Below are 55,929 nucleotides of genomic sequence, written 5' to 3'. Positions count from 1 at the left end.
GGCGATCCAGGCCGACCGCCTCGATTTGACCCCGCTGACCCCGCTGATTCAGGCGCTCGCGCCGCTGCCGGAGGCGGGCATGGCCGTGGTCGAGGGCCTCAAGGTCACCGGCGGCCTGCGCAATGTGCGCCTGGACGTGCGGCCCAGGGCCGAAGGCGATCAGCGCCTGAACTTTGCAGCCAACCTGGACCGCGTCGGCTTCAATGCCTACCACGGCGCCCCGGCTGCCGGGAATGTCAGCGGCAGCATCAGCGGCGACCTGGGCCAGGGCGAGCTGCGCCTGGACACCGACAAGTTCATGCTGCACCTGACGCCGATCTTCGCCGACCCCTGGCATTACCTGAAGGCCAATGCACGCCTGACCTGGCGACTGGACTCCGAGGGTTTCACCCTGGTTGCGCCGTACCTTAAGGTGCTGGGTGACGAGGGCAGGATTGCCGGCGACTTCCTGATCCGGCTGCTGTTCGACGATGCACGCGAAGACTACATGGACCTGCGTGTGGGCCTGGTCGACGGCGATGGCCGCTACACCGCCAAGTACCTGCCCGAAGTGCTCAGCCCTGCGCTGGATCACTGGTTGCGCACCGCAATCCTCAAGGGCGCGGTGGATGAAGGCTATTTCCAGTACCAGGGCTCGCTGCACCACGGCGCGACCCCCGAGTCGCGCAGCATCAGCCTGTTCTTCAAGGTGCATGACGCCGAGTTGGACTTCCAGCCCGGCTGGCCCCACGTGAGCAAGGTCGATGGCGACGTGTTCATCGAGGACACCGGTGTGCGGGTCAAGGCGCGCAGCGGGCAGTTGCTCGGCACCCGGGTGCGCAATGTGGACGTGAACATTCCCCATGTGAACGAAGGCGAGCATACCCACCTGTACCTGGACGGAGAGTTCGACGGGCGCCTGGCCGACGGGGTGAAGATCCTGCAGGACGCGCCGATCGGTACCGGCCCGACCTTCGCCGGCTGGGAAGGCGAGGGCCCGCTGCAGGGCAAGCTCAAGCTCGATATCCCCCTGGAGCACGGCCAGCAGCCCAAGGTGCTGGTGGATTTCAGCACCGAACAGGCGCGCCTGAAGCTGAGTGAACCGCCGCTGGAGCTGAGCCAGTTGAACGGCACTTTCCGCTTCGACTTCGACAAGGGGCTCAGCGGCCAGAACATCACCGCGCGCGCCTTCGACAAGCCCATCAGCGCACAGATCTTTGCCGAGGGGCAGCCTGGGCAATTGCAGACCCGTATCGCCGCCAAGGGCCAGATCGCCTTGAAGGCGCTGACCGACTGGCTGAAATTCACCCAGCCCTTGCCAGCCTCCGGAGAAATCCCCTACCAGTTGCAGGTCAGTGTCGGCAGCCGCGAAAACCAGCTGAGCATCGACTCTACCCTCAAGGGCCTGAAAGTGGACCTGCCGGCGCCGTTCGGCAAGGCGGTCAGCGAAACCCGGGCCACGCAGTTCAAGATGAACCTGCAAGGGCCGCAACAGCGCTTCGATGTGGCCTACGCCGACGTCGCCAGGCTGGCCTATGCCGCGCCTGCCGGCAAGCTCGGCCAGGGGCGCGGTGAGCTGCTGCTGGGCAACGGCACGGCGCAACTGCCGGCCGGTCAGGGCCTGCGGGTGCGTGGCCGGCTCGCGCAGCTGGACATTGAGCCCTGGCAGAAGCAGTTCGAGCAGATGGCCGGTGACGATCCGGGCGGCAATGCCCGGCAGGTGCTCAACAGCGTGGACGTGAGCATCGGCCAGCTCAAGGGCTTTGGCCAGACCCTCAACCAGGCAGTGGTACGCCTGGACCGCGGGAGCAACTTCTGGAACCTGCGCCTGGACAGCAAGGAGGTCATCGGCACGGCCCGCCTGCCCGATGCCAAGGGCGCCCCGATCGTGATCAACCTGCCGACCCTCCACCTGCCGCCGTCCGACCCGGCCGACGCCAGCGCAGTGGACGGACCGGACCCGCTGGCCGATGTCGACCCGCGCAAGATCCCGGCGATCGACCTGAGCATCGGCAGGCTGTTCCTTGGCGATGATCTGCTCGGCAGCGTCGCGCTGAAAACCCGTCCCACCTCCAAGGGCGTGGCCCTGAACGACCTGGACCTGAACCTCAAGGGCCTGGCGATCGATGGCACCGCCACCTGGGAAGGCACGCCGGGGCGCAGCGACAGTTGGTACAAGGGGCGCCTGGAAGGCAAGAACCTGGCCGATGTGCTGACCGCCTGGGGCTTCGCGCCGACGGTGACCAGCCGAGACTTCCGCCTGGACGTGGACGGACGCTGGCAGGGGTCGCCGGCCTGGGTCAGCCTCAAGCACTTCTCCGGCAACCTTGATGCCTTGCTGCGCAAGGGGCAGTTCGTCGAAGTGGAAGGCGGAGCGCAGGCCTTGCGCGTGTTCGGCCTGCTCAATTTCAACTCGATCGGCCGGCGCCTGCGCCTGGACTTCTCCGACCTGCTCGACAAGGGCCTGAGCTACGACCGGGTCAAGGGCCTGCTGGTGGCAAGCGAGGGGGTGTATGTGACGCGCGAGCCGATCACCCTGACCGGCCCGTCCAGCAACCTCGAGCTCGATGGCACCCTGGACATGGTTCGGGACCGGGTCGATGCGACCTTGCAGGTGACCTTGCCGGTGACCAACAACCTGCCCCTGGCGGCGCTGATCGTGGGCGCGCCAGCGGTGGGCGGGGCGCTGTTCCTGGTGGACCGGCTGCTGGGGGATCGGGTGGCGCGCTATGCCAGTGTGCATTACCGCGTCGAGGGCCCGTGGAAAGAGCCTAAGATTAGCTTTATCAAACCTTTCGAGAAGTCGCGCTAGAACATGGACATGACGTCAGCGGTTATTCAGATGGTCAGCCAGGACGATGTGCCGGGCAACCTGGCGCGGGCCCGTGCCCTGCTGGAGCGGGCTGCCGAAGGGGGCGCGCGGCTGGCGGTGCTGCCGGAAAACTTCGCTGCCATGGGCCGGCGCGACAGCGCCGCCATCGGCCGGGCCGAGGCGCTGGGGGAGGGGCCGATCCTGCCATGGTTGAAACAGGCGGCCCGCGACCTCAGGTTATGGATTGTAGCGGGCACCTTGCCGCTGCCGCCGCTCGACCGGCCCGAGGCCAAAGCCCATGCCTGCTCCCTGCTGGTCGACGAGCACGGCGAGCAGGTGGCCCGCTACGACAAATTGCATCTGTTCGATGTGGATGTGGCCGACAACCGTGGGCGCTACCGCGAGTCGGACGATTATGCCCACGGCGCGCGGGTGGTGGTGGCCGATACCCCGGTGGGGCGCCTGGGCCTGAGCGTGTGCTACGACCTGCGCTTTCCCGAGCTGTACAGCGCGCTGCGTGCGGCCGGAGCCGAACTGATCAGTGCACCGGCAGCCTTTACTGCAGTAACCGGTGCGGCCCATTGGGACGTGCTGATTCGCGCCAGGGCCATAGAAACACAGTGTTACGTATTGGCGGCCGCCCAGGGCGGCACGCACCCGGGGCCACGGGAAACCCATGGCCATGCCGCCATTGTCGACCCCTGGGGGCGTATCGTTGCCCAGCAGGCCAGCGGTGAAGCGGTGCTGCTGGCGCCCCGCGACAGCAGCGAACAGGCGTCCATTCGGGCGCGGATGCCGGTGGCCTCGCACCGGCGCTTTTTTTCGCAGGACGCATTGCGGCCTGCGCACACCTCGGAGTGACTATGAGCGAGTTGTTATCCACTGTCAGCGATCACCTGCTGGCGCCGGGCGGCCTGACCCTCGACAGCCTGCAATCGGTGCTGGGCGAGTTAGCCGGGCCGGGAATCGACGCAGCCGACCTGTACTTCCAGGGCCAGATTTCAGAGTCCTGGGCGCTTGAAGACGGCATCGTCAAGGAAGGCAGCTTCAACCTCGACCAGGGGGTCGGGGTACGCGCCCAGTCTGGTGAAAAGACCGGCTTTGCCTACAGCAACGCGATCAACCTCGAAGCCCTGACTTCCGCTGCACGCGCCGCGCGCTCCATTTCCCGCGCCGGCCAGAATGGCAGCGTGCAGGCCTTCAAGAGCCAGGACGTGACCGCGCTGTATGCGCCGGGCAACCCGCTGGATGTGCTCAGCCGCGCCGAGAAGGTCGAGCTGCTCAAGCGTGTCGACGTAGCCACGCGTGCCCTGGACCCGCGTATCCAGCAGGTCAGCGTGAGCATGGCCGGGGTGTGGGAGCGCATTCTGGTGGCCGCTGCCGATGGCAGCCTGGCGGCCGACGTGCGGCCGCTGGTGCGCTTCAACGTCAGTGTGATCGTCGAGCAGAATGGCCGTCGCGAACGTGGCGGGCATGGCGGCGGCGGGCGCACCGACTACCGCTACTTCACCGACGAGCGGGTGATGGGTTTTGCCCGCGAAGCGCTGCGCCAGGCACTGGTCAACCTCGAGGCCATTCCGGCACCGGCCGGCACCTTGCCGGTGGTGATGGGCGCCGGGTGGTCCGGTGTGCTGCTGCACGAGGCGGTCGGGCATGGCCTGGAGGGCGATTTCAACCGCAAGGGCAGCTCGGCCTACAGTGGCCACCTGGGCGAGAAGGTCGCGTCCAGCCTGTGCACCATCGTCGACGACGGCACCCTCGAAGGGCGCCGCGGTTCGTTGAGCGTGGATGACGAAGGCACCCCGACCGAATGCACCACACTGATCGAGAACGGCATTCTCAAGGGCTACATGCAGGACAAGCTCAATGCCCGCCTGATGGGCATGGCAGTCACCGGCAACGGGCGGCGCGAGTCGTATGCGCACCTGCCGATGCCACGCATGACCAACACCTACATGCGCGCCGGCGAAAGCGACCCGGCGGAGATCATCGCCTCGGTCAAGCGTGGCATCTACTGCGCCAACCTCGGCGGTGGCCAGGTGGACATCACCAGCGGCAAGTTCGTGTTCTCCACCAGCGAGGCTTACCTGATCAAAGACGGCAAGATCACCGCGCCGGTCAAGGGTGCGACGCTGATCGGCAACGGCCCCGAGGCCATGAGCCGGGTGTCGATGGTCGGCAACGACCTGTCGCTGGACAGTGGTGTGGGTACCTGTGGCAAGGATGGGCAGTCGGTGCCGGTGGGCGTTGGCCAGCCGACCCTGAAGATCGATGCGATCACCGTGGGTGGCACGGGCGCATGAGCATGAAACCGGGCGGGCAGGGTGCCTGCCCGGTGGCGAGAATCAGCGCAGGCCGCGCTGGATTTCGTCGAGGTCGCGGATGTACTTGAAGATCTTGCGGCTGGCGGTGGGCGCCTTGTTGCGCGCCAGCTCGTGCTGGGCCTGGCGGATCAGCGAGCGCAGCTGCTGGCGATCGGCGTCCGGGTATTCCTGGACGAACTTCTCCAGTACGTCGTCGGTGCCGCCGATCAGCCGGTCGCGCCAGCGTTCGAGGTTGTGGAAGCGTTCGTTGTACTGGCGCGAAGAGGCGTCGAGCTGGTCGAGCAGCGCGAGGATCGCGTCGATGTCCTGGTCGCGCATCAGCTTGCCGATGAACGACTTGTGACGGCGCTTGGCTTCGTTCGCGGTGTGCCGCTTGTGCTCTTCCAGGGCCGCGCGCAGTTCGTCGGTCAAGGGCAGTTTGGCCAGGATATCGGGCTTGAGCGTGGTAAGGCGCTCGCCCATATCAACCAGCGCCTGCATCTCGCGCTTGATTTGGGTTTTGCTTTTTTCGCCGTCGAAGGCGGTGTCGTAAGAATCAACCATGGGGGCAGTCCGCTGAGAATCGCCGCCATGATAACCAGTCGGGGGCCGCTTGTCCGGTCCGGTCGTAGATTGACCCGAGCCGAACGCAGAATTTGAGTGGAGAAAACCATGAGTGCAGTCCAGAGCGTAGGTCCGCAGGCCCTGCCGGCGTTGCAGGAACAGGTCGAACAGATCATCGCCGAAGCCCGGCGCCAGGGCGCCAGCGCCTGCGAAGTGGCCGTATCGCTGGAGCAGGGGCTGTCGACCTCGGTGCGCCAGCGCGAGGTGGAGACGGTGGAGTTCAACCGCGACCAGGGCTTCGGCATCACCCTGTATGTGGGCCAGCGCAAGGGCTCGGCAAGCACCTCGGCCAGTGGCAGCGATGCCATTCGCGAAACCGTGGCGGCGGCCCTGGCCATCGCCAAGCACACCTCCGAGGACGAATGCTCGGGCCTGGCCGACCCGGCCCTGATGGCCCGTGACCTGCAGGATTTCGACCTCTATCACGCCTGGGACATCACCCCCGAGCAGGCCATCGAAAAGGCCCTGGCCTGCGAAGCTGCGGCGTTCGACACCGATGCCCGCATCAAGAACGCCGATGGCACCACACTCAGCACCCACCAGGGATGCCGGGTGTACGGCAACAGCCACGGCTTCATCGGTGGCTACGCCTCCACCCGCCACAGCCTGAGCTGCGTGATGATCGCCGAAGGTGACGGGCAGATGCAGCGTGACTACTGGTATGACGTGAACCGCCAGGGCGAGCTGCTGGCCGATCCGCAGAGCATCGGGCGTCGCGCTGCGCAGCGTGCGGCGGCGCGCCTGGGCGCACGTCCGGTGCCGACCTGCGAGGTACCGGTGCTGTTCTCGGCGGAGCTGGCCGGCGGGTTGTTCGGCAGTTTCCTGTCGGCGATTTCCGGCGGCAACCTGTACCGCAAGTCGTCGTTTCTGGAAGGCTGCATGGGCCAGCGCCTGTTCCCCAGCTGGCTGACTCTGGACGAGCGGCCGCACCTGCAGCGTGCCCTGGGCAGTGCCTCGTTCGATGGGGACGGCCTGGCGACCTATGCCAAGCCGTTCGTCGAAAATGGCGAGCTGGTGTCGTATGTGCTGAGCACCTATTCCGGACGCAAGCTGGGGCTGCCAAGCACCGCCAACGCCGGTGGCGTGCACAACCTGTTCGTCACGCATGGGGTCGAAGATCAGGCTGCATTGCTGCGCCGCATGGGGCGCGGGTTGCTGGTGACCGAGCTGATGGGGCATGGCTTGAACATGGTGACCGGTGACTATTCGCGCGGCGCAGCGGGGTACTGGGTGGAGAACGGCGAGATCCAGTTTGCGGTTCAGGAAGTCACGATTGCCGGCAACATGAAGGACATGTTCCAGCAGATTGTCGCTATCGGCAACGATCTTGAAACCCGTAGCAATATTCACACAGGCTCGGTGCTGATCGAGCGCATGACGGTCGCCGGCAGCTGACACCGCCGGCCTGTGCGCGGTCCCCGTAGGCGCCGGCGTTGCCGGCGAAGGGGCCACCTCCGGTTACACATCGAAGCCCGGCCCCGTGCCGGGCTTTTTGCTTTTCGCCTTTGGTCGCACTTGAACTGATTCTGATTATCACTTAATAATGACTATCATTATCTAGGCGATGATGTTCATGAGACCTGTCCTTCACGAATTGCCCTACCTCGAAAACTGGCGCTGGCTGAGCCGGCGAATTCGCTGTGCCCTCGAGCCCGACGAGCCGCGCCTGATCGAACACTACCTGGCCGAAGGTCGCTACCTGGTCTGCTGCACCGAGACCTCGGCCTGGACCGTCGCCTTGACTTCCTTCCGCCTGCTGCTCGACACCGCGTGCGACCGCATGCTGCCGTGGCATTGGCGCTGCTTGTGCCTGGACCAGGCCTGGAAGCCGCTGCTGCAGCTGCGCAAGCTCGACGGCGGCGAGCACGGCCAGCGCTGGCAGCCCTTCGCCCTGCAACTGGCGAACTGCACGCTGCTGCCTTCGATTTCTTTCGCTGAACTGATGCAAGGACTTGATGATGAGTAATACCCGTATCGAGCGTGACAGCATGGGTGAGCTGCAGGTGCCGGCCGAGGCCCTGTATGGCGCCCAGACCCAGCGCGCGGTGAACAACTTCCCGATCAGCCAGCAGCGCATGCCGACCCAGTTCATCCGGGCCCTGCTGCTGGCCAAGGCCGCCGCCGCCAAGGCCAACGTCGAGCTGGAGCAGATCAGCCAGGCACAGGGCGCTGCCATCGTCACCGCCGTGGAACAGTTGCTGGCTGGCGATTTCATGCAGCACTTCCCGGTCGACGTGTACCAGACCGGCTCCGGCACCAGCTCCAACATGAATGCCAACGAGGTGATCGCGACCCTGGCCAGCCGTGTGCTGGGCGACACGGTAAACCCAAATGACCATGTCAACTGCGGCCAGAGCAGCAACGACATCATCCCCACCACCATCCACGTGAGCGCCGCGCTGGCCCTGCACGAACAACTGCTGCCGGCGCTCAGGCACCTGGTGCAGGTGATCGAGCACAAGGCCGAGCAGGTGCACCCGTTCATCAAGACCGGTCGCACCCACCTGATGGACGCCATGCCCGTGCGCATGAGCCAGGTGCTGGGCGGCTGGGCGGCACAGGTCAAGGCGGGCATCGGTCACCTGAACGACACCCTGCCAAGCCTGCAGGCCCTGGCCCAGGGCGGCACTGCGGTGGGCACCGGGATCAACGCCCACCCCGGGTTCGCCGCGCGTTTCAGCCAGCAACTGAGCGGCCTGACCGGGGTGCAGTTCGTGCCGGGGGAAAACCTGTTTGCCCTGATCGGCTCGCAAGACACCGCCGTGGCTGTTTCCGGCCAGCTCAAGGCCACCGCCGTGGCCCTGATGAAGATCGCCAACGACCTGCGCTGGATGAACTCCGGCCCGCTTGCCGGGCTGGGCGAGATCGAGCTTGAAGGGCTGCAGCCTGGCTCCTCGATCATGCCGGGCAAGGTCAACCCGGTGATTCCGGAAGCCACCGCCATGGTGGCCGCGCAGGTCATCGGCAACGATGCGGCCATCGCCGTGGCGGGCCAGTCGGGCAACTTCGAACTGAACGTGATGCTGCCGATCATTGCGCAGAACCTGCTGGGCAGCATCGAGCTGATGGCCAATGTGAGCCGTCTGCTGGCCGACAAGGCCATCGCCACCTTCAAGGTCAACGAACCCAAGCTCAAGGAAGCCCTGGCGCGCAACCCGATCCTGGTGACCGCGCTGAACCCGATCATCGGCTACCAGAAGGCTGCCGAAATCGCCAAGACCGCCTACAAGCAGGGGCGCCCGATCATCGAGGTTGCGCTGGAACACACCGACCTGCCGCGCAGCCAGCTGGAAGTCCTGCTCGACCCTGAAAAACTCACGGCCGGCGGTATCTGACACCGCCCACCGCTTCGGAGGTTTCTGTCATGCAGCATTGGAAACGCACCACTGAAATAGCCAACCGCCTGTTCCAACAGGGCGATCTGGTGGATGCCCGCGAGTTGTACTTGCAGGCCCTGGCCTTGGCCCAGGTGTTGTTCGAGCGCTGGCAGGACGCCGACGAGGCGGTGGCCGCCTGTGTGATTTCGCACCACAACCTGGCCGACCTGCATTTGCGCCTCAAGCAGCCGCAGGAGAGCGCCGAGTACCTGTGCGCCATCCACCAGCGCCTGTTGCAGGCCAGCCAGGATCAGCGCCTTTCGCCGTTGCTGCGCGATGCGGCGCTGCGCCAGAGCAGCAAGACCTACACCGAACTGCTCAATTTCATCAGCGAGTATGGCCAGTACCCCCGTACCGAACGCCTGCTCTACCGCCAGGGGGCGCAGCCGGCACTGTTTGCCGGCCAGGAACAACTACAGCCCCCAGCCCTTCATTATGGAACCCACTGATATGCCGCATACCTTGCCTGCATTGCCGTACGCCTACGATGCGCTGGAACCGCACATCGACACCCAGACCATGCAGATTCACCACAGCAAGCACCACCAGACCTACATCAACAACCTCAATGCCGCCATCGAGGGCACCGAATACGCCGAGTGGCCGATCGAGCAGCTGGTCGCCAGCGTCAAGAGCCTGCCGCAGAATCTGCAGGCCGCAGTGATCAACCAGGGCGGCGGGCATGCCAACCACAGTCTGTTCTGGACGGTGATGGCGCCCGGCGGCGGCGGTCAGCCCCACGGCGCGGTGGGCGAGGCGATCGATGACCAGCTGGGCGGTTTCGATGCATTCAAGGATGCGTTCACCAAGGCTGCGCTGACCCGCTTCGGCAGTGGCTGGGCGTGGCTGAGCGTAACGCCGCAGAAAACCCTGGTGGTAGAGAGCAGCGGCAACCAGGACAGCCCGCTGATGAATGGCAATACGCCCATTCTTGGCCTGGACGTGTGGGAGCATGCCTACTACCTGCTGTACCAGAACCGTCGCCCCGAATACATCGGCGCCTTCTACAACGTGATCAACTGGTCCGAAGTAGAGCGTCGCTACGTTGCTGCCCTGGTGTGAGTCCTAGCGGCATGCGCTCGGAGGTGATGGCCATTGGCGGTGTGCGCCTGTTCAGGTTGGCGCTGGGCACACTGTTGCTGTTGGTGGGGACGGCGTTGCTGCTGGTACAGGGCTTCGCCTGGCTGGACCTGGAACCGCGGATGTTGCGTGCGCTTGAGGGTGGGGCCATGTGTGCGCTGGGCACTGCCCTGGGCGCAGTGCCGGTGTTGGTGATTCGCAGCATGCCGGTGGCCGTGGCCGATACCCTGATGGGGTTCGGCGCAGGCGTGATGCTGGCCGCCACGGCGTTCTCGTTGATCATCCCGGGGCTGGACGCCGCCCAGGCGGTCGGCTTCGGCAAATGGGGGGCAGGTGGCCTGATCAGCTTCGGCCTGCTGTTCGGTGCGTTCTGCATCTACCTGGTGGACCGCAGGGTCTCGGGCGCAACACCGGACGACCTGGTCGCCGTGCCCGGCAGGCCGGTGATTCCGGCGCGCATCTGGGTGTTCGTGATTGCCATCATTGCCCACAACATCCCCGAAGGCATGGCCATCGGGGTGTCGGCCGGTGGCGGCATGCCGGATGCCGACAGCCTGGCCATGGGTATCGCCCTGCAGGATGTGCCAGAGGGGCTGGTGATCGCGCTGGTGCTGGCTGGAGCGGGGATGGGCCGTTTCAAGGCGTTTCTGATCGGCGCGGCATCCGGGCTGGTGGAGCCACTGGCGGCGGTGCTGTGCGCGTGGGTGGTGAGCGTCGCCGAACTGATGCTGCCGCTGGGCCTGGCTTTCGCTGCCGGGGCCATGTTGCTGGTGGTGACCCAGGAGATCATTCCCGAGTCACGCAGCAACGGCAATCATCGCCTGGCCAGCCTGGGGCTGTGCATCGGCTTCTGCCTGATGATGGTGATGGATACCGCGTTGTCCTGAAGCGAGAAGGCGAGGTTACTCGCCTTCGTCGAAATAGTTGTTGATCAGTTCGACCAGGCCTTGCAGCGCTTCGGCTTCCTGTTCGCCTTCGGTCTTGAGGTGGATGCTCGTGCCCTTGCCGGCGGCGAGCATCATCACGGCCATGATGCTCTTGCCATCGACCATCGACTCCGGGGTACGGCCTACACGCACCGAACACGGGTACTTGCCCGCCACGCCAACGAACTTGGCCGCTGCCCGGGCGTGCAGCCCCAGCTTGTTGATAATCTCGATTTCAATGGCGGGCATCGCGGGCGGGATCCTGAGGGCTAGAGGTCGCGGTGGCGAACCTGGACGTTCTTCAATGTTTGTTGCAGCACCTGGCCCAGGCGTTCGGTGATGTACACCGAGCGATGATGACCGCCGGTGCAGCCGATGGCGATGGTGACATAGGCCCGGTTGCTGGCGGCGAACCGTGGCAGCCACTTGAGCAGGTACGACGAAATGTCCTGGAACATCTCCTCGACGTCCGGTTGCGCGGCCAGGTAGTCGATGACCGGTTGCTCCAACCCCGAATGATCCCGCAGCTCGGGCTTCCAATAGGGGTTGGGCAGGCAGCGCACATCGAACACCAGGTCGGCGTCGACCGGCATGCCACGCTTGAAGCCGAACGACTCCACCAGAAACGCCGTGCCCGGCTCGGGCTGGTTGAGCAGGCGCAGCTTGATCGAGTCGCGCAGCTGGTACAGGTTGAGATTGGTGGTGTCGATCTTGAGGTCGGCCAGGTCGGCGATCGGCCCCAGCAGGTCGCTCTCTACCCGGATGGCTTCGGCCAGGGAGCGTTGCGTGTTGGTCAGCGGGTGGCGCCGGCGCGTCTCCGAGAAGCGCTTGAGCAGCGTTTCCTCGTCGGCGTCCAGGTACACCACATCGCAATGGATGTGCTTGCTGCGGGCATCCTCCAGCAGCTCGGGGAAGCGGCTCAGGTGGCTGGGCAGGTTGCGCGCGTCGATGGAAACGGCCACCAGCGGCTGCAGCAGCTCGGTATTGATCAGTGCGTTTTCGGCCAGTTGCGGCAACAGCCCGGCAGGCAGGTTGTCGATGCAGTAGTAGCCGTTGTCCTCAAGTACCGCGAGCGCGGTGCTCTTGCCGGAGCCGGAGCGACCGCTGACGATGATCAAGCGCATGTTCAGTGCCCGTTTTGCACGTCCAGTACGACCTGGTACAGGGATTGGCTATCGGTGGCCGCGCGCAGTTTGTCGCGCACGTCCTTGCGGTCGAGCATGCTGGCGATCTGGCGCAGCAGCTCAAGGTGCGCATCGGTGGCGGCTTCCGGGACCAGCAGCAGAAACAGCAGGTCGACGGGAGCGCCATCGATGGCGTCGAAGTCGATGGGAGCGTCCAGGTGCAGCAGGGCGCTTACCGGTTTTTCACAACCTTTCAAGCGGCAGTGCGGGATGGCGATACCATTGCCGAAGCCGGTCGAACCCAGTTTTTCACGGGCGATCAGGCTCTCGAACACGGTTTGGGTGTCCAGCTCGGGTACTTCCTTGCCGATCAGATTGGCAATCTGTTCGAGCGCACGCTTTTTACTGCCGCCCGGCACGTTCACGAGGGAACGGCCGGGGGTCAGGATATCTTCTAGTCGGATCATGGGTGGGGGGGATCAGCGGGCCGCTGCACCTTGCAGGAGGCTTTGCTGTTTTTCCTTGTGTTTTTTCAGTTGGCGGTCGAGCTTGTCGGTAAGGGCGTCGATCGCTGCATACATGTCTTGATGTTCGGCGTTGGCAACCACTTCGCCGCCCGGGATCTGCAAGGTAGCCTCAATTTTCTGCTGAAGCTTTTCGACCTTCATGATCACCGTCACGTTGGTGATCTTGTCGAAGTGACCCTCCAGTCGTTTCAGCTTCTGCTCGACATACTCGCGCAGTGGCGGAGTGACTTCTACATGCTGTCCACTGATATTGACTTGCATACAGCTTCTCCTTTTGTTGCCGGTGCATAAGAGGCAGGTGTTGCGCCTGCCACTGAATTGCGGTGGCACATCTCAGGGGATGTCACATCAATCGCTTGCGTTCGCTCGACGGTGCAATGCCAAGGGACTCGCGGTACTTGGCGACGGTGCGACGGGCTACCTGGATGCCTTGTGCCTCCAGTAAACCAGCGATCTTGCTGTCACTCAATGGCTTTTTCTGATTTTCAGCCGCGACCAGTTTCTTGATGATCGCGCGGATCGCCGTGGACGAGCATTCGCCGCCCTCGGAGGTGCTCACGTGGCTCGAGAAAAAGTATTTCAGTTCGTAGATGCCGCGCGGGGTGTGCATGTATTTCTGCGTGGTCACCCGCGAAATGGTCGACTCGTGCATGCCCACCGCCTCGGCGATATCGTGCAGTACCAGCGGTTTCATCGCCTCGTCGCCGTGGTCGAGAAAGCCGCGCTGGTGCTCGACGATCTGCGTGGCCACCTTCATCAGCGTCTCGTTGCGGCTCTGCAGGCTCTTGATGAACCAGCGCGCCTCCTGCAACTGGTTGCGCATGAAGGTGTTGTCGGCGCTGGTGTCGGCGCGACGCACGAAACCGGCGTATTGCGGGTTGACCCGCAGGCGCGGCACGGCTTCCTGGTTCAGCTCGACCAGCCAGCGGTCGGAATCCTTGCGCACGATGACATCGGGCACCACGTATTCGGCTTCGCTGGACTCGATCTGCGAGCCGGGGCGCGGGTTGAGGCTCTGTACCAGTTCGATGACCTGGCGCAGTTCGTCTTCCTTGAGCTTCATGCGACGCATCAGCTGGCTGTAGTCGCGGCTGCCGAGCAGGTCGATGTAGTCGCTGACCAGGCGCTGCGCCTCGGCCATCCACGGCGTACGCGGCGGCAGCTGGCGCAGTTGCAGCAGCAGGCATTCGCTGAGGTTGCGGGCACCGATGCCGGCGGGCTCGAACTGCTGGATACGGTGCAGCACGGCCTCGACTTCGTCGAGTTCGATGTCCAGTTCCGGGTCGAACGACTCGCACACCTCTTCGAGGGTTTCTTCGAGATAGCCCTGGTTGTTGATGCAGTCGATCAGCGTCACGGCAATCAGCCGGTCGGTGTCGGACATCGGTGCCAGGTTGAGCTGCCACAGCAGGTGGCTCTGCAGGCTCTCGCCGGCAGAGGTGCGGGTGGTGAAGTCCCACTCGTCATCGTCATTGCTGGGCAGGCTGCTGGCGCTGGTCTGGTAGATGTCTTCCCAGGCCGTGTCGACCGGCAGTTCGTTGGGGATGCGCTCGTTCCATTCGCCTTCTTCGAGGTTGTCCACCGTGGGGGCGGACTCCTGGAAGCTGCTCTCCTGAGGTTCGGCAACCGGCTTGGTCTCGGCGTTGTCGGCCATCGGGTCGCTGTTGTCGAAATCCTCGCCTTCTTCCTGGCGTTCGAGCATCGGGTTGGACTCCAGCGCCTCCTGGATTTCCTGTTGCAGGTCCAGGGTGGAGAGCTGGAGCAGTCGGATAGCCTGTTGCAACTGAGGAGTCATCGTCAGTTGCTGGCCCATTCTTAGGACGAGCGATGGTTTCATGGCTGGGGCTTAACACCTTATTCGCCGGCGCACAGGCGCCATCTACTACAAGGGCGCGAGAGGCGCCAACTTTAAGCAAATTATATGCCTGAAATCAAAGCGTTTGCCTAGAGCGCTGGAACAATTAACCCCGGGTGGAGCCATTTGCCAGCGCCCAGGCAGCGCCATGTTCAGCCATGTGCCGCAGCTTACAGGCGGAACTCGTGGCCGAGGTACACCTCTTTCACCAGGTCGTTGGCCAGGATGGTCTGTGCATCGCCTTCGGCGATCAACTGGCCATCGTTGACGATGTAGGCGGTTTCGCAGATATCCAGGGTTTCACGGACGTTGTGGTCGGTGATCAGCACGCCGATGCCCTTGGCCTTCAGGTGGTGGATGATCTGCTTGATGTCGCCCACGGAGATCGGGTCGACACCGGCGAAAGGTTCGTCGAGCAGGATGAACTTGGGCGCGGTGGCCAGTGCCCGGGCAATCTCCACCCTGCGCCGCTCACCACCGGACAGGCTCATGCCCAGGTTGTCGCGGATGTGGCTGATGTGAAATTCCTGCAGCAGGCTTTCAAGCTCCTTGCGGCGACCATCGCGGTCGAGCTCCTTGCGGGTCTCGAGGATCGCCATGATGTTGTCGGCCACCGACAGCTTGCGAAAGATCGAGGCTTCCTGCGGCAGGTAGCCGATGCCGGCACGTGCGCGACCATGCATGGGCTGGTGGCTGACGTCCAGGTCGTCGATCAGCACGCGGCCCTGGTCGGCCTGTACCAGGCCGACGATCATGTAGAAGCAGGTGGTCTTGCCGGCGCCGTTGGGGCCGAGCAGGCCGACGATCTGGCCGCTGTCGATGGACAGGCTGACATCACGCACGACTTGCCGGCTTTTGTAGGCCTTGGCCAGGTGCTGGGCTTTGAGGGTTGCCATCTACTCGGCCTTCTTCTTCGGCTGGATCACCATGTCGATGCGCGGACGCGACTCGGTGACTTTGCCACCGCGACCAGCGGTAGCGATCTGCTTCACCGTGTCGTAGACGATTTTCTCGCCTTCGGTGGTGTTGCCTTCATTGATGACCTTGGCGCGGTCGATCAGCACGATGCGGTTCTGTGGCGCATTGTACTGAATGGTCTTGCCGTAGCCCTGCATCTTGTCCGGCTTGGCTGCGCTCTGCTGCTGCTCGAAGTAGGCCAGGTTGCCCACCGAGGTCACGACGTCGATATCGCCGGAGGCAGTGCGGGTGATGGTCACGGTGTTGCCTTTGATCATCATCGAGCCCTGGGTGATGATCACGTCACCGGTATAGGTGGCAACGCCTTTCTTGTCATCCAGTTGAGCCTGGTCAGCCTGGATACGGATAGGCTGATCACGGTCGTTCGGCAGGGCCCAGGCGCTCGCGCTTCCCAGTGCTGCGCTCAGGCTGAGCAAAAAGGGGAGGGTTTTAACGAGCCTCATACTGTCCTCTTACGTTGGACAGCAGGTTCATCCTGCCGTCTTTCAGATACGCTTTCATTCCCTTGCCCGTAGTTGTGCCACCGGCGCCGTCGATTCTAACGGCTTGCTCGGTCTGCGCATATTGCTTCTGCGGGAAGACTGTCATGCGGGTAGTGGTAATGATGGTTTCGCGGTTCTGGTCGTCGGTGCGGGCAACCCGCACGTTGTCGATCAGTTCCACTTCGGTGCCGTCCGGGTTGACCTCGCCGCGGGTGCTCTGCACGTGCCACGGGTAGGCGGTACCGCGGTACATGTTGAGGTCCGGCGTGGTCAGCAGCGTCACTTCGCTGACCTTGAGGTGTTCGACCTTGTCGGCGGTCATCTCGTACTGCAGCTTGCCATCGGGCAGAAACTGCACGCTGTGGGCATTGATGGCGTAGTAGTCGATGGCGCTTTCGTCGACCTGCGCTGCGGGCTCGTCGAGGAACGTCTCGGGGCTGATGTTCCAGTAGCCGACCGCTGCAAACAAGGCAGCGATCACACTGAACAGCGCGATATTGCGGATCTTTTTACTGAACATGGATCGCTCTACAGGTAGTTGGCATTCGCCGCGTCCAGGTTGCCCTGGGCTTGCAGGATCAGTTCGCAGAACTCGCGGGCTGCGCCTTCGCCACCGCGCGCAAGGGTCACGCCATGGGCGTGCTGGCGCACGAACGGAGCGGCACTGGCTACGGCCATGCCCAAGCCGACCCGGCGAATCACCGGCAGGTCTGGCAGGTCGTCGCCCAGGTAGGCAACCTGTTCATAGCTTAGGCCCAGTTGACCAAGAAGGTCGTCGAGCACCACCAGTTTATCTTCGCGGCCCTGGTACAGGTGCGGGATGCCGAGGTTTTTCGCACGACGTTCGACCACCGGCGTCTTGCGCCCGCTGATGATCGCGGTGGTCACGCCCGAGTTCATGAGCATCTTGATGCCCTGGCCGTCGAGGGTGTTGAAGGTCTTGAATTCGCTGCCGTCCTCGAGAAAGTACAGGCGACCGTCGGTCAGCACGCCGTCCACATCGAATACCGCCAGCTTGATGGCCTTGCCGCGTTGCAGCAGATCGTCGTTCATTTACATCACTCCGGCGCGCAGCAGGTCGTGCATGTTCAGGGCGCCGACCGGCTGGTCGAGCGTGTCCACCACCACCAGCGCGCTGATCTTGTGGTCTTCCATGATCTTCAAGGCCTCGGCCGCGAGCATCTCGGCGCGGGCGGTCTTGCCGTGTACGGTCATCACTTCGTCGATCAGCGTGGTGTGCACGTCGATGTTGCGATCCAGGCTGCGGCGCAGGTCGCCGTCGGTGAACACCCCGGCCAGGCGGCCGTCGCTTTCGCGCACCACGGTCATGCCCAAACCTTTGCGAGACATTTCAAGCAGGGCGTCCTTGAGCAGCGTGCCGCGCTGAACCTGGGGCAGTTCGTCACCGCCGTGCATCACGTTCTCGACCTTGAGCAGCAGGCGTCGGCCCAAGGCACCGCCCGGGTGCGAGAAGGCGAAGTCTTCGGCGGTGAAGCCGCGCGCCTCGAGCAGGGCGATGGCCAGGGCGTCGCCGAGTACCAGCGCAGCGGTGGTGGAGGACGTCGGGGCCAGGTTCAGCGGGCAGGCCTCCTGGCCCACGCGGGCGTCCAGGTTGACCTCGGCGGCCTTGGCCAGCGGCGAGTCGGGGTTGCCGGTGAGGCTGATGAGCTTGATGCCCAGGCGCTTGATCAGTGGCAGCAGGGTCACGATTTCGTTGGTGGTGCCCGAGTTGGACAGTGCCAGGATGATGTCGTCCCGGGTGATCATGCCCATGTCGCCGTGGCTGGCCTCGGCGGGGTGAACGAAGAACGACGTGGTGCCGGTGCTGGCCAGGGTGGCGGCAATCTTGTTGCCGATGTGCCCGGATTTGCCCATGCCCACCACCACGACCCGGCCCTTGCTGGCCAGGATCAGCTCGCAGGCCTTGACGAAATCGGCGTCGATATGGGCCAGCAGGCCCTCTACCGCTTCGATCTCGAGACGGATGGTGCGCTGTGCGGATTGGATCAGGTCGGTGGATTGGCTCATGTCGTAGATCGGATTGCCTGATGAAAAGGCGGGGATTATAGCGGTAATGCGCCAAAGCCTCACCTGTGATTGCAAGGATGCTCTGCCAGAAACCTTAAGTGAGCCTTAACTTGAGCTGAACAGCCTCGGTGATGGCCTTGGGGTGGCTCTATCAGCGGTGCTATAGTTCGCCGCCTGTTCGGCCCGCTCGGAGCGTGCGTGCCTCCATGAAGGAGGTTGGCGTCTGAGTGAAAAGGCTGCATCGCAAGGAGTTTAGATGAGCGTTGATAACGCCTACGCGGTCGAATTGAAGGGCGTGACCTTCAAGCGCGGCGCGCGCAGCATCTTCAATAATGTCGACATACGCATTCCCCGCGGCAAGGTTACCGGCATCATGGGGCCTTCCGGGTGCGGCAAGACCACGCTGCTGCGTCTGATGGGCGCGCAACTGCGCCCCGCCAGCGGCGAGGTGTGGGTGGCCGGGCAAAACCTGCCGACCCTGTCGCGCAGCGACCTGTTCGACGCGCGCAAGCACATGGGCGTGCTGTTCCAGAGCGGTGCACTGTTCACCGACCTCGACGTGTTCGAGAACGTCGCCTTCCCGCTGCGGGTGCATACCCAGCTGCCCGAGGAAATGATCCGCGACATCGTGCTGATGAAGCTGCAGGCCGTGGGCTTGCGCGGTGCCATCGAACTGATGCCCGACGAACTGTCCGGCGGCATGAAGCGCCGTGTGGCGCTGGCCCGGGCGATTGCCCTGGACCCGCAGATCCTCATGTACGACGAACCTTTCGTCGGCCAGGACCCGATCGCCATGGGCGTGCTGGTACGCCTGATCCGCCTGCTCAACGATGCGCTGGGCATCACCAGCATCGTGGTTTCGCACGATCTTGCAGAAACCGCGAGCATTGCCGACTACCTGTATGTGGTGGGGGACGGCCAGGTACTGGGCCAGGGTACGCCGCAGGAGCTGATGGAGTCGGACAACCCGCGTATCCGCCAATTCATGAAAGGCGATCCGGATGGCCCGGTGCCCTTTCATTTTCCTGCGCCTGATTACCGCGCCGATCTGTTGGGGAAGCGTTGATGCGCAGAAAGTCATTGCTCGAACGTATTCGTCTGTTTGGTCGCTCCGCGATCGACGTGGTGGCCGTGCTGGGGCGCTCCTGCCTGTTCCTGCTGCATGCCCTGGTGGGGCGCGGCGGGATTGGCGGCGGGTTCCAGTTGCTGGTCAAGCAGCTGTACTCGGTCGGCGTGATGTCGCTGGCCATCATCGTCGTGTCCGGCGTGTTCATCGGCATGGTGCTGGCCCTGCAGGGCTTCAGCATCCTCACCAAGTACGGTTCGGAACAGGCGGTGGGGCAGATGGTTGCCCTGACCCTGCTGCGTGAACTGGGCCCGGTGGTGACCGCGCTGCTGTTCGCCGGGCGGGCCGGGTCGGCGCTGACGGCCGAAATCGGCAACATGAAATCCACCGAACAGCTGTCGAGCCTGGAGATGATCGGCGTCGACCCGCTCAAGTACATCGTTGCACCGCGCCTGTGGGCCGGCTTCATCTCGCTGCCGCTGCTGGCGATGATCTTCAGCGTGGTCGGCATCTGGGGCGGGTCCTGGGTGGCGGTGGACTGGCTGGGAGTCTATGAAGGTTCCTTCTGGTCGAACATGCAGAACAGCGTTTCGTTCGTCGACGATGTACTCAACGGGGTGCTCAAGAGCCTCGTGTTTGCCTTCGTCGTCACCTGGATTGCCGTATTCCAAGGCTATGACTGTGAGCCCACTTCAGAGGGGATCAGCCGTGCCACTACCAAGACCGTGGTCTATGCCTCGCTGGCAGTCCTGGGTCTGGACTTTATTCTGACCGCCTTGATGTTTGGAGATTTCTGATGCAAAACCGCACCCTGGAAATCGGTGTCGGCCTGTTCCTCCTGGCCGGGATCCTGGCACTGCTTCTGCTGGCCCTGCGCGTCAGCGGCCTGTCCGCCAGCCCGAGCAGCGATACCTATAAACTTTACGCCTACTTCGACAATATCGCCGGTTTGACTGTCAGAGCTAAAGTGACCATGGCCGGTGTAACCATCGGCAAGGTCACGGCCATCGATCTGGACCGCGATACCTATACCGGTCGGGTGACGTTGCAGCTGGAAAAACGCGTCGACAACCTGCCGACCGATTCCACCGCCTCGATCCTGACCGCCGGGTTGCTCGGCGAGAAGTACATCGGCATCAGCGTGGGCGGTGAGGAAGCGGTGCTCAAGGAAGGTGGAACCATCCATGACACCCAGTCGGCGCTGGTACTGGAAGATCTGATTGGCAAGTTTTTGCTCAATACCGTTGGCAAAGAAGCTAAATAAGGAGTTTCCATGATTTCCATCCTGCGACGCGGCCTGTTGGTATTGCTGGCGAGCCTGCCGTTGATGGCCGTTGCGGCCACGCAATCGCCCAAAGAAGTGATCCAGACCACCACCACGCAACTGCTGTCCGACCTCAAGGCGAACAAGGAGCAGTACAAGGCCAACCCCAGCGCGTTCTACGATGCGCTCAACGCCAACCTGGGACCGGTGGTGGATGCCGATGGCATCTCCCGCAGCATCATGACGGTCAAGTACTCGCGCAAGGCTACCCCGGCCCAGATGCAGCGCTTCCAGGAAAACTTCAAGCGCAGCCTGATGCAGTTCTATGGCAACGCCCTGCTGGAATACAACAACCAGGGCATCACCGTAGGCGCCGAGAAGAAGGACGGCGACGACCGTGCCAGCGTCGACATGACGGTCAAGGGCAACAACGGCGCCGTCTACCCGGTTTCCTACACCCTGACCAAGCTCAATGGCGAGTGGAAGGTGCGTAACGTCATCGTCAACGGCATCAACATCGGCAAGCTGTTCCGTGACCAGTTCGCCGACGCCATGCAGCGCAACGGCAACGACCTGGACAAGACCATCGACGGCTGGGCCGGCGAAGTGGCCAAGGCCAAGGAAACCACCGAGCAAGCGGCCGAGAAGCAGGCCCAATGAGTGCGGCAGTCACCCTTGCCGCACCCGGCGTGCTGAGCCTGTCCGGTGTGCTGGATTACCGCACCGGCCCGGTGCTGCGCAAGCAGGGCAGGGCCCTGATTGCTGCCAGTCGCGAGCCTTCGCTGGTGCTGGACTGTTCGGCGGTGGAGCTTTCCAGCAGCGTGGGTCTGTCCCTGCTGCTGGCCTTCACCCGTGACGGGCAGGCGGCGGGCAAGGCCATCGAGGTGCGCGGCATGCCCCATGGCATGCACGAAATCGCTCAGGTGTACGGGCTCGGCGAGCTGCTGGCCGGTCAATAAATACGGGTGCGCGACGGGCCCCTCTGTCAGAGTCCTCGTTTACGGGGTTCGCAGGCGAGGGGCTTTTTTGTATGATGGCCGACCCGCGCGCACAGGGCGCCGATTGAGGTTGAGCATGCAGGCCGTAGAAGTTAAGAACTTCCTTGAAGAAAAGTTGCCGGGAACCCGGGTCGAAGTTGAAGGCGAAGGCTGCAACTTCCAGCTGAACGTAATCAGTGACGAATTGGCGGCCCTGAGCCCGGTCAAACGTCAGCAGCAGATCTATGCTCACCTGAACCCGTGGATCACCGATGGCAGCATCCATGCGGTAACCATGAAATTTTTCAGCAGCGCAGCCTGGGCTGAGCGCACCTGAGCCAACTTGGCGGCGAGATTCCAATGGACAAACTGATTATCACTGGCGGCGTTCGTCTCGATGGCGAAATCCGCATTTCCGGCGCAAAGAACGCAGCGCTGCCGATTCTGGCGGCCACCCTGCTGTGCGACGGCCCGGTCACCGTCGGCAACCTGCCGCACCTGCACGACATCACCACCATGATCGAGCTGTTCGGTCGCATGGGCATCGAGCCTGTGATCGACGAGAAGCTCGCGGTGGAGATCGACCCACGCACCATCAAGACCCTGGTCGCGCCGTATGAGCTGGTGAAGACCATGCGCGCCTCGATCCTGGTGCTGGGCCCGATGGTCGCCCGTTTCGGCGAGGCCGAAGTGGCCCTGCCTGGCGGTTGCGCCATTGGCTCGCGCCCGGTCGACCTGCACATCCGCGGCCTCGAGGCGATGGGCGCGAAGATCGAAGTCGAAGGCGGCTACATCAAGGCCAAGGCGCCTGAAGGCGGCCTGCGCGGTGCGCACTTCTTCTTCGACACCGTCAGCGTGACCGGTACCGAGAACATCATGATGGCCGCTGCCCTGGCCAAGGGCCGCAGCGTGCTGCAGAACGCCGCACGCGAGCCGGAAGTGGTCGACCTGGCCAACTTCCTCAACGCCATGGGCGCCAAGGTGCAGGGTGCCGGTACCGACACCATCACCATCGACGGCGTCGAGCGCCTGGGGTCGGCGGTATACCGCGTGATGCCCGACCGTATCGAGACCGGCACCTACCTGGTGGCCGCTGCCGTGACCGGCGGTCGCGTCAAGGTCAAGGACACCGATCCGACCATCCTCGAGGCGGTACTGGAGAAGCTCAAGGAAGCCGGTGCCGAAATCACCACCGGTGAAGACTGGATCGAGCTGGACATGCACGGCAAGCGGCCAAAAGCCGTGAACCTGCGCACCGCCCCGTACCCGGCGTTCCCTACCGACATGCAGGCGCAGTTCATCTCCCTCAACGCCATTGCCGAAGGCACCGGCGCGGTGATCGAGACGATCTTCGAAAACCGCTTCATGCACGTGTACGAGATGCACCGCATGGGCGCGCAGATCCAGGTCGAAGGCAACACCGCCATCGTCACCGGCACCAAGACCCTCAAGGGCGCTCCGGTCATGGCCACCGACCTGCGGGCTTCGGCCAGCCTGGTCATTTCGGCGCTGGTCGCCGAGGGCGACACCCTGATCGATCGCATCTACCACATAGACCGTGGCTACGAGTGCATCGAAGAGAAACTGCAGATGCTGGGCGCGAAGATCCGTCGCGTACCGGGCTAGCCCTGCACTCGGCGCAGGGACGCGCCACAAGAATCGATTGCCGTCGGGCGCCTGCACGGGTCCGGCGGCTAAAGCCGCTTAAGGATTGACGTTTCCCATGTTGACCATCGCGCTGTCCAAGGGCCGCATTCTCGACGACACCCTGCCATTGCTGGCAGAGGCGGGCATCGTGCCTACCGAGAATCCGGACAAAAGCCGCAAGCTGATCATCCCGACCACCCAGGACGATGTGCGCCTGCTGATCGTGCGTGCCACCGACGTGCCGACCTACGTCGAGCATGGCGCCGCCGACCTGGGCGTGGCCGGCAAGGACGTGCTGATGGAGTACGGCGGCCAGGGCCTGTACGAGCCGCTGGACCTGCAGATTGCCCAATGCAAGCTGATGACCGCCGGTGCCATCGGCGCTGCCGAACCCAAGGGGCGCCTGCGCGTGGCCACCAAGTTCGTCAACGTCGCCAAGCGCTACTACGCCGAGCAGGGCCGTCAGGTCGACATCATCAAGCTGTACGGCTCGATGGAGCTGGCACCGCTGATCAACCTGGCCGACAAGATCATCGACGTGGTCGACACCGGCAACACCCTGCGTGCCAACGGCCTGGAACCCCAGGAACTGATCGCCACCATCAGCTCCCGGCTGGTGGTCAACAAGGCCTCGATGAAGATGCAGCACGCACGCATCCAGAGCCTGATCGACGCCTTGCGTCTGGCCGTGGAATCGCGACACCGCGGCTGACTTCTGCGCGCGACCTTCGCTGTCGCGCCCGTCTATCCGCGTCATAGCCAATTTTCTCGGGTGCCCGCGCGGATGGACTGGTAGCTTAGGGCGCCTGAGCATCCGCCATTTACCGAGGCCTTAGCCATGACCACGTCCACTGCAATTCGCCGACTCAACGCTGCTGACCCGGATTTCGCCCGACATCTGGATCATCTGCTGAGCTGGGAAAGCGTGTCTGACGATGCGGTCAACCAGCGGGTGCTGGACATCATCAAGGCCGTGCGCGAGCGCGGCGACGCGGCGCTGGTGGAATTCACCCAGCGTTTCGACGGCGTCCAGGCCACCTCCATCGATGACCTGATCCTGGGGCGCGAGCGCCTGGAGCTGGCCCTGAGTCGCATCACCCCGGCGCAGCGCGAGGCGCTGGAAACCGCCGCCCGCCGGGTGCGCAGCTACCACGAAAGGCAGAAGCAGGACTCCTGGACCTACACCGAGGCCGACGGCACCGTGCTGGGCCAGAAGGTCACGCCGCTGGACCGCGCCGGGCTGTACGTACCGGGTGGCAAGGCGTCGTACCCTTCGTCGGTACTGATGAACGCGATTCCGGCCAAGGTTGCCGGGGTGTCCGAAGTGGTCATGGTGGTACCCACCCCGCGTGGTGAAATCAACGAGCTGGTGCTGGCTGCGGCGTGCATCGCCGGGGTCGACCGGGTGTTCACCATCGGTGGCGCCCAGGCGGTTGCCGCACTGGCCTACGGCACCGAGAGCGTGCCGCAGGTAGACAAGGTGGTCGGCCCGGGCAACATCTACGTGGCCACCGCCAAGCGCCATGTGTTTGGCCAGGTGGGCATCGACATGATTGCCGGCCCGTCGGAGATCCTTGTGGTGTGCGACGGCCAGACCGACCCGGACTGGATCGCCATGGACCTGTTCTCCCAGGCCGAGCATGACGAAGACGCCCAGGCGATTCTGGTCAGCCCCGATGCCGAGTTCCTCGACCGCGTGGCCGCAAGCATCGACAAGCTGCTGCCGGGCATGGACCGCGCCGAGATCATCCAGACCTCCATCAATGGCCGTGGCGCACTGATCCACGTGCGCGACATGCAGCAGGCCATCGAGGTGGCCAACCGCATCGCCCCCGAGCACCTGGAGTTGTCGGTGGCCGACCCGCAGGCCTGGTTGCCGCAGATCCGCCATGCCGGTGCGATCTTCATGGGCCGCCACACCAGCGAAGCGCTGGGCGACTACTGCGCTGGCCCCAACCACGTGCTGCCTACCTCCGGCACCGCACGGTTCTCCTCGCCGCTGGGGGTGTACGACTTCCAGAAGCGTTCCTCGATCATCTTCTGTTCCGAGCAGGGCGCTTCGGACCTGGGTCGCACCGCGTCGGTGCTTGCCCGTGGCGAATCCCTGAGCGCGCACGCACGCAGCGCCGAATACCGCATCCTTGGCGATCACACCCCTGTCGATAAAGAGGGCAACTGAGCATGAGCAAATTCTGGAGCCCCTTCGTCAAGGACCTGGTGCCTTACGTGCCGGGCGAGCAGCCCAAGCTGAGCAAGCTGGTCAAGCTCAACACCAACGAAAACCCCTATGGCCCTTCGCCAAAGGCGCTGGAGGCCATGCGCGGCGAGCTCAACGACAACCTGCGCCTGTACCCGGACCCCAATGGCGACCGGCTCAAGCAGGCGGTGGCCAGCTACTACGGCGTGCAGGCCAGCCAGGTGTTCCTGGGCAACGGTTCGGACGAAGTGCTCGCGCACATTTTCCACGGCCTGTTCCAGCACGATGCGCCGCTGCTGTTCCCCGACATCAGCTACAGCTTCTACCCGGTGTACTGCGGCCTGTACGGCATCCCGTATGAGGCGGTAACGCTGGACGAGCAGTTCCAGATTCGTGTCGAGGATTACCAGCGCGCCAACGGCGGCATCATCTTCCCCAACCCGAACGCACCCACTGGCTGCCTGCTGGCGCTGGAGGCAGTCGAGCAGATGCTGCAGGCCAACCCGGATTCGGTGGTGGTGGTCGACGAAGCCTACATCGACTTCGGCGGCCAGACCGCCATCAGCCTGGTGGACCGCTACCCGAACCTGCTGGTGACCCAGACCTTGTCCAAGTCGCGTTCCCTGGCCGGCCTGCGGGTCGGGCTGGCGGTCGGCCACCCGGACCTGATCGAGGCGCTGGAGCGCATCAAGAACAGCTTCAACTCCTATCCGCTGGATCGCCTGGCCATCGTCGGCGCGGCGGCGGCGTTCGAGGACCAGGCGTATTTCGAACAGACCTGCCGTCAGGTGATCGACAGCCGGGAGCAGTTGGTGGCGCAGTTGACCGACCGCGGTTTCCAGGTGCTGCCGTCGGCGGCCAACTTCATCTTTGCCCGTCACCCCGAGCAGGATGCCGCTGCGCTGGCGGCCAAGTTGCGCGAGCAGGGCGTGATCGTGCGCCACTTCAAGCAGCAGCGCATCGCGCAGTTCCTGCGTATCAGCATCGGTACGCCCGAGCAGAACCAGGCGCTGCTCGACGCCTTGAACTGATCGCGCCTTGTCTTTCGCCAGCTAGGCGGGCTCCTGCGGGAGCCGGCCTAGCTGGCGATTGCATCGACGTGGCCCGACAGGCTATTCTCCGCCCCTCAGATTCGTCCGATGATTGGATGTAAGCACGTCAATGACTCAACTCATCAAACGCTCCCTTGTCGAGCAGGCCGTCGAACAACTGCGCCAGCGCGTCGCCGATGGCGCCTGGGCCGTCGGCCAGCGCCTGCCCACCGAGCCCGAACTGGCCCTGGAACTGGGCATCAGTCGCAATACCGTGCGTGAAGCGATGCGCGTGCTCGCCTTCAGCGGCCTGGTCGAAGTGCGCCAGGGCGACGGTACCTACCTGCGCGCCAATGTCGACCCGCTGGCCACCGTGCAGGTGCTGTCGCGTTGCAGCCTCGAGCAGGCCCGCGAAACCCGGCACATCCTCGAAGCCGAGGCCATCGGGCTGGCGGCGCTGCGCCGCACCGACGACGACCTCAAGGGGCTGCATGAAGCCCTGCAGCACAGCGCCGAGCACTTTCACGACGACCTCGACAGCTACGTGGCCTGCGACCTGGTGTTTCACCAGCGCCTGGTGGACGCCGCACACAACCCGGCATTGAGCGAGCTGTACCGCTACTTCTCCGCCGTGGTGGCGTGCGCCGTGCACCACAACATGCGCGAATCGCGTTGCCAGGGCGTGTTCGACCTGCACCGCGACATCCTGCAGGCGGTCGAGCAACGCGACCCGGAACGGGCCAAGGCCCTGAGCAGAACCCTTATCAATGAAGCCTGACGCAGAGACAGCCATGCCCAAACCCAACCCGCCGCTCGAAGAACTCCTGATCGACGCCGAAGCCGACGACGCCCAGTTGCAACCGCCCGCCGTGCTGCAGCGCCCGTGGCTGTTGCTGCTGGGGCTGGTACTGGTGGCACTGAACCTGCGCCCGGCGCTGTCGAGCATGGCGCCGTTGCTCGGGCAGGTGTCCGACAGCCTGGGGCTGAGTGCTTCGCAGGCCGGCCTGCTGACCACGCTGCCGGTACTGTGCCTGGGCCTGTTCGCGCCGCTGGCACCGATCCTGGCGCGTCGCTTCGGCAGCGAGCGGGTGGTGCTGGGCATTCTGCTCACGCTGGCGTGCGGCATCTTGCTGCGCAGCTCGCTGGGCAGTGTGGGGCTGTTTGCCGGCAGCATCCTGGCCGGGGCCAGCATCGGCGTGATTGGCGTGCTGCTGCCGGGCATCGTCAAGCGCGACTTCCCCAAGCATGCCGGCGCCCTGACCGGCGTGTACACCATGGCCCTGTGCCTGGGCGCGGCCCTGGCGGCCGGCGCCACCGTGCCGTTGAGCCAGCACTTCGACGACAGCTGGGCGCTGGGCCTGGGTGTCTGGCTGATTCCGGCGGTGGTGGCGGCGCTGTTCTGGCTGCCCCAGGCGCGCCACGGGCATGGCAAGCATGCGGTGGCTTATCGGGTGAGGGGGCTGCTGCGCGATCCGCTGGCCTGGCAGGTGACCCTGTACATGGGCCTGCAGTCGTCGCTGGCGTACATCGTGTTCGGCTGGCTGCCCTCGATTCTGATCGGCCGTGGCCTGAGCCCGACCGAGGCCGGGCTGGTGCTGTCCGGTTCGGTCATCGTGCAACTGGCCAGTGCCCTGACCGCGCCGTGGCTGGCCACCCGTGGCAAGGACCAGCGCCTGGCCATCGTGCTGGTGATGCTGCTGACCCTGGCCGGCCTGTTCGGCTGCCTGTATGCCCCGTTAGGCGGGCTGTGGGGCTGGGCGGTGGTACTGGGTATCGGGCAGGGCGGCACCTTTGCCCTGGCGCTGACCCTGATCGTGTTGCGGTCGAAGGACTCGCATGTGGCGGCCAACCTGTCGAGCATGGCCCAAGGCATCGGCTATACCCTGGCCTCGATGGGGCCGTTCGCGGTGGGCCTGGTGCATGACGTGACCGGTGGCTGGGACGCAGTGGGCTGGATCTTCGCGGTGCTGGGCGTGGGTGCGATCGGTTTCGGGCTCAAGGCCGGGCGGTCGTTGCAGGTGGGTGTGGTCAGCGAACGGGTCTGACTTGGCGTGGCTGCCATCGCGGGTCTGCACTGCACCTGTGGGAGCGGGCCTGACCCGCGATGGGGCACATCATTCGCACCGTATATACCCGTAGCTTTCAGCCATCACTCGGCCTATCGTTCACGTCCGTTCCCCTGTAATGGACCGCGCCCATGAGCGACGCCAACATCGCGCTGATCACACGTTTCTACCAGGCCTTCCAGCGCCTCGACGCCGAGGCCATGGTCGCCTGCTACAGCCCCGAGGTGGTGTTCAGCGACCCGGCCTTCGGTACCTTGCGAGGCAAGGACGCCGCCGACATGTGGCGCATGCTCGCCAGTCGCGCCAAGGATTTCTCCCTGACCTTCGACAGCGTGCGCGCCGACGAGCGCAGCGCCACTGCGCACTGGGTGGCCACCTACCTGTTCAGCCAGACCGGTCGCGTGGTGGTCAACGACATCCTGGCACGTTTCGTGATCCGCGACGGGCTGATCGTCGAGCATCACGATCATTTCGACCTGTGGCGCTGGGCCCGCCAGGCGCTGGGTACCAAGGGCCTGCTGCTGGGCTGGACACCGCTGGTACAGGGCAAGATTCGCCAACAGGCGGCAAAAGGCCTGCGCGCATTTCAGGCCGGGCGTTGACGGGGTAAGCTGTCGCCTTCACCCCTGTACGCAGATGCCCGTGACCGAAACCCCCACCTCTCGCAAACCCTGGTATGTCTATCTGGTACGCACCGCCAACGGTTCGTTGTACTGCGGCATCAGCGACAACCCCGAGCGCCGTTTCAATGCCCATCAGAGCGGCCGCGGTGCGCGTTACTTCAGCACCAGCCCGGCAGTGGCGCTGGTGTATGTGGAAGCCTGGCCGGACAAGGCCGAGGCGCTGCGCCAGGAACGCCTGGTGAAGAAGCTGCGCAAGTCGGCCAAGGAGGCGCTGGTGGCCTCCTGGACGGGGCTCAGTCCTTGCGACGCTTGAGCTGATCGGTGAGCTGGGTGGGCAGGCCCTTGATGATCAGGGTGCCGGCCTCTTCGTCGTACTCGATCTTCGAGCCCAGCAGGTGTGCCTCGAAGCTGATCGACAGGCCCTCGGCGCGGCCGGTGAAGCGGCGGAACTGGTTCAGGGTGCGCTTGTCGGCCGGGATCTCCGGCGACAGGCCGTAGTCCTTGTTGCGGATATGGTCATAGAAGGCCCGTGGGCGGTCCTCGTCGATCAGTTCCGACAGCTCGCTCAGGGTCACCGGCTCGCCTGCCTTGGTCTGGCTGGTGGCGTACTCGACCAGGGTCTGGGTCTTTTCGCGGGCGGCTTCCTCGGGCAGGTCCTCGCTCTCGACGAAGTCGCTGAAGGCCTTGAGCAGGGTGCGGGTCTCTCCCGGGCCGTCGACGCCTTCCTGGCAGCCGATGAAGTCGCGGAAGTACTCCGAGACCTTCTTGCCGTTCTTGCCCTTGATGAACGAGATGTACTGCTTGGACTGCTTGTTGTTCTGCCACTCGGAGATGTTGATGCGAGCAGCCAGGTGCAGCTGGCCCAGGTCCAGGTGGCGCGAGGGGGTCACGTCCAGGTCGGCGTTCACCGCCACGCCTTCGCTGTGGTGCAGCAGGGCAATGGCCAGGTAGTCGGTCATGCCTTGCTGGTAGTGGGCGAACAGTACGTGGCCACCGGTGGACAGGTTCGACTCTTCCATCAGTTTCTGCAGGTGCTCGACGGCCACGCGGCTGAAGGCGGTGAAGGTCTTGCCTTCATCCAGGTATTCCTTCAGCCAGCCGCTGAACGGATGGGCGCCGGACTCGGCGTGGAACAGGCCCCAGGCTTTGCCCTGTTTGGCGTTGTAGCTGTCGTTGAGGTCGGCCAGCAGGTTCTCGATGGCGGTCGACTCGGCCAGTTCCGAGTCGCGTGCGTGCAGCACGGCAGGGCTGCCATCGGGTTTCTTGTCGATCAGGTGGACGATGCAATGACGGATCGGCATGGGATTCTCGGCTGAAAATAGGGCGCGACATACGGCGCTGCAAAGCGGCCAAGTGTAACCCAGCCGGGGGCTTGAGCAGGGTATGGATGTGTGTCGACGCAAGGGTTGTTCATTTTTTGTGCGATTTTTTGCGAAATTTGCTGCAAACCCCCGAAAAACCAGAACATTTGGCCTGTGGGAGGCGGATATTTATCGCTTCGTGTGGTAGTTTTGCCCGGTCTTGCGCACCGCGTGTGGCGCATTGCTGGCAGACCGCTGATGTCACGTCGAACCAAACGCATTTTTGTGTATCTACATACGCGATTGGCAATGGATATACCCCGGACCGCCGAAGACTCGCGGGTCTGGGCCGATGGCTGACGCTGCACTCTGCAAACCAACTGAATTTGATAGGGAAGGAACACCACCATGGCATTGACCAAAGACCAACTGATCGCCGATATCGCCGAAGCTATCGACGCGCCGAAAACCACCGCGCGTAACGCTCTGGAGCAACTGGGCCAGATCGTTGCTGATCAACTGGAAAATGGCAGCGAAATCACCCTGCCGGGTATCGGCAAGCTGAAGATCACCGAGCGTCCTGCCCGTACCGGTCGTAACCCTTCGACTGGCGCCGCCATCGAAATCGCTGCCAAGAAAGTCGTCAAGTTCGTTCCAGCCAAAGTGCTGACCGACGCTGTAAACAAGTAATTGTAAACAGCTTCTGAAAACCGCGTCCGGTGCGAGCCAGGCGCGGTTTTTTTGTGAGTGCTGCGCATGCCCCTAGGGGGCGGGTTTCGTCCAGCGCAGCTGGCGCCACGCTGCGCGCGCCTGAGGTGTCTGGAAGGTCCAGGCCACCAGGCGGCTCTGCTTCTGCCCCTGGCCCATCTCCAGCACGCGGTGCTCTACTGCGCCGGCCTTGTTCAGGGCCGCCTCGATACCCGGCAGGTTCGATGCCTTCGACACCAGGCTGCTGAACCACAGCACCTGCTGGCCCAGGGCCACGCTTTCATTCACCAGCTGGCTGACAAAGCGGATTTCACCGCCTTCGCACCACAGCTCGTTGTTCTGCCCGCCAAAGTTCAGTACCGGCAGCTTGCGCTTGGGGTCGGCCTTGCCCAGCGCCCGCCATTTGCGCTGGCTGCCACGGGTGGCTTCGTCACGCGAGGCGTGGAAGGGCGGGTTGCACAGGGTGACGTCGAAGCGTTCGTCGCTCTTGAGCAGGCCGGCGAGGATCTGCCGCGCATTGCCCTGCTGGCGCAGGCTGATGACCTTGCCCAGGCCGTTGGCCTGCACGATGGCCTTGGCGGCGCCCAGGGCCACCGGGTCGATGTCCGAGCCCAGGAAGCGCCAGCGGTAGTCGACGTGACCCAGCAGCGGATAGATGCAGTTGGCCCCGACCCCCACATCCAGTGCCTGGATCATCGCACCCCGCGGAATCTCGCCATCGTTGTCGGTGGCCAGCAGGTCGGCCAGGCCATGCAGGTAGTCGGCGCGGCCGGGTATGGGCGGGCACAGGTAGTCGGCCGGGATGTCCCAGTGCTGGATGCCGTACTGGGCCTTGAGCAGGGCGCGGTTGAACACGCGCACTGCCTCGGGGTCGGCGAAATCGATGCTCGGCTTGCCGTGGGGGTTGGTGATCATGAAGCGGCCCAGCTCGGGGCTGCTCTTGATCAGTTGCGGGAAGTCGTAGCGACCCTGGTGGCGGTTGCGCGGGTGCAGGGTGGGTTTGTTGGGTGTGGTCATGAAAGTCCCATAAAAAACGCCGGCAAGACGGGCCCCCTGTAGGAGCCGGCCTTGCCGGCGATGCAAGGCGCAGCCTTGCCAGTGCAGGTAGCAGGGCAGTGTCGCCTGCTTCGCCGGCAAGGCCGGCTCCTACAGTCAGTGAGTATTACAAGGCGGCAATCCGCGCATGCTGCTCGGTGAAGTTGGCCAGGGCCTGTTCGGCCTCGGCCAGCTTGGCGCGCTCCTTGTCGATCACCGCAGGCGGCGCCTTGTCGACGAACGCCGGGTTGGACAGCTTGCCGCCCACCCGCTGCACTTCGCCTTGCAGGCGCTGGATTTCCTTGTTCAGACGCGCCAGCTCGGCATCCTTGTCGATCAGCCCGGCCATCGGCACCAGCACCTGCAGGTCACCGACCAGGGCGGTGGCGCTCAGTGGCGCCTCGTCCTGCTCGCCCAGCACGGTGAAGGATTCGATCTTGGCCAGCTTCTTGAGCAGTGCTTCGTTTTCCTGCAGGCGACGCACGTCTTCGGCACTGGCGTTCTTGAGGAACAGCTGCAATGGCTTGCCCGGGCCGATGTTCATTTCGCCACGGATGTTGCGCACGCCCAGCATCAGTTCCTTGAGCCACTCGATATCGCCTTCGGCCGCTTCATCGATGCGGCTTTCGTTGGCCACCGGCCACGGCTGCAGCATGATGGTCTTGCCTTCGATACCGGCCAGCGGCGCCAGGCGCTGCCAGATTTCCTCGGTGATGAACGGCATGAACGGATGCGCCAGGCGCAGCGCCACTTCCAGCACGCGGACCAGGGTGCGACGGGTGCCGCGCTGGCGTTCGACCGGTGCGTTCTCGTCCCACAGTACCGGCTTGGACAGCTCCAGGTACCAGTCGCAGTACTGGTTCCAGATGAACTCGTACAGCGCCTGGGCGGCCAGGTCGAAGCGGAACTGGTCCAGCTGGCGGGTCACTTCGGCTTCGGTGCGCTGCAGCTGCGAGATGATCCAGCGGTCGGCCAGCGACAGCTCGTAGGCCTCGCCGTTCTGGCCGCAGTCCTCGCCCTTGTCCAGCACGTAGCGCGCGGCGTTCCAGATCTTGTTGCAGAAGTTGCGATAGCCTTCGACGCGGCCCATGTCGAACTTGATGTCGCGACCGGTGGACGCCAGCGAGCAGAAGGTGAAGCGCAGGGCATCGGTGCCGTAGCTGGCGATGCCTTCGGGGAACTCGGCCTTGGTCTGCTTGGCGATCTTGTCGGCCAGCTTGGGCTGCATCAGGCCGCTGGTGCGTTTCTCCAGCAGCGCGTCCAGGGTGATGCCGTCGACGATGTCCAGCGGGTCGAGCACGTTGCCCTTGGACTTGGACATCTTCTGGCCCTGGCCATCACGAACCAGACCATGCACGTACACGGTCTTGAACGGCACTTGCGGGGTACCGTCCTCGTTCTTCACCAGATGCATGGTCAACATGATCATCCGGGCAACCCAGAAGAAGATGATGTCGAAACCGGTCACCAGCACGTCGGTGGAGTGGAAGGTCTTGAGGAATTCGGTCTGCTGCGGCCAGCCCAGGGTGGAGAAGGTCCACAGGCCCGAGCTGAACCAGGTGTCGAGCACGTCGTTGTCCTGGTTCAGGACCACGTCGTCGCCCAGCCGGTGCTTGGCGCGCACTTCTTCTTCGCTGCGCCCCACATAGACCTTGCCCGACACGTCGTACCAGGCCGGAATGCGGTGGCCCCACCACAGCTGGCGGCTGATGCACCAGTCCTGGATGTCGCGCATCCAGGAGAAGTACATGTTCTCGTACTGCTTGGGCACGAACTGGATGCGGCCGTCTTCGACAGCGGCGATCGCAGGCTCGGCCAGCGGCTTGGTCGACACGTACCACTGGTCGGTCAGCCATGGCTCGATGATGGTGCCGGAGCGGTCGCCCTTGGGCACTTTCAAGGCGTGGTCGTCGACGCTGACCAGCAGGCCTGCGGCATCCAGGTCGGCAACGATCTGCTTGCGCGCCACGAAGCGGTCGAGGCCGGCGTAGGCGGCAGGCAGGCTGGCGTCCAGGCTTTCGTTCAGGCTGCCGTCGAGGTTGAACACCTGGGCTGCCGGCAGCACCGCAGCGTTCTTGTCGAAGATGTTGAGCAGCGGCAGGTTGTGGCGCTTGCCGACTTCGTAGTCGTTGAAGTCGTGGGCCGGGGTGATCTTCACGCAGCCGGTGCCGAATTCGGGGTCGCAGTAGTCATCGGCGATGATTGGGATCAGGCGACCGACCAGCGGCAGCTTGACGAACTTGCCGATCAGCGCCTGGTAGCGCTCGTCGTTCGGGTTGACGGCCACGGCGGCGTCGCCGAGCAGGGTTTCCGGACGGGTGGTGGCGACCACCAGGTGGTCCTTGCCGTCGGCCGTGGTGGCACCGTCGGCCAGCGGGTAGCGCAGGTTCCACAGATGGCCTTTCTCGTCGTGGCTTTCCACTTCGAGGTCGGAGATTGCCGTGTGCAGCTTGGTGTCCCAGTTGACCAGGCGCTTGCCGCGGTAGATCAGGCCGTCTTCATGCAGGCGCACGAAGGCTTCCTTGACCGCTTCGGACAGGCCGTCGTCCATGGTGAAGCGCTCGCGGCTCCAGTCTACCGACGAGCCCAGGCGGCGGATCTGGCGGCTGATGTTGCCACCGGACTGATCCTTCCATTCCCAGACTTTCTCGAGGAATTTGTCGCGGCCCAGGTCGTGACGGTTCTGGCCCTTGGCCTCCAGTTGACGCTCCACCAGCATCTGCGTGGCGATGCCGGCGTGGTCGGTGCCTGGTTGCCACAGGGTGTTGCGACCCTGCATGCGGCGAAAACGGATCAGGGCGTCCATGATCGCGTTGTTGAAGCCGTGACCCATGTGCAGGCTGCCGGTCACGTTCGGCGGCGGGATCATGATGGTGTACGAATCGCCCGCGCCTTGCGGGGCGAAATAATTCTCTGACTCCCAGGTGTTGTACCAGGAAGTTTCAATGGCGTGCGGCTGGTAGGTCTTATCCATGCGCGGCGGGACCCTATGGCATTTATTCAGGAAAGCCGAGAAGTATAGCGGGGATAAGGGCCGGGGCGTAGCGTGAGGTGCGGGAGTGGGGCAAAAAACTGTGGGGAATTCTTCACGTTAGGAGCCGGCCTTGCCGGCGAAGCGAGCCAAAGGCTCGCCCCCCGTTTTTGATTACGAGCGTGAGTTCAACAACCGCTCCAGGCGGGCATCCAGGCGCCGCTTGATCTCGTTCTCGATATGCGGGGTAAAGTCCTTGATCACATCCTGCATGATCAACTGCGCCGCCGCGCGCAGTTCGCTGTCCAGGTGCAGCAGGGTGTCCTGGCGGCGCGCCTGCGGGTCGGGCTCGGCAGCCGGCTCGGCAGCCACCGGGGCCCGCGCTGCCGGTTCGGCCGGCTCGAGCAGCAACGGTATCTGCTCCTCGACGGTCTCGGTCAGCAGTGGCGGTTCCAGGGCATCGTCACCCAGCAACTGGCGAATCGACTCCAGATCGTCCAGCAAATGCGCAGGTTTTGGCATGGGGGCAGGTTTGTCCATCATCAGAGTCGCTGTAAACGGTGGTCTTGCAGAGCATAGCCCTGTTCACGGTAGAAACGGAAACTCTCCCGCGCCGCCGCACGAATGGCCGGCTCCTCCACCACGATCTCGGCAATGCGGGCAAAGCGTGCGGCAAAACCGGGTACCTTCAGGTCGAGATTGACCAGCAGGTCCTGATGATCGCCCGGGTCGTCACCGACCCCCAGCGCCACCGCGCCGTGCGGGTCGTCCTCGAGCGCGCTGTGGGGCACGAAGGCCTCGCCCTTGAACGCCCACAGCCGCGCATCCAGCTCGTCGCGCTGGGCCGCATCGCTGCAGTTGAGGTACACGCGGTGCCCAAGGCGCCAGGCCTTTTCGCACAGCTTGCAGGCGAAATCCAGCCGCGCGGCAGGCGCGGGGCTGGGCAGGATATAGAAGTCGACTTTGCTCATGGTGGGGTGGCCCACCGGCTACGCCTTGCAGCGCGGCCGGTGGACGGCGCCTCAGGCGTTGGCGCGGTCGAGCAGGTATTGGGTCAGCAGCGGTACCGGGCGGCCAGTGGCGCCCTTGTCCTTGCCGCCACTGGTCCAGGCCGTGCCGGCGATGTCCAGGTGGGCCCAGTGGTAGGCCTTGGCAAAGCGCGACAGGAAGCAGCCGGCGGTAATGCTGCCCGCCTTCGGGCCGCCGATGTTGGCGATGTCGGCGAACGGGCTGTCGAGCTGCTCCTGGTATTCGTCGAACAGCGGCAGTTGCCAGGCGCGGTCGTCGGCACGCTTGCCGGCGTCCAGCAGTTGGCCGATCAGTTCGTCGTCGTTGCCCATCAGGCCCGAGGTATGGCTGCCCAGGGCGACGATGCAGGCGCCGGTCAGGGTGGCGATGTCGATCACTGCCTGCGGCTTGAAGCGCTCCACGTAGGTCAGTGCGTCGCACAGCACCAGGCGGCCTTCGGCGTCGGTGTTGAGGATTTCGACGGTCTGCCCGCTCATGGTGGTGACGATGTCGCCCGGACGGCTGGCGCCACCGCTGGGCATGTTCTCGGCACAGGCCAGTACACACACCAGGTTGATCGGCAGCTTGAGTTCGAGCACGGCACGCAGGGTGCCGAACACGCTGGCTGCACCGCCCATGTCGTACTTCATTTCATCCATGCCGGCACCGGGCTTGAGGCTGATGCCGCCGGTGTCGAAGGTGATGCCCTTGCCCACCAGTACGTAAGGCTTCTCGCTCTTCTTGGCGGCGCCCTGGTAGCTGAGCACGATCAGGCGTGGCGGCTGATCGCTGCCCTGGCCCACGGCGTAGAACGCGCCCATGCCCAGGTCCTTGATCTTCTTCTCGTCCAGCACCTCGACCTTGAGGCCCTTGAACTCCTTGCCCAGCGCCTTGGCCTGTTCGGCCAGGTAGCTTGGGTGGCAGATGTTCGGCGGCAGGTTGCCCAGGTCGCGGGTGAAGCCCATGCCGTTGGCGATCGCGGTGGCGTGCTTGACGGCGCGCTCCACCTCGGCCAGGCCGGCCTTGTCGCTGAGCAGGGTGATCTTCTTCAGGGCGATCGGCTCGGCCTTCTTGCTCTTGTAATGATCGAATACATATTGACCATCGAGCAGGCTCTCGGCCAGCAGGCGTACCTTGCCGTAGTTGGCATCGCGGCCGGTCACGGCAACGTCGTCCAGTGCCAGCACCGCATCGCTGCCAGCCAGGCCCTTGAGCACGTTTAGCACGCTGCCCGCCAGCTTGCGCCAGGCGCGGTCGGCAAGGGCGTCCTTGCCGGTCCCCACCAGCAACACGCGCTCGGCCTTGACCCCGGCCAGGCCTTGCAGCAGCAGGGTCTGGCCGACCTTGCCGGCCAGGTCGCCGCGCTTGAGCACTGCGCTCAGGGCGCCGTTGCTGGCGTCGTCCACGGCCTTGGCGGTAGCGCCCAGTGTGCGGCCTTCACCCACGCTCAGTACCAGGGTGGCGGTTTTCAAGGATGCTGCGGCTACGCTTTTTACAACCAATTCCATGTCAGGGTCCCCGAATGAACTGTCAGTGCGCGCTGGCGGTGCAGGCGCTCGAAGCGGCCTGGCGCGCCGTGGCGGGCCAGTCAGAAAGCGCCCAGTTTGAGCCTGCGGCGGGCGCGCTGACAACCCCGAGATGAAGCTTTGCACGGCGCCAAGTGACAGGCACGGCCATTCACAGGATAATGCGCGCACTTTTGTCCGGGTTCGCCTTTGGCGGGCGGGCGACTATCTTGGTTGCAACGTTTTCCCTTGTTCGGCTGTCCGAGCCTGACAACCCAGGAGTGTCTGGTTTGATCGTCTTCCGTTATCTGTCCCGCGAGGTCCTGGTGACCTTGAGTGCCGTCAGCGCTGTGCTGCTGGTCATCATCATGAGCGGGCGCTTCATCAAATACCTGGCCCAGGCGGCCCAGGGCATGCTCGATCCGGGCGTACTGTTCCTGATCATGGGCTACCGCCTGCCGGGCTTTCTGCAACTGATCCTGCCGCTGGGCCTGTTTCTGGGCATCCTGCTGGCCTACGGCCGGCTGTACCTGGAAAGCGAGATGACCGTGCTCTCGGCAACCGGCATGAGCCAGCAGCGCCTGCTGGGCATGACCCTGATGCCGGCTGCACTGATCGCGGTGCTGGTAGCCTGGCTGAGCCTGAGCCTGGCGCCCCAGGGCGTGACCCAGGTATCGCAGATCATCAACCAGCAGGATGCGCTGACCGAGTTCGACACCCTGGTGCCGGGCCGCTTCCAGAACCTGCGCGACGGTTCGCGGGTCACCTACACCGAGCAACTGTCGGATGACCGTTCAAAGCTGGCCGGCGTGTTCATTTCGGAGAAACGCCTGTCCCAGGACAAGAGCAAGGACCGTGGCATCTCCGTGCTGGTGGCCGAAAAGGGCCGTCAGGAAGTGCAGGCCGACGGCAACCGCTACCTGATCCTTGAAAACGGCTACCGCTACGACGGCAACCCGGGCCAGGCCGATTACCGCGCCATCAAGTACGACACCTACGGTGTGCTGCTGCCCAAGCCGGAGGTCAGCCAGGAAGTCACCGAGCGCGAGGCCATTCCGACGTCCGAACTGATCGGCAGTACCGGGCTGCGCGAGCGTGCCGAACTGCAGTGGCGCCTGTCGCTGCCGCTGCTGGTGTTCATCGTGACCCTGATGGCGGTGCCGCTGTCGCGGGTCAACCCGCGCCAGGGCCGTTTCCTCAAGCTGCTGCCGGCGATCCTTCTGTATATGGCTTACCTGACGATTCTGATTGCCGCCCGCGGCGCCCTGGAGAAAGGCAAGTTGCCGATCGGCCTGGGCCTGTGGCCGGTGCATGGGCTGTTTCTGCTGATCGGCCTGGGCCTGATGTTCTGGGAACCGCTGCGCCTCAAGCGCGCCAGCCGTCGTGCGGAGGTGGCCCGTGGCTAAACTCGATCGCTACATCGGCCAGAGCGTGTTCATGGCCATCCTCGCCGTGCTGGGGATCATCCTCGGCCTGGCGTCGCTGTTCGCCTTCATCGACGAGATGGGCGACATCAGCGATACCTACACCTTGTGGGACGCGGGCAACTACGTGCTGCTGACCGCGCCACGGCGCCTGTACGACATGCTGCCGATGGCCGCGCTGATCGGCTGCCTGATCGGCCTGGGCAGCCTGGCCAGCAGCAGCGAACTGACCATCATGCGCGCTGCCGGCGTGTCCATCGGGCGCATCGTGTGGGCGGTCATGAAGCCGATGCTGGTACTGATGCTGATCGGCGTGCTGATGGGCGAGTACCTGGCACCCGTGACCGAGAACAAGGCCCAGGCCGACCGTTCGCTGGCGCAGGGTGGCGGTGAGGCGCAAAGCTCCAAGCGCGGCCTGTGGCACCGTCAGGGCGAAGAGTTCGTGCACATCAACACCGTGCAGCCCAATGGGCTGTTGCTGGGCGTGACGCGTTATCGCTTCGACAACGAGCGTCACATGCAGACCTCCAGCTTTGCGCGCAGGGCGCAATACACCCAGGGCCACTGGGAATTGACCGACGTGACTACCACGCACTTCCGTGGGGACCATACCGAAGTCATCCACAATGCCGAGGAGCGCTGGGACGTCGCCCTGACCCCCGAGCTGCTCAGCACCGTGGTACTGGCGCCCGAGTCGCTGTCGATCAGCGGGCTGTGGGACTACATTCACTACCTCTCCGACCAGGGCCTGAACAACGCGCGCTACTGGCTGGCGTTCTGGACCAAGGTGCTGCAACCGGTGGTCACGGCGGCGCTGGTACTGATGGCGGTGTCGTTCATCTTCGGCCCGCTGCGTTCGGTGACGCTGGGCCAGCGGGTGTTCACCGGGGTGCTGGTGGGCTTCGTGTTCCGCATCGCCCAGGACCTGCTGGGCCCTTCGAGCCAGGTGTTCGGCTTCCCGCCGCTGCTGGCGGTGGTGATCCCGGCGGCAATCTGTGCGCTGGCGGGGGTGTGGTTGCTACGCAGGGCGGGGTAGCGATTACCCTGGCCAACAAAAAGCCGACCTCAGGGTCGGCTTTTTCATTGGTTGCCGGTGCCGGCGAACGGGGCGCTGCGGTTCTACTTCTTGCGCTTGGGAATCCGCACCAGCTGGGTTTCCGAGTACATGTCATGCCAGGCGCGTTTTTTCTTGTCCACCAGCGACCACAGAAACCCCAGGCCCAGGCACAGCCACGACGCAATCGACACCACAAAGCGCAGCAGTGCCTGCCACAGGCTGATGGCACTGCCGTCGGCATTCTGCACGCGGATGCCCCATACCTGCATGCCAAGGGTCTGGCCGCCGTGGGTCCAGAACTTGGCGAAGAAGCCGAACAGCATGAACAGCAGAACGGTCGACAGCAATGGATCGCCATCCAGCGCCCCCGCCTCGGTCAGGGCGCGCATGCGCGTCTCGCCGATGATCGCCATCTGCACCATCTTGTACACCAGCGTGGTCACCATCAGCAGGGCGGTGCACAACAGGAAGTCATAGAACATTGCGGCCAGGCGACGGCCCAGGCCGACCACGGGGAACTCGCCCTGTGGTTGAAGAAGTTGCTTGGGCATGCGCTCAGGCTCCGGGTGACAAAGCGCCCATTCTACGGAATTGCGCGCACAAAAAAGCCCCTGCTGTTGCCAGCAGGGGCTCTTTCGTTGATGAAGATCAGGCTTCGGCTTGAACTTCGTCGGCTTGCATGCCTTTTTGGCCCTGCACAGCAACGAAGGTCACTTTCTGGCCTTCTTTCAGGCTCTTGAAGCCGTTGCCCTGAATAGCGCGGAAGTGTACGAACAGATCCGGACCGCTTTCTGGAGTGATGAAACCAAAACCTTTCTCGTCGTTAAACCACTTGACGGTACCGCTCTGACGTTGGGACATTGTCTTATTTCCTTTGAAACTTAGAATTAGTAACAGTTTCTTTCATTGAAAGAGTACTGGGCTGGGTTGCAGGAAAGTAAGAGACGTCGAACGGGTTGTAGCAAAACTCGGCGCTACTGCCCAGGTCACGAACCATAGCGACCCATGCAAACACAGTGCAGTGAATCTACACTCATTTCGATTGCAAAAACAAGTCCCGCAGAGCGCCGCACCACGGGGCCTGGCGGGAAATTTCCGGGGCTGTTTGCGGGCCGCTGTCGGGCGTGTTCGAAAGTTGTAAAACGCGTTCGAAAACGAATATTCCGAACGCGCCATGACACCTTGTTTCAATTGCGCTGTTTCAGCCGCGATAGTAGCGCTGGGCAACGAACGGCATCTTGCTGACCTTCATCGCCACCCGTTTGCCGCGCACGATGGCCCACAGCGGTGTATCGAGCGCTGCATGGGCCTGGTCCACATATCCCATCGCCACTGGCGCGCCCAGCGTGGGCCCGAAGCCTCCGCTGCAGATGCTGCCGACCACCGTGCCGGCCTCATCCACGATCTCGGCCCCTTCGCGCACCGGGGTACGCTCCTGCGGCAGCAGGCCGACGCGCTTGCGCGCCACGCCGCTGTGCTGCTGGGCGAAGATCGCAGCAGCGCCGGGAAAGCCTCCCGACCGCGAGCCATCGGCGCGGCGTACCTTGGAGATGGCCCACAGCAGGCTCGCCTCGATCGGCGTGGTGTCAGCATTCATGTCATGCCCGTACAGGCACAGGCCGGCTTCCAGGCGCAGCGAGTCGCGCGCGCCCAGGCCGATGGCGGCCACTTCCGGCTCGGCCAGCAGGTGACGGGCCAGGGCCTCGGCGCTGGCGCTGGGCACACTGATCTCGAAGCCGTCTTCGCCGGTGTAGCCCGAACGGCTCACGTAGCAGTCCACGCCCAGCAACACCACGGGCTTGAACTGCATGAAGGTCATGTCCGCCACCTCGGGGGCCAGGCGCTGCAGCACCTTGACCGCCGCCGGGCCCTGCAGGGCCAGCAGGGCGCGCTCTTCGAACAGCGGCTGCACCTGGCACAGCGTGCCGATGTGCTGGCGCAGGTGGGCCAGGTCCTGGTCCTTGCAGGCGGCGTTGACCACCAGGAACAGTTCGTCGTTGCCCAGGTTGGCCACCATCAGGTCGTCGAGGATGCCGCCCTGTTCGTTGGTGAACATCGCGTAGCGCTGCATGCCCACCGGCAAATCGATGATGTCGACCGGCACCAGGGTTTCCAGGGCCTTGGCGGCATCGGCGCCCACCAGGCGGATCTGGCCCATGTGCGACACGTCGAACAGGCCGGCCTGTTCGCGGGTGTGCAGGTGCTCCTTGAGCACCCCCAGCGGGTACTGCACGGGCATGTCGTAGCCGGCGAACGGCACCATGCGCGCGCCCAGTTCCAGATGCAGGGCATGAAGCGGTGTTTGCAGCAGTGTGTCGGTGGACATTGATGACTCCTTCTAGAGGCTTGAGGTTGTCAGCACTCGATGATGTTGACGGCCAGACCGCCGCGGGCGGTCTCCTTGTATTTGCTTTTCATGTCGGCGCCGGTCTGGCGCATGGTGCGGATCACCTTGTCGAGCGAGACGAAGTGCTGCCCGTCGCCGCGCAAGGCCATGCGCACCGCGTTGATCGCCTTGACCGAGCCCATGGCATTGCGTTCGATGCAGGGCACCTGGACCAGCCCGCCAATCGGGTCGCAGGTCAGGCCCAGGTTGTGTTCCATGCCGATTTCGGCGGCGTTCTCGACCTGTTGCACGCTGCCGCCCAGCACCTCGCACAGGGCCCCGGCTGCCATCGAACAGGCCACCCCGACCTCACCCTGGCAGCCCACTTCGGCCCCCGAGATCGAGGCGTTTTCCTTGTACAGGATGCCGATGGCAGCGGCGGTGAGCAGAAAGCGCACCACGCCGTCTTCGCTGGCACCCCCGATGAAGCGCATGTAGTAGTGCAGCACCGCCGGCACGATGCCGGCAGCGCCATTGGTGGGTGCGGTGACCACTCGACCGCCGGAGGCATTCTCTTCGTTGACCGCCAGGGCATAGAGGTTGACCCAGTCGAGTACCGACAGCGCATCGCGCAGGCTCGCCTCGGGGTTGGCGCACAGCTGGCGGTGCAGGGCCGCAGCGCGGCGCTTGACCTTGAGCCCGCCGGGCAGAATGCCCTCGTTGCGACAGCCGGCAGCCACGCAGTCCTGCATCACTTGCCAGATGTGCAGCAGGCCGCTGCGGGTCTCGGCCTCGGGGCGCCAGGCCGATTCGTTGGCCAGCATCACCTGGCTGATGCTCAGGTGATGCGTGGTGCAGTGGCCAAGCAGTTCCCGGGCCGTCTTGAACGGGTAGGGCAGTGTGGTGCTGTCCTCGACGATACGGTCGGCCCCGGCGGCGCCTTCGTCGACCACGAAACCGCCGCCCACCGAGTAGTACTCGCGGCTGCGTACCTGCAGGCCGGCGGCGTCGAAGGCACGAAAGATCATGCCGTTGGGGTGAAAGGCCAGCGGCTTGCGGATCATCGCCAGGTGCTGTTTTTCGTTGAACTCGATGGCGTGCTCGCCCAGCAGGTAGAGCTGCCCGCTGCTGCGGATCGCCTGCAGGCGCGCTGCGATGGTGTCGGTGTCGACGCTGTCGGGGTGTTCGCCCTCAAGCCCCAGCAGCACCGCCTTGTCGCTGCCGTGGCCCTTGCCGGTGGCGCCGAGCGAGCCGTACAGCTCGACCTTGACGCTGGCGGTACTGGCCAGCAGGTCGTCGCGGCGCAGGCCCTCGGCAAAACGCCCGGCTGCGCGCATCGGCCCGACGGTATGGGAGCTGGAGGGGCCGATGCCGATCTTGAACAGGTCGAAGACGCTGAGTGACATGGTCGTACCCTCGTGCAGGTTGAAAAGCTTCGCCGGCAAGGCCGGCCCCTACAGATGCGCGCGGGCTCTGCAGGAGCCGGCCTTGCCGGCGAAGAGGCCCTCAGGCGTCCTGATAGCTTTCGATCGACGGGCAGGCGCAGATCAGGTTGCGGTCGCCGAACACGTTGTCGACACGCCCCACGGGTGGCCAGTACTTGGCCTCCACCAGCGATGGCAGCGGGTACACCGCCTGCTGGCGGCTATAGCCGTGGGGCCATTCGCCGGCCAGTTCGGCCGCGGTGTGCGGGGCGTTCTTCAGCGGGTTGTCGTCCTTGTCCAGGCTGCCGTTCTCCACTGCGCGAATCTCTTCGCGAATACAGATCATGGCGTTGCAGAAGCGGTCCAGTTCCTCCTTGGCCTCGCTCTCGGTCGGCTCGATCATCAACGTGCCGGCCACCGGGAACGACATGGTCGGGGCATGGAAGCCGAAGTCGATCAGGCGCTTGGCCACGTCGTCGACGCTGATGCCGCTGCTGTCCTTGAGCGGGCGCAGGTCCAGGATGCACTCGTGCGCCACCAGGCCATTGCCGCCGGTGTACAACACAGGATAGTGCTCTTCCAGGCGGCGGGCGATGTAGTTGGCATTCAGGATCGCCATCTGCGACGCACGCTTGAGCCCGGCGCCGCCCATCATGCGGATGTACATCCAGGTGATCGGCAGGATGCTGGCACTGCCGAACGGCGCTGCGCATACCGCGCCCTGGGGGTTGTGCAGGTGCGCATGGCCCGGCAGGAACGGCGCCAGGTGCGCCTTGACGCCGATCGGGCCGACGCCCGGGCCGCCACCGCCGTGGGGGATGCAGAAGGTCTTGTGCAGGTTCAGGTGGGACACGTCGCCGCCGAACTTGCCCGGTGCGCACAGGCCGACCATCGCGTTCATGTTGGCGCCGTCGATGTACACCTGGCCGCCGTTGTCGTGGATGATCGCGCAGATCTCGCCGATGGCCTCCTCGAACACGCCGTGGGTGGACGGGTAGGTGATCATCAGCGCGGCCAACTGGTCGCGGTGCTCGATGGCCTTGGCGCGCAGGTCGTCGATGTCGACGTTGCCACGGGCATCGCACGCAGTGACCACCACGCGCATGCCGGCCATGTGTGCGGTGGCCGGGTTGGTGCCGTGGGCCGAGGAGGGAATCAGGCAGATATCGCGGCGGGCATCGCCCCGGCTCTGGTGGTAGGCGCGGATCGCCAGCAGGCCGGCGTACTCGCCCTGCGAACCGGCGTTGGGCTGCAACGACACGGCGTCATAGCCAGTGGCGGCGCACAGCATGGCCTCCAGCTCGTCGGTCAGTTGCTGGTAGCCCTGGCTCTGCTCGGCGGGGGCAAAGGGGTGCAGGTTGCCGAACTCGGCCCAGGTCACCGGGATCATTTCGCTGGCGGCGTTGAGCTTCATGGTGCACGAGCCCAGCGGGATCATGGTGCGGTCCAGCGCCAGGTCCTTGTCGGCCAGCTTGCGCAGGTAGCGCATCAGTTCGGTTTCGCTGTGGTAGCGGTTGAACACCGGGTGTTCGAGGATGGCCGACTGGCGCAGCAGGGCGGCCGGCAGTCGTGCTGGCGTGGCAGTGGCCAGCGCGGCGAAGTCCGGTACGGCCTGGCCATTGGCGAACAGCTGCCACAGGGCCTCGACATCGGCCTGGGTGCTGGTTTCGTCCAGCGACAGGCCCAGGTGGTCGGCATCGATCTGGCGCAGGTTGAGCTGGCGGGCGCGCGCCTGTTCATGCAGCGCGGCAGTCGCGCCGCCGGTGGCCAGGGTCAGGGTGTCGAAGAACGCGGCGTTCTGCACGTTCACGCCCAGTGCCTTGAGGCCGCTGGCCAGGATCGCGGTCAGCTGGTGGGTGCGCTGGGCGATCTGCTTGAGGCCCTGCGGGCCGTGGTACACGGCGTACATGCTGGCGATATTGGCCAGCAGTACCTGGGCGGTGCAGATGTTGCTGGTGGCCTTCTCGCGGCGGATGTGCTGCTCGCGGGTCTGCATGGCCAGGCGCAGGGCGGTCTTGCCGAAGCGGTCGATGGACACGCCGACCAGGCGCCCGGGCATGTCGCGCTTGAACGCATCGCGGGTGGAGAAGTACGCCGCATGCGGGCCGCCGAAGCCCAGCGGCACGCCGAAGCGCTGGGCGCTGCCGATGGCCACGTCGGCGCCGAATTCGCCCGGCGGGGTCAGCAGGGTCAGCGCCAGCAGGTCGGCGGCTACCGCCACCAGCGCGTTGGCGGCGTGCAGGCGCTCCACCAGTTCGCGGTAGTCGAACACCTCGCCGTTGCTGGCCGGGTACTGCAGCAGGGCGCCGAAGAAGGCGCTCACGTCACCCAGCTCGCGCTCGTCGCCCACCACCACCTCGATGCCCAGCGGCTCGGCACGGGTGCGCAGCACGTCGAGGGTCTGCGGGTGGCAATGCACCGAGGCGAAGAAGGCGTGGCTGCCCTTGTTCTTGCTCAGGCGCTTGCAGAAGGTCATGGCTTCGGCGGCGGCCGTGGCTTCGTCGAGCAGGGAGGCGTTGGCGATCGGCAAGCCGGTGAGGTCGCTGATCAGGGTCTGGAAGTTCAGCAGCGCTTCCAGGCGGCCCTGGGAAATCTCGGGCTGATAGGGGGTGTAGGCGGTGTACCAGGCCGGGTTTTCCAGCAGGTTGCGCAGGATCGGTGCCGGGGTGTGGGTGTTGTAGTAGCCCTGGCCGATGAAGCTCTTGAACAGCTGGTTCTTGCCGGCGATGGCCTTGAGCGAGGCCAGGGCATCGGCTTCGCTCTGCCCGTCACCGAGCTCGAGCACGCTGGTGCCCGTGATGCTGTCGGGGATCACGGCGGCGCTCATGGCCTCCAGCGAGTCGAAGCCCAGGGTGGCGAGCATGGCCTGCTCGTCGGTGTCGCGCGGGCCGATATGACGGGCGATGAACTGATTGGCGGTGCCGAGGTTGATGGTCATGGTGATTTCCTCAGGCGTCGGCGTTGGCTTTGATCAGACGGTCGTAGGCGTCCTGGTCGAGCAGTTGCGCGACGGCGCCGGCATCGGCCGGGATGAAGCGGAAGAACCAGCCTTCGCCCAGCGGGTCTTCGTTGACCAGCTCGGGGCTGTCCTGCAGCTGGTCGTTGACTGCCACCACTTCACCGGTCAGCGGCATGTACACGCCGCTGGCGGCTTTGACCGATTCGACGGTGGAGGCTTCGGCCCCGGCTTCGTAGGTTTGCAGTTCCGGCAGTTGCACATAGACCACGTCACCCAGTGCGTTCTGGGCAAAGGCGGTGATCCCGACCGTGACGCTGCCGTCGGCTTCGGCGCGCAGCCATTCGTGATCTTCGGTAAAACGCAACTCGCTCATGGGAACTCCTCAGGGGTGCGGTAGGGCTCACCATCAGGCCAGCCCGGAACTGACATCTCCTTAGCAAGTTCGTGGCCATTTATAAAAAATGCTTACAAATCAATTGGTTATGTATTTGTCAGCGATGCTCGTTATGCAGGTCGTAGCGAAATCGCTACACCTGTCGAGTATTGAAAAAGCGCAGAGGGATCAAAACCTTGCATTACAGTGGCAAACGGGCGATGTAGCGAAATCGATACGGTGTATCGAATTCGCTACGGAAGGGTTTCCTTTCCGGGAATGCCATACTTGCGCAGCCGATGCGCAATAGCCGTGTGCGAAGTCTGCAAGCGACTGGCCAACTGGCGGGTGGAGGGGTAGGTGGCGTAGAGCTTTTCCAGCAGGCCACGCTCGAAGTTCTCCACGGCCTGCTCCAGGCTGGCCACTTCACCATCGCTTTGGCGCGCCACCGAGGTGCCGGCAATGTCCAGGTCACCAATATCCACCAGGCTGCTCTCGCAGATGGCCGCAGCGCGAAAGATCACGTTCTGCAACTGGCGCACGTTGCCCGGCCAGCGGTTGCCCAGCAACGCCGGGTAGGTGCCCGGCGCCAGCCGGCACAGCGGACGCTGGATCTGCGTGCAGGCCTGGCGCATGAAGGCACGCGCCAGCATCAGGATGTCCTGGCCACGCTCGCGCAGCGGCGGCACTTCCAGGTTGAGCACGTTCAGGCGGTAGAACAGGTCTTCGCGAAAACTGCCTTCGGCAACCATCTTTTCCAGGTCGCGGTGGGTGGCGCTGAGGATGCGCACGTTGACCTTGACCTCGCGATCACCGCCCACGCGGCGAAAGCTGCCATCGCTCAGAAACCGCAGCAGCTTGGCCTGAAGGTAAGGCGACATCTCGCCGATTTCATCGAGAAACACCGTGCCCTGGTTGGCCAGCTCCATCAGCCCCGGCTTGCCGCCGCGTTGCGCACCGGTGAAGGCGCCGGGGGCGTAGCCGAACAGCTCGCTCTCGGCCAGGTTCTCCGGCAGCGCCGCACAGTTCAGTGCCAGGAAGGGTGCGTTGTGGCGGCTGCTGATGGCGTGGCAGGCACGGGCTACAAGTTCCTTGCCGGTGCCGGTCTCGCCGTGGATCAGCAGCGGCGCATCCAGCGCCGCCACACGCAGGGCGCGGGCCTTGAGGGTACGGATGGGCGGCGAGTCGCCGAGCAGCGCGTCGAAGCCTTCGGCATGGTCGTGGTGCAGGGCCGACAGGCGTTCGCCGATGCGGTTGGCCTGGTACAGCGTCAGCAGGGCGCCGGCGTTGGTGATCGGGGTGGCGTCGAGCAGCAGGGTCTGGCCGTTGAGGGTGACTTCGCGCAGGGGCAGGTGGAAACCCTGTTCGATCAGCGCATCGAGCAGTTGCGGGTCGCCGAACAGCTCACCCACCGAGCGGCCCTCCGGGTCCTGGCCGCACAGGGCGATCAATGCGGGGTTGGCCAGCAGCACATGGCCGGCGCTGTCCAGGGCCAGGACCGGGTCGCTCATGGCGGCGAGCAGGGCATCGAGTTGCAGGTGGCGGCGCTGTCCGGGGAGGATGTCGACCACTTTCACGCTTTGCACGCCGTGCACGTTGAACAGCGCGTCATGCAGCTCTTCGAGCACGTCGGGGCTCAGGGTCGGGGCGTCGATGTAGACGTTGGGCGGCACCATCTCCACGGCGTCCAGGTTGAGGTGGCGGGCACCGAGCAGGGCCAGCACTTCCTGGGTGATGCCGACGCGGTCGATGAAGCTGACGTGGATACGCATGGGGGATGTTCTGGCTTGCCGGGATGGCAAGTATGCCCTGCGACCGCTGCGCGGTCGAATCGCGGGTCAAGCCCGCTCCCACAGGCGCAGGTGATTTTTGTGGGAGCGGGCTTGACCCGCGATGAGGTCGTGGTGAGCTAGCCCAGGTGCTCGGGCTTGACCGGGTCGCCCGATTTCACATCGAGCTGTGCGCGCACATCCTCGAACATCATGTCGTAGATCTTGTGCAGCGAGCTGATGCTGGCGGTTTTGGGCATGCCGTACTTCTGCGCGATGATCGAGGCCTGCCGCGCGAAGTCGAAAGCCTGGTCCTTGGGCATGAAGAAGGTTTCGTCCATCGGCTTGTCCTCGATGGTGCCATGCATGCGAAAACTCATGCCTTTGCCTTCCTTGGGATCCTGCTCAACCTTGTAGTCGATGCACAGGTTGTAGCTGTAATCGGCCTTGTTCAGCGCATGGCGCTCGATGTGCAGATGACCGGGTTCGAATATGGCCATGGCGGCTCCTCTGGAAGGTTGAAACGGGCGGACCTGCAGATCCGCCCAACTGCATCAACGGTAGTCGATACCCGGCTTGGACGTACTCACCCGAGTGCCGGCAGTGCCCTTGACGATGTCTTCGATATCGGCCAGCGAGCCGATAACCGCTACTTTGCCGGTGTGCCGGGCAAAGTCGCAAGCGGCCTGCACCTTCGGCCCCATGGAGCCTGCGGCAAAGCCCAGGCGCTCCAGTTCGTCCGGGTGGGCCTGGGCGATGGCTTTCTGGGTCGGCTTGTTGAAGTCGACATACGCCGCGTTCACGTCCGTGGCAATCACCAGCAGGTCGGCATCCAGCTGTTCGGCCAGCAGCGACGAGCACAGGTCCTTGTCGATCACCGCCTCGATGCCCTGCAGCTTGCCGTTCTCACCATACATGGTGGGGATGCCGCCACCCCCGGCACAGATCACGATACTGCTCTTTTCCAGCAGCCACTTGATCGGGCGGATCTCGAAGATGCGCTTGGGTTTGGGGCTGGCCACCACGCGGCGGAACTTGTCGCCGTCGGCCTTGACCACCCAGCCTTTTTCCTTGGCCAGGCGCTCGGCTTCTTCCTTGCCGTAGACCGGGCCGATGAACTTGGTCGGGTCCTTGAAGGCAGGGTCGTTGGCGTCCACTTCCACCTGGGTCAGCAGGGTGGCGAAGGGCACCTCGAAGTCCAGCAGGTTGCCCAGCTCCTGTTCGATGATGTAGCCGATCATGCCTTCGGTTTCGGCACCGAGCACGTCCAGCGGGTAGGCTTCGTCGGGTTTGTAGGATTGCGCCTGAAGCGACAGCAGGCCGACCTGCGGGCCGTTGCCGTGGGCGATGACCAGTTCGTTGCCGGGGTGGATCTTGGCGATCTGTTCGGCGGCGATACGGATGTTGGCGCGCTGATTGTCGGCGGTCAGGGGCTCGCCGCGGCGCAGCAGGGCGTTGCCGCCCAATGCAACAACGATACGCATGATGATGTCCTTTCTAGGGTGCAGGAGCCGGCAGCGCCGGCTCCCGGCGGGGTTACAGGTCGGCCAGGGTCGACACCAGGATCGCCTTGATCGTGTGCATGCGGTTTTCCGCCTGCTCGAAGGCGATGCAGGCCGGCGACTCGAACACGTCATCGGTCACTTCGATGCCGTTGGCCAGGTGCGGGTACTGCTCGGCGATCTGCTTGCCGACCTTGGTGTCGGAGTTGTGGAACGCCGGCAGGCAGTGCATGAACTTGGTGCGTGGGTTGCCGGTGGCCTTCATCAGCTCGGCGTTGACCTGGTATGGCAGCAGTTGCTTGATGCGTTCGCCCCAGGCTTCGACCGGCTCGCCCATCGATACCCACACGTCGGTGTGGATGAAGTCCACGCCCTTGACCGCAGCTTTCGGGTCTTCGGTGAGGGTGATGCGGGCACCGCTTTCCTCTGCGTACTGTTTGCAGCGTGCCACCAGGTCGTCATGCGGCCACAGGGCCTTGGGCGCACAGATACGCACGTCCATGCCCAGCTTGGAGCCGACCAGCAGCAGCGAGTTGCCCATGTTGTTGCGCGCATCGCCCAGGTAGGCGTAGCTGATGTCGTGGATCGGCTTGTCGGCATGCTCGCGCATGGTCAGCACGTCGGCGATCATCTGGGTGGGGTGGTATTCGTCGGTGAGGCCGTTGAACACCGGTACGCCGGCGAACTTGGCCAGTTCCTCGACCACTTCCTGCTTGAAGCCACGGTACTCGATGGCATCGTACATGCGCCCGAGCACGCGGGCGGTGTCCTTCATGCTCTCCTTGTGGCCGATCTGCGAGGAGTTGGGGTCGATGTAGGTGACGTTGGCGCCCTGGTCATAGGCGGCCACTTCGAAGGCGCAACGGGTGCGGGTCGAGGTCTTCTCGAAAATCAGCGCAATGTTGTTGCCCTTGAGGTGCTGCTGCTCGGTGCCGGTGTACTTGGCACGCTTGAGGTCACGGGACAGGTCCAGCAGGTAGCGCAGCTCGCGCGGGGTGTGGTGTTCCAGGCTCAGCAGGCTGCGGTTGTGGATGTTGAACGCCATGATGTTGCTCCTGTTCTTTTAGAACGCAAAGGGCTGATCGGCCCGGCCGGCGCCTTGTGGGCGCGGCCGGACGATGGTCGTTTTAGTAGTCGATTGGGTCGCGCACGATCGGGCAGGTCATGCAGTGGCCGCCCCCACGTCCGCGGCCCAGTTCGCCGGCACTGATGGTGATGACCTCGACACCGGCCTTGCGCAGCAGGGTGTTGGTGTAGGTGTTGCGGTCGTAGCCGATGACCACGCCCGGCTCCACGGCCACCACGTTGTTGCCGTCGTCCCACTGCTCGCGTTCGGCGGCGAAGCTGTTGCCACCGGTTTCAACCACGCGCAGCTTGGGCAGCTTGAGGGCCTTGGCCACCACATCGAGGAAGCTGGCTTCTTCGCGGCGGATGTCGATGCCGCCCTGCTTGCTTTCGTCGGGTTGCAGGGTGAAGGCGACGATCTGGTTCACCACTTCGGGGAAGATCGTGACCAGGTCGCGGTCGCAGAAGCTGAACACGGTGTCCAGGTGCATCGCAGCGCGGGACTTCGGCAGCCCGGCCACGATCACGCGTTCCACGGCCTTGTTCTTGAACAGGTTCAGCGCCAGTTGGCCGATGGCCTGACGCGACGTGCGTTCGCCCATGCCGATCAGTACCACGCCGTTGCCGATAGGCATCACGTCGCCGCCTTCGAGGGTGGAGTTGCCGTGGTCCTTGTCCGGGTCGCCGTACCAGATCTCGAAATCGGCATTGGTGAACTGCGGGTGGAACTTGTAGATGGCGGTGGTCAGCAGGGTCTCCTGGCGACGCGCCGGCCAGTACATCGGGTTCAGCGTCACGCCGCCGTAGATCCAGCAGGTGGTGTCGCGGGTGAACTGGGTGTTGGGCAGCGGCGGCAGGATGAAGCTGGAGTGGCCCAGGAAGTCGCGGAACATCTGGATGGTCTTGCCACCGAAGCTGTCGGGCAGGTCATCGGCCGAGACGCCGCCGATCAGGTACTCGGCGATGTGTCGCGGCTCCAGGCTGCGCAGCCAGGATTTCACTTCGTTGATCAGGCCCAGGCCCACCGAGTCGGCGGTGACCTTGCGCTCCAGAATCCAGTCCAGTGCTTCGGGCATGGCGACGATGTCGGTCAGCAGGTTGTGCATTTCCAGCACTTCGATGCCGCGCTCGCGCATCTTGGTCACGAAGTCGAAGTGGTCGCGCTTGGCCTGGGCGACCCAGAGTACGTCGTCGAACAGCAGTTCGTCGCAGTTGTTCGGGGTCAGGCGCTGGTGAGCCAGGCCTGGGGAGCAAACCATCACTTTGCGCAGTTTGCCGGCTTCGGAATGTACGCCGTACTTAGCTTTTTCCGTGGACATGGTTCATTTCCTCCAAGTTGCGAATACGGGGGGTTACAGAGTCAGGAAGCCGTCGTACAGGCCATAGGCCGCCACCAGGGCGCCAATGACTACGGCGGCGAAGATCAGCTTCTCCACGTTGGTAAAGATCGGTTGGCCCACCTCGCGCTTGGCCTTGGCGAACAGCACCACGCCAGGGGCATACAGCAGGGCCGAGAGCAGCAGGTACTTGACGCCACCGGCGTACAGCAGCCAGATGGCATAGAGCAGTGCGATACCGCCGATGATCAGGTCTTTCTTGCGTTCGGCCAGGGCCTGTTCATAGGTTTCGCTGCGCAGTGCCAGCAGGAACGCATAGGCCGCCGACCACAGGTAGGGCACCAGGATCATCGAGGTGGCGAGGTAGATCAGCGACAGGTAGGTACTGGCCGAGAACAGCGTGATGACCAGGAAGATCTGCACCATGGCGTTGGTCAGCCACAGGGCGTTGGCCGGCACGTGGTTGGCGTTCTCGCGGCGCAGGAACTCCGGCATGGTGTGGTCCTTGGCTGCGGCGAACATGATCTCGGCGCACAGCAGTACCCACGACAGCAGGGCCCCCAGCAGCGAGACGATCAGGCCGACGCTGATCAGCACCGCGCCCCAGTGACCGACCACGTGCTCGAGCACGGCGGCCATCGACGGGTTCTGCAGCTTGGCCAGTTCCGGTTGGGTCATGATGCCCAGCGACAGCACGTTCACCAGTACCAGGAACAGCAGCACGGTGATGAAGCCGATCACGGTGGCCTTGCCCACGTCGGAGCGTTTTTCGGCGCGGGCCGAGAAGATGCTGGCGCCCTCGATGCCGATGAACACCCACACGGTGACCAGCATCATGTTGCGCACCTGGTTCATCACGCTGCCCAGGTCCGGGTTCATCGTGCCCCAGATGTCGGCGGTGAAGATGTCCAGCTTGAACGCGAACAGGGCAATCAGGATGAACAGCGCCAGTGGCACGACCTTGGCCACGGTGGTGACCAGGTTGATGAACGCCGCTTCCTTGATGCCGCGCAGCACCAGAAAGTGCACTGCCCACAGCAGGATCGAGGCACCGATGATCGCCGCCGGGGTGTTGCCTTCGCCGAAGATCGGGAAGAAGTAGCCCAGGGTGCTGAACAGCAGTACGAAGTAGCCCACGTTGCCCAGCCAGGCACTGATCCAGTAGCCCCAGGCGGACGAAAAGCCCATGTAGTCGCCAAAACCGGCCTTGGCGTAGGCGTATACGCCGCCGTCCAGGTCAGGTTTGCGATTGGCCAGGGTCTGGAACACGAAGGCCAGGGTCAGCATGCCGATGGCGGTGATGCCCCAGCCGATCAGCACGGCGCCGACATCGGCGCTGGCGGCCATGTTCTGCGGCAGCGAGAAGATACCGCCGCCGATCATGGAACCCACTACAAGTGCGACTAACGCACCCAGTCGTAGTTTTCCGGGAGTGTCTGACATTGGATAACTCCATTCCAGGAGAAGAGAGATGCCAGAATAAATCCAGCAAGCGTGACGAGAGCTGATTCAGGTCAGTTCATTGATACATTCCATTGTTGTTGAAGGACTTGAAGCGCTGCAGCCGGCGCCTCGCCGACACCCCGCAAGCCTTGTGCAATGGCACCTCCAGCCTTTTTCTAGAGCATTCGCTCTGAATGGCTGCGAGATTTGAAGCTAGTCGCTTTTACGGGTTTAGCAAATTTTTGACGAGAAAAGATCTTGTTTGCTTGATGAAGTAGATGGGGTACGCAAAACTCACTGTTTAGTTCGCCTCGGCATAGACGTACTAGTTATGAAGGTTATAGTTTTGAAGACAATCCACTATAAACGTCAGGGCTGTGCTTATATTTAGGCCTAGTGTGTAACAGCACCATGACAACGCGGGACGAAAAGGGGAACTGCATGTCCGAACCAGGACAGAAACTGCGCTTGGGTGCGCTCGTCGCGCTGGTGGTGGGCTCGATGATCGGTGGCGGTATCTTCTCGCTGCCGCAGAACATGGCCGCGCGGGCCGATGTCGGCGCCGTGCTGATCGGCTGGGGCATCACCGCCGTGGGCATGCTGGCGCTGGCGTTCGTGTTCCAGACCCTGGCCAACCGCAAGCCCGAGCTCGATTCGGGTGTATATGCCTATGCCAAGGCCGGGTTTGGCGAGTACATGGGCTTTTCGTCGGCCTGGGGTTACTGGATCAGCGCCTGGCTGGGCAACGTGGGCTACTTCGTGCTGCTGTTCAGCACCCTGGGCTTCTACTTTCCGGTGTTCGGGGAGGGCAACACGCCGATCGCCATCGCCTGCGCTTCGCTATTGCTGTGGGCGGTGCACTTTCTGGTACTGCGCGGCATCAAGGAGGCGGCGTTCATCAACCTGGTGACCACCGTGGCCAAGGTGGTGCCGCTGGTGATGTTCATCGTGATCGCGGCGGTGGCGTTTCGCGCCGATATCTTCACCCGCGACATCTGGGGGCTGAGCAACCCCAAGTTTGGCGGGGTGCTGGACCAGGTGCGCAACATGATGCTGGTGACCGTGTTCGTGTTCATCGGCATCGAGGGCGCCAGCGTGTATTCGGCCCGTGCCGAAAGGCGTTCGGACGTGGGCAAGGCCACGGTGATCGGCTTTCTCGGGGTGCTGGCGCTGCTGGTGCTGGTCAACGTGCTGTCGCTGGGGGTGATGACCCAGCCGGAGCTTGCCGGCTTGCAGAACCCGTCGCTGGCCTCGGTGATGGAGCATATCGTCGGGCCCTGGGGCGGGCTGCTGATCAGCCTGGGGCTGGCGGTGTCGCTGCTGGGGGCGCTGCTGTCGTGGGCGTTGCTGTGTGCCGAGATCCTGTTCGCCACCGCCCGTGACAAGACCATGCCGCGGTTTCTGACCCGCGAGAATGCCAATCATGTGCCGGTCAATGCGCTGTGGATGACCAACTGCATGATCCAGCTGTTCCTGCTGATCACGCTGTTCTCTGCGGGCACCTACACCAGCCTGATCTACCTGGCGTCATCGATGATCCTGGTGCCGTACCTGTGGTCGGCGGCCTATGCGTTTCTGCTGGCACTGCGCGGGGAAACCTATGAGCGCCACCCCGGGGCGCGGCGCAAGGACCTGCTGGTGGCCGGGGTGGCGCTGGTGTATGCGATCTGGCTGCTTTACGCCGGGGGGCTGAAGTACCTGCTGCTGTCGGCGCTGTTGTACGCGCCGGGGGTGATCCTGTTCTACCGCGCCAAGC

56 protein-coding genes (1 of these 56 only partly in view) are annotated in these 55,929 nt (G+C 64.1%); 27 read left to right on the top strand and 29 right to left on the bottom strand.

Going from position 1 to position 55,929, the window contains the following annotated elements:
- The 3 genes in view from JZZ72_RS05710 to tldD are tightly spaced (at most 9 nt apart) and all read left to right on the top strand, a layout consistent with a single transcriptional unit that may run on beyond the window.
- Positions 1-2,791 carry the 3' portion of a YhdP family protein gene (locus JZZ72_RS05710; RefSeq protein WP_210014161.1) on the top strand. It extends 1,025 nt beyond the left edge of the window, so 2,791 of the gene's 3,816 nt are visible here — the last part of the coding sequence; its start codon lies off the left edge, out of view; its stop codon occupies positions 2,789-2,791.
- A gap of 9 nt (positions 2,792-2,800) precedes the next feature.
- Complete coding sequence (locus JZZ72_RS05705) at positions 2,801-3,652, top strand: carbon-nitrogen hydrolase family protein (RefSeq protein WP_054916383.1); 852 nt, start codon at positions 2,801-2,803, stop codon at positions 3,650-3,652.
- 2 nt (positions 3,653-3,654) lie between these two features.
- Entirely contained in the window at positions 3,655-5,094 is a 1,440-nt protein-coding gene (gene tldD / locus JZZ72_RS05700) for a metalloprotease TldD (RefSeq protein WP_210014160.1), read from the top strand.
- A 42-nt stretch (positions 5,095-5,136) separates the two neighbouring features.
- Here the strand turns inward: tldD and yjgA are convergent, their stop codons facing one another.
- On the bottom strand, positions 5,137-5,658 hold the full coding sequence (gene yjgA / locus JZZ72_RS05695; protein ID WP_043862469.1) for a ribosome biogenesis factor YjgA: 522 nt from the start codon (positions 5,656-5,658) through the stop codon (positions 5,137-5,139).
- Positions 5,659-5,766: 108 nt separating this feature from the next.
- Between yjgA and pmbA the strand changes: the two genes are divergently transcribed.
- The 6 genes from pmbA to JZZ72_RS05665 all read left to right on the top strand — a co-directional run bounded on the left by pmbA (position 5,767) and on the right by JZZ72_RS05665 (position 11,062).
- A complete protein-coding gene (pmbA, locus tag JZZ72_RS05690; protein WP_043862468.1) occupies positions 5,767-7,113 on the top strand; it encodes a metalloprotease PmbA in 1,347 nt (448 codons plus the stop codon).
- A 169-nt stretch (positions 7,114-7,282) separates the two neighbouring features.
- Entirely contained in the window at positions 7,283-7,684 is a 402-nt protein-coding gene (locus tag JZZ72_RS05685) for a hypothetical protein (protein WP_043862467.1), read from the top strand.
- Positions 7,677-9,053, top strand: coding sequence for a class II fumarate hydratase (locus JZZ72_RS05680; RefSeq protein WP_210014159.1), 1,377 nt, complete (start codon positions 7,677-7,679; stop codon positions 9,051-9,053). The genes JZZ72_RS05685 and JZZ72_RS05680 overlap by 8 nt, the downstream gene beginning before the upstream one ends.
- 29 nt (positions 9,054-9,082) lie before the next feature.
- Positions 9,083-9,544 carry a tetratricopeptide repeat protein gene (locus JZZ72_RS05675; protein WP_043862465.1) on the top strand — a complete coding sequence of 154 codons (462 nt, stop codon included), beginning with the start codon at positions 9,083-9,085 and terminating at the stop codon, positions 9,542-9,544.
- A 1-nt stretch (position 9,545) separates the two neighbouring features.
- Positions 9,546-10,157: a superoxide dismutase gene (locus tag JZZ72_RS05670; RefSeq protein ID WP_210014158.1), complete on the top strand. Its 612-nt coding sequence runs from the start codon at positions 9,546-9,548 to the stop codon at positions 10,155-10,157.
- Positions 10,158-10,168: 11 nt separating this feature from the next.
- Entirely contained in the window at positions 10,169-11,062 is an 894-nt protein-coding gene (locus tag JZZ72_RS05665) for a ZIP family metal transporter (RefSeq protein WP_058541430.1), read from the top strand.
- Positions 11,063-11,077: 15 nt separating this feature from the next.
- On the opposite strand, the gene JZZ72_RS05660 is transcribed toward JZZ72_RS05665, so the two are convergent.
- From JZZ72_RS05660 to JZZ72_RS05615, 10 genes are all read right to left on the bottom strand, one after another.
- Positions 11,078-11,350 carry an HPr family phosphocarrier protein gene (locus JZZ72_RS05660; RefSeq protein ID WP_043862462.1) on the bottom strand — a complete coding sequence of 91 codons (273 nt, stop codon included), beginning with the start codon at positions 11,348-11,350 and terminating at the stop codon, positions 11,078-11,080.
- A 20-nt stretch (positions 11,351-11,370) separates the two neighbouring features.
- Positions 11,371-12,225: an RNase adapter RapZ gene (gene rapZ / locus JZZ72_RS05655; protein WP_043862461.1), complete on the bottom strand. Its 855-nt coding sequence runs from the start codon at positions 12,223-12,225 to the stop codon at positions 11,371-11,373.
- Positions 12,226-12,227: 2 nt separating this feature from the next.
- On the bottom strand, positions 12,228-12,692 hold the full coding sequence (gene ptsN / locus JZZ72_RS05650; protein WP_043862460.1) for a PTS IIA-like nitrogen regulatory protein PtsN: 465 nt from the start codon (positions 12,690-12,692) through the stop codon (positions 12,228-12,230).
- Positions 12,693-12,704: 12 nt separating this feature from the next.
- Positions 12,705-13,013, bottom strand: a complete 309-nt coding sequence (gene hpf / locus JZZ72_RS05645) for a ribosome hibernation-promoting factor, HPF/YfiA family (RefSeq protein ID WP_043862459.1) — start codon at positions 13,011-13,013, stop codon at positions 12,705-12,707.
- 82 nt (positions 13,014-13,095) lie between these two features.
- A complete protein-coding gene (locus JZZ72_RS05640) occupies positions 13,096-14,589 on the bottom strand; it encodes an RNA polymerase factor sigma-54 (protein ID WP_043862458.1) in 1,494 nt (497 codons plus the stop codon).
- A 188-nt stretch (positions 14,590-14,777) separates the two neighbouring features.
- Positions 14,778-15,503: an LPS export ABC transporter ATP-binding protein gene (gene lptB / locus JZZ72_RS05635; protein WP_043862457.1), complete on the bottom strand. Its 726-nt coding sequence runs from the start codon at positions 15,501-15,503 to the stop codon at positions 14,778-14,780.
- On the bottom strand, positions 15,504-16,028 hold the full coding sequence (gene lptA / locus JZZ72_RS05630) for a lipopolysaccharide transport periplasmic protein LptA (protein WP_054916380.1): 525 nt from the start codon (positions 16,026-16,028) through the stop codon (positions 15,504-15,506).
- The gene (gene lptC, locus JZZ72_RS05625) at positions 16,015-16,587 is read right to left on the bottom strand and encodes an LPS export ABC transporter periplasmic protein LptC (RefSeq protein ID WP_210014157.1); all 573 of its coding nucleotides are present in this window, start codon (positions 16,585-16,587) and stop codon (positions 16,015-16,017) included. The genes lptA and lptC overlap by 14 nt, the downstream gene beginning before the upstream one ends.
- An 8-nt stretch (positions 16,588-16,595) precedes the next feature.
- Complete coding sequence (locus JZZ72_RS05620; RefSeq protein ID WP_043862454.1) at positions 16,596-17,120, bottom strand: KdsC family phosphatase; 525 nt, start codon at positions 17,118-17,120, stop codon at positions 16,596-16,598.
- Positions 17,121-18,095 carry a KpsF/GutQ family sugar-phosphate isomerase gene (locus tag JZZ72_RS05615; protein WP_043862453.1) on the bottom strand — a complete coding sequence of 325 codons (975 nt, stop codon included), beginning with the start codon at positions 18,093-18,095 and terminating at the stop codon, positions 17,121-17,123.
- A 256-nt stretch (positions 18,096-18,351) separates the two neighbouring features.
- Between JZZ72_RS05615 and JZZ72_RS05610 the strand changes: the two genes are divergently transcribed.
- From JZZ72_RS05610 to JZZ72_RS05545, 14 genes are all read left to right on the top strand, one after another.
- Positions 18,352-19,161, top strand: a complete 810-nt coding sequence (locus JZZ72_RS05610; RefSeq protein ID WP_043862452.1) for an ATP-binding cassette domain-containing protein — start codon at positions 18,352-18,354, stop codon at positions 19,159-19,161.
- The gene (gene mlaE, locus JZZ72_RS05605; RefSeq protein WP_043862451.1) at positions 19,161-19,958 is read left to right on the top strand and encodes a lipid asymmetry maintenance ABC transporter permease subunit MlaE; all 798 of its coding nucleotides are present in this window, start codon (positions 19,161-19,163) and stop codon (positions 19,956-19,958) included. The genes JZZ72_RS05610 and mlaE overlap by 1 nt, the downstream gene beginning before the upstream one ends.
- The gene (mlaD, locus tag JZZ72_RS05600; protein ID WP_043862450.1) at positions 19,958-20,425 is read left to right on the top strand and encodes an outer membrane lipid asymmetry maintenance protein MlaD; all 468 of its coding nucleotides are present in this window, start codon (positions 19,958-19,960) and stop codon (positions 20,423-20,425) included. The genes mlaE and mlaD overlap by 1 nt, the downstream gene beginning before the upstream one ends.
- Before the next feature lie 9 nt (positions 20,426-20,434).
- The gene (locus JZZ72_RS05595) at positions 20,435-21,085 is read left to right on the top strand and encodes an MlaC/ttg2D family ABC transporter substrate-binding protein (RefSeq protein WP_043862449.1); all 651 of its coding nucleotides are present in this window, start codon (positions 20,435-20,437) and stop codon (positions 21,083-21,085) included.
- Complete coding sequence (locus JZZ72_RS05590; protein ID WP_210014156.1) at positions 21,082-21,384, top strand: STAS domain-containing protein; 303 nt, start codon at positions 21,082-21,084, stop codon at positions 21,382-21,384. The genes JZZ72_RS05595 and JZZ72_RS05590 overlap by 4 nt, the downstream gene beginning before the upstream one ends.
- A gap of 115 nt (positions 21,385-21,499) precedes the next feature.
- A complete protein-coding gene (locus JZZ72_RS05585; protein WP_010223373.1) occupies positions 21,500-21,739 on the top strand; it encodes a BolA family protein in 240 nt (79 codons plus the stop codon).
- Between the two features lie 23 nt (positions 21,740-21,762).
- The gene (murA, locus tag JZZ72_RS05580) at positions 21,763-23,028 is read left to right on the top strand and encodes a UDP-N-acetylglucosamine 1-carboxyvinyltransferase (protein WP_043862447.1); all 1,266 of its coding nucleotides are present in this window, start codon (positions 21,763-21,765) and stop codon (positions 23,026-23,028) included.
- Between the two features lie 97 nt (positions 23,029-23,125).
- On the top strand, positions 23,126-23,761 hold the full coding sequence (hisG, locus tag JZZ72_RS05575) for an ATP phosphoribosyltransferase (RefSeq protein ID WP_043862446.1): 636 nt from the start codon (positions 23,126-23,128) through the stop codon (positions 23,759-23,761).
- Positions 23,762-23,887: 126 nt separating this feature from the next.
- Positions 23,888-25,228 carry a histidinol dehydrogenase gene (hisD, locus tag JZZ72_RS05570; RefSeq protein ID WP_043862445.1) on the top strand — a complete coding sequence of 447 codons (1,341 nt, stop codon included), beginning with the start codon at positions 23,888-23,890 and terminating at the stop codon, positions 25,226-25,228.
- Positions 25,229-25,230: 2 nt separating this feature from the next.
- Positions 25,231-26,277, top strand: coding sequence for a histidinol-phosphate transaminase (gene hisC / locus JZZ72_RS05565; RefSeq protein ID WP_078479974.1), 1,047 nt, complete (start codon positions 25,231-25,233; stop codon positions 26,275-26,277).
- Between the two features lie 130 nt (positions 26,278-26,407).
- The gene (locus JZZ72_RS05560; protein WP_043862443.1) at positions 26,408-27,055 is read left to right on the top strand and encodes a FadR/GntR family transcriptional regulator; all 648 of its coding nucleotides are present in this window, start codon (positions 26,408-26,410) and stop codon (positions 27,053-27,055) included.
- Positions 27,045-28,322, top strand: coding sequence for a CynX/NimT family MFS transporter (locus JZZ72_RS05555; protein WP_210014155.1), 1,278 nt, complete (start codon positions 27,045-27,047; stop codon positions 28,320-28,322). Before JZZ72_RS05560 ends, JZZ72_RS05555 begins: the two co-directional genes overlap by 11 nt.
- Positions 28,323-28,474: 152 nt before the next feature.
- The gene (locus tag JZZ72_RS05550; protein WP_210014154.1) at positions 28,475-28,945 is read left to right on the top strand and encodes a nuclear transport factor 2 family protein; all 471 of its coding nucleotides are present in this window, start codon (positions 28,475-28,477) and stop codon (positions 28,943-28,945) included.
- Between the two features lie 40 nt (positions 28,946-28,985).
- Positions 28,986-29,279, top strand: coding sequence for a GIY-YIG nuclease family protein (locus JZZ72_RS05545; RefSeq protein WP_229589547.1), 294 nt, complete (start codon positions 28,986-28,988; stop codon positions 29,277-29,279).
- On the opposite strand, the gene yejK is transcribed toward JZZ72_RS05545, so the two are convergent.
- Complete coding sequence (yejK, locus tag JZZ72_RS05540) at positions 29,260-30,267, bottom strand: nucleoid-associated protein YejK (RefSeq protein ID WP_043862439.1); 1,008 nt, start codon at positions 30,265-30,267, stop codon at positions 29,260-29,262. The two genes, JZZ72_RS05545 and yejK, sit on opposite strands and share 20 nt — an antisense overlap.
- Positions 30,268-30,675: 408 nt before the next feature.
- Here yejK and JZZ72_RS05535 point away from each other — a divergent pair, with 408 nt between their 5' ends.
- A complete protein-coding gene (locus tag JZZ72_RS05535; protein WP_009398256.1) occupies positions 30,676-30,957 on the top strand; it encodes an HU family DNA-binding protein in 282 nt (93 codons plus the stop codon).
- Between the two features lie 72 nt (positions 30,958-31,029).
- Here JZZ72_RS05535 and rlmF read toward each other — a convergent pair whose 3' ends face one another.
- The 5 genes from rlmF to JZZ72_RS05510 all read right to left on the bottom strand — a co-directional run bounded on the left by rlmF (position 31,030) and on the right by JZZ72_RS05510 (position 37,497).
- Entirely contained in the window at positions 31,030-31,992 is a 963-nt protein-coding gene (gene rlmF, locus JZZ72_RS05530; protein ID WP_210014153.1) for a 23S rRNA (adenine(1618)-N(6))-methyltransferase RlmF, read from the bottom strand.
- Positions 31,993-32,137: 145 nt separating this feature from the next.
- Positions 32,138-34,984 carry a valine--tRNA ligase gene (locus tag JZZ72_RS05525; protein WP_088514592.1) on the bottom strand — a complete coding sequence of 949 codons (2,847 nt, stop codon included), beginning with the start codon at positions 34,982-34,984 and terminating at the stop codon, positions 32,138-32,140.
- Positions 34,985-35,155: 171 nt separating this feature from the next.
- The gene (locus JZZ72_RS05520; RefSeq protein ID WP_043862436.1) at positions 35,156-35,521 is read right to left on the bottom strand and encodes a hypothetical protein; all 366 of its coding nucleotides are present in this window, start codon (positions 35,519-35,521) and stop codon (positions 35,156-35,158) included.
- 2 nt (positions 35,522-35,523) lie between these two features.
- Positions 35,524-35,952: a DNA polymerase III subunit chi gene (locus JZZ72_RS05515; protein WP_043862523.1), complete on the bottom strand. Its 429-nt coding sequence runs from the start codon at positions 35,950-35,952 to the stop codon at positions 35,524-35,526.
- 51 nt (positions 35,953-36,003) lie between these two features.
- The gene (locus tag JZZ72_RS05510; RefSeq protein WP_054916377.1) at positions 36,004-37,497 is read right to left on the bottom strand and encodes a leucyl aminopeptidase; all 1,494 of its coding nucleotides are present in this window, start codon (positions 37,495-37,497) and stop codon (positions 36,004-36,006) included.
- Positions 37,498-37,784: 287 nt separating this feature from the next.
- On the opposite strand from JZZ72_RS05510, the gene lptF reads away from it, so the two are divergent.
- Together lptF and lptG are read left to right on the top strand one after the other, a co-directional pair.
- On the top strand, positions 37,785-38,900 hold the full coding sequence (lptF, locus tag JZZ72_RS05505) for an LPS export ABC transporter permease LptF (RefSeq protein WP_043862434.1): 1,116 nt from the start codon (positions 37,785-37,787) through the stop codon (positions 38,898-38,900).
- Positions 38,893-39,954, top strand: a complete 1,062-nt coding sequence (gene lptG, locus JZZ72_RS05500) for an LPS export ABC transporter permease LptG (RefSeq protein WP_043862433.1) — start codon at positions 38,893-38,895, stop codon at positions 39,952-39,954. The genes lptF and lptG overlap by 8 nt, the downstream gene beginning before the upstream one ends.
- 83 nt (positions 39,955-40,037) lie before the next feature.
- On the opposite strand, the gene JZZ72_RS05495 is transcribed toward lptG, so the two are convergent.
- The 12 genes from JZZ72_RS05495 to arcD (JZZ72_RS05440) form a co-directional block, all read right to left on the bottom strand.
- Positions 40,038-40,526 (bottom strand): RDD family protein, encoded by a 489-nt coding sequence (locus JZZ72_RS05495; protein ID WP_043862432.1) that lies wholly within the window; start codon positions 40,524-40,526, stop codon positions 40,038-40,040.
- A gap of 97 nt (positions 40,527-40,623) precedes the next feature.
- Positions 40,624-40,836, bottom strand: a complete 213-nt coding sequence (locus tag JZZ72_RS05490; RefSeq protein WP_003175786.1) for a cold-shock protein — start codon at positions 40,834-40,836, stop codon at positions 40,624-40,626.
- A gap of 340 nt (positions 40,837-41,176) precedes the next feature.
- Positions 41,177-42,301 carry a glycine cleavage system aminomethyltransferase GcvT gene (gcvT, locus tag JZZ72_RS05485; RefSeq protein WP_210014152.1) on the bottom strand — a complete coding sequence of 375 codons (1,125 nt, stop codon included), beginning with the start codon at positions 42,299-42,301 and terminating at the stop codon, positions 41,177-41,179.
- Between the two features lie 29 nt (positions 42,302-42,330).
- The gene (locus tag JZZ72_RS05480) at positions 42,331-43,707 is read right to left on the bottom strand and encodes an L-serine ammonia-lyase (RefSeq protein ID WP_210014151.1); all 1,377 of its coding nucleotides are present in this window, start codon (positions 43,705-43,707) and stop codon (positions 42,331-42,333) included.
- A gap of 100 nt (positions 43,708-43,807) precedes the next feature.
- Positions 43,808-46,663 carry an aminomethyl-transferring glycine dehydrogenase gene (gene gcvP, locus JZZ72_RS05475; protein ID WP_210014150.1) on the bottom strand — a complete coding sequence of 952 codons (2,856 nt, stop codon included), beginning with the start codon at positions 46,661-46,663 and terminating at the stop codon, positions 43,808-43,810.
- 10 nt (positions 46,664-46,673) lie between these two features.
- Positions 46,674-47,057, bottom strand: coding sequence for a glycine cleavage system protein GcvH (gene gcvH / locus JZZ72_RS05470; protein WP_210014149.1), 384 nt, complete (start codon positions 47,055-47,057; stop codon positions 46,674-46,676).
- A gap of 254 nt (positions 47,058-47,311) precedes the next feature.
- Positions 47,312-48,829, bottom strand: coding sequence for a sigma-54-dependent transcriptional regulator (locus JZZ72_RS05465; RefSeq protein WP_043862427.1), 1,518 nt, complete (start codon positions 48,827-48,829; stop codon positions 47,312-47,314).
- A gap of 137 nt (positions 48,830-48,966) precedes the next feature.
- Entirely contained in the window at positions 48,967-49,326 is a 360-nt protein-coding gene (locus JZZ72_RS05460; RefSeq protein WP_043862426.1) for a DUF5064 family protein, read from the bottom strand.
- 54 nt (positions 49,327-49,380) lie between these two features.
- Positions 49,381-50,310 carry a carbamate kinase gene (gene arcC, locus JZZ72_RS05455; RefSeq protein ID WP_043862425.1) on the bottom strand — a complete coding sequence of 310 codons (930 nt, stop codon included), beginning with the start codon at positions 50,308-50,310 and terminating at the stop codon, positions 49,381-49,383.
- A 52-nt stretch (positions 50,311-50,362) separates the two neighbouring features.
- Entirely contained in the window at positions 50,363-51,373 is a 1,011-nt protein-coding gene (locus tag JZZ72_RS05450; RefSeq protein ID WP_043862424.1) for an ornithine carbamoyltransferase, read from the bottom strand.
- Positions 51,374-51,455: 82 nt separating this feature from the next.
- Positions 51,456-52,712, bottom strand: coding sequence for an arginine deiminase (gene arcA, locus JZZ72_RS05445; protein WP_043862423.1), 1,257 nt, complete (start codon positions 52,710-52,712; stop codon positions 51,456-51,458).
- A gap of 33 nt (positions 52,713-52,745) precedes the next feature.
- Entirely contained in the window at positions 52,746-54,173 is a 1,428-nt protein-coding gene (gene arcD, locus JZZ72_RS05440) for an arginine-ornithine antiporter (RefSeq protein ID WP_054915088.1), read from the bottom strand.
- A 441-nt stretch (positions 54,174-54,614) separates the two neighbouring features.
- On the opposite strand from arcD (JZZ72_RS05440), the gene arcD (JZZ72_RS05435) reads away from it, so the two are divergent.
- The coding region (gene arcD, locus JZZ72_RS05435) for an arginine-ornithine antiporter (RefSeq protein ID WP_210014148.1) at positions 54,615-55,929 on the top strand (1,315 nt) is incomplete at its 3' end.

The organism is Pseudomonas palmensis, from assembly GCF_017848315.1.
Classification (GTDB): domain Bacteria; phylum Pseudomonadota; class Gammaproteobacteria; order Pseudomonadales; family Pseudomonadaceae; genus Aquipseudomonas; species Aquipseudomonas palmensis.
This window is presented reverse-complemented; position numbering and strand designations above follow the sequence as displayed.

Coding starts and splice junctions, on each gene's coding strand:
- JZZ72_RS05705 (WP_054916383.1), top strand. CDS start 2,801: ATGACGTCAGCGGTTATTCAGATGGTCAGCCAGGACGATGTGCCGGGC.
- tldD (WP_210014160.1), top strand. CDS start 3,655: ATGAGCGAGTTGTTATCCACTGTCAGCGATCACCTGCTGGCGCCGGGC.
- yjgA (WP_043862469.1), bottom strand. CDS start 5,658: ATGGTTGATTCTTACGACACCGCCTTCGACGGCGAAAAAAGCAAAACC.
- pmbA (WP_043862468.1), top strand. CDS start 5,767: ATGAGTGCAGTCCAGAGCGTAGGTCCGCAGGCCCTGCCGGCGTTGCAG.
- JZZ72_RS05685 (WP_043862467.1), top strand. CDS start 7,283: ATGATGTTCATGAGACCTGTCCTTCACGAATTGCCCTACCTCGAAAAC.
- JZZ72_RS05680 (WP_210014159.1), top strand. CDS start 7,677: ATGAGTAATACCCGTATCGAGCGTGACAGCATGGGTGAGCTGCAGGTG.
- JZZ72_RS05675 (WP_043862465.1), top strand. CDS start 9,083: ATGCAGCATTGGAAACGCACCACTGAAATAGCCAACCGCCTGTTCCAA.
- JZZ72_RS05670 (WP_210014158.1), top strand. CDS start 9,546: ATGCCGCATACCTTGCCTGCATTGCCGTACGCCTACGATGCGCTGGAA.
- JZZ72_RS05665 (WP_058541430.1), top strand. CDS start 10,169: ATGCGCTCGGAGGTGATGGCCATTGGCGGTGTGCGCCTGTTCAGGTTG.
- JZZ72_RS05660 (WP_043862462.1), bottom strand. CDS start 11,350: ATGCCCGCCATTGAAATCGAGATTATCAACAAGCTGGGGCTGCACGCC.
- rapZ (WP_043862461.1), bottom strand. CDS start 12,225: ATGCGCTTGATCATCGTCAGCGGTCGCTCCGGCTCCGGCAAGAGCACC.
- ptsN (WP_043862460.1), bottom strand. CDS start 12,692: ATGATCCGACTAGAAGATATCCTGACCCCCGGCCGTTCCCTCGTGAAC.
- hpf (WP_043862459.1), bottom strand. CDS start 13,013: ATGCAAGTCAATATCAGTGGACAGCATGTAGAAGTCACTCCGCCACTG.
- JZZ72_RS05640 (WP_043862458.1), bottom strand. CDS start 14,589: ATGAAACCATCGCTCGTCCTAAGAATGGGCCAGCAACTGACGATGACT.
- lptB (WP_043862457.1), bottom strand. CDS start 15,503: ATGGCAACCCTCAAAGCCCAGCACCTGGCCAAGGCCTACAAAAGCCGG.
- lptA (WP_054916380.1), bottom strand. CDS start 16,028: ATGAGGCTCGTTAAAACCCTCCCCTTTTTGCTCAGCCTGAGCGCAGCA.
- lptC (WP_210014157.1), bottom strand. CDS start 16,587: ATGTTCAGTAAAAAGATCCGCAATATCGCGCTGTTCAGTGTGATCGCT.
- JZZ72_RS05620 (WP_043862454.1), bottom strand. CDS start 17,120: ATGAACGACGATCTGCTGCAACGCGGCAAGGCCATCAAGCTGGCGGTA.
- JZZ72_RS05615 (WP_043862453.1), bottom strand. CDS start 18,095: ATGAGCCAATCCACCGACCTGATCCAATCCGCACAGCGCACCATCCGT.
- JZZ72_RS05610 (WP_043862452.1), top strand. CDS start 18,352: ATGAGCGTTGATAACGCCTACGCGGTCGAATTGAAGGGCGTGACCTTC.
- mlaE (WP_043862451.1), top strand. CDS start 19,161: ATGCGCAGAAAGTCATTGCTCGAACGTATTCGTCTGTTTGGTCGCTCC.
- mlaD (WP_043862450.1), top strand. CDS start 19,958: ATGCAAAACCGCACCCTGGAAATCGGTGTCGGCCTGTTCCTCCTGGCC.
- JZZ72_RS05595 (WP_043862449.1), top strand. CDS start 20,435: ATGATTTCCATCCTGCGACGCGGCCTGTTGGTATTGCTGGCGAGCCTG.
- JZZ72_RS05590 (WP_210014156.1), top strand. CDS start 21,082: ATGAGTGCGGCAGTCACCCTTGCCGCACCCGGCGTGCTGAGCCTGTCC.
- JZZ72_RS05585 (WP_010223373.1), top strand. CDS start 21,500: ATGCAGGCCGTAGAAGTTAAGAACTTCCTTGAAGAAAAGTTGCCGGGA.
- murA (WP_043862447.1), top strand. CDS start 21,763: ATGGACAAACTGATTATCACTGGCGGCGTTCGTCTCGATGGCGAAATC.
- hisG (WP_043862446.1), top strand. CDS start 23,126: ATGTTGACCATCGCGCTGTCCAAGGGCCGCATTCTCGACGACACCCTG.
- hisD (WP_043862445.1), top strand. CDS start 23,888: ATGACCACGTCCACTGCAATTCGCCGACTCAACGCTGCTGACCCGGAT.
- hisC (WP_078479974.1), top strand. CDS start 25,231: ATGAGCAAATTCTGGAGCCCCTTCGTCAAGGACCTGGTGCCTTACGTG.
- JZZ72_RS05560 (WP_043862443.1), top strand. CDS start 26,408: ATGACTCAACTCATCAAACGCTCCCTTGTCGAGCAGGCCGTCGAACAA.
- JZZ72_RS05555 (WP_210014155.1), top strand. CDS start 27,045: ATGAAGCCTGACGCAGAGACAGCCATGCCCAAACCCAACCCGCCGCTC.
- JZZ72_RS05550 (WP_210014154.1), top strand. CDS start 28,475: ATGAGCGACGCCAACATCGCGCTGATCACACGTTTCTACCAGGCCTTC.
- yejK (WP_043862439.1), bottom strand. CDS start 30,267: ATGCCGATCCGTCATTGCATCGTCCACCTGATCGACAAGAAACCCGAT.
- JZZ72_RS05535 (WP_009398256.1), top strand. CDS start 30,676: ATGGCATTGACCAAAGACCAACTGATCGCCGATATCGCCGAAGCTATC.
- rlmF (WP_210014153.1), bottom strand. CDS start 31,992: ATGACCACACCCAACAAACCCACCCTGCACCCGCGCAACCGCCACCAG.
- JZZ72_RS05525 (WP_088514592.1), bottom strand. CDS start 34,984: ATGGATAAGACCTACCAGCCGCACGCCATTGAAACTTCCTGGTACAAC.
- JZZ72_RS05520 (WP_043862436.1), bottom strand. CDS start 35,521: ATGGACAAACCTGCCCCCATGCCAAAACCTGCGCATTTGCTGGACGAT.
- JZZ72_RS05515 (WP_043862523.1), bottom strand. CDS start 35,952: ATGAGCAAAGTCGACTTCTATATCCTGCCCAGCCCCGCGCCTGCCGCG.
- JZZ72_RS05510 (WP_054916377.1), bottom strand. CDS start 37,497: ATGGAATTGGTTGTAAAAAGCGTAGCCGCAGCATCCTTGAAAACCGCC.
- JZZ72_RS05495 (WP_043862432.1), bottom strand. CDS start 40,526: ATGCCCAAGCAACTTCTTCAACCACAGGGCGAGTTCCCCGTGGTCGGC.
- JZZ72_RS05490 (WP_003175786.1), bottom strand. CDS start 40,836: ATGTCCCAACGTCAGAGCGGTACCGTCAAGTGGTTTAACGACGAGAAA.
- gcvT (WP_210014152.1), bottom strand. CDS start 42,301: ATGTCCACCGACACACTGCTGCAAACACCGCTTCATGCCCTGCATCTG.
- JZZ72_RS05480 (WP_210014151.1), bottom strand. CDS start 43,707: ATGTCACTCAGCGTCTTCGACCTGTTCAAGATCGGCATCGGCCCCTCC.
- gcvP (WP_210014150.1), bottom strand. CDS start 46,663: ATGACCATCAACCTCGGCACCGCCAATCAGTTCATCGCCCGTCATATC.
- gcvH (WP_210014149.1), bottom strand. CDS start 47,057: ATGAGCGAGTTGCGTTTTACCGAAGATCACGAATGGCTGCGCGCCGAA.
- JZZ72_RS05465 (WP_043862427.1), bottom strand. CDS start 48,829: ATGCGTATCCACGTCAGCTTCATCGACCGCGTCGGCATCACCCAGGAA.
- JZZ72_RS05460 (WP_043862426.1), bottom strand. CDS start 49,326: ATGGCCATATTCGAACCCGGTCATCTGCACATCGAGCGCCATGCGCTG.
- arcC (WP_043862425.1), bottom strand. CDS start 50,310: ATGCGTATCGTTGTTGCATTGGGCGGCAACGCCCTGCTGCGCCGCGGC.
- JZZ72_RS05450 (WP_043862424.1), bottom strand. CDS start 51,373: ATGGCGTTCAACATCCACAACCGCAGCCTGCTGAGCCTGGAACACCAC.
- arcA (WP_043862423.1), bottom strand. CDS start 52,712: ATGTCCACGGAAAAAGCTAAGTACGGCGTACATTCCGAAGCCGGCAAA.
- arcD (WP_054915088.1), bottom strand. CDS start 54,173: ATGTCAGACACTCCCGGAAAACTACGACTGGGTGCGTTAGTCGCACTT.